The sequence below is a fragment of the Burkholderia sp. Ac-20349 genome (genome assembly GCF_017104865.1).
Classification (GTDB): Bacteria; Pseudomonadota; Gammaproteobacteria; order Burkholderiales; family Burkholderiaceae; genus Burkholderia; species Burkholderia aenigmatica.
The window spans coordinates 1-42,796 of sequence record NZ_JAAGPM010000064.1 but is presented as its reverse complement, the minus strand read 5'-3'; the positions used below and the strand labels follow the sequence as shown (position 1 = coordinate 42,796).

Here is a 42,796-nt window from a genome sequence, read left to right as displayed (position 1 = left end):
GCGTCAGCCGTTCGACTTCCTGTTCGGCGAGCGCCTCGGTGATCCGCCCCGCATCGGCCAGCGTCGCCATCCGCGTGACCGATGCCGACAGCTCGCGGAAGTTGCCGGCCCACGCCGCGCGCGGCGAGGCGGCGAACGCGAGATAGCGCCGCTTCGCCTCGACGTTGAACCGTACCTGCTCGCCCTGCTCGCCGCCGAAACGGTCGAGTTCGAATTCGAGGGTCTGTTCGATGTCCTTACGGCCCGCGGCCAGCCCGGGCAGTTGGTATGTCCACAGGTTGCCCCGCTCTACGACGTGCCGGCGCAAGAACAACACCAAGGAGAACCTTCATGATCGGTTACACGTTCGGCTTCAGCAGCGTCCTGATCGTCTTCGTCGTCGTGCTCGTCGCGTCGTCGATACGTATCTTCCGCGAGTACGAGCGCGGTGTCGTGTTCATGCTCGGCCGCTTCTGGAAAGTGAAGGGGCCGGGGCTCGTGCTGATCATCCCGATCGTCCAGCAGGTCGTGCGGATCGACCTGCGCACCGTCGTGTTCGACGTGCCCGCGCAGGACGTGATCACGCGCGACAACGTGTCGGTGAAGGTCAATGCGGTCGTGTATTTCCGGGTGGTCGATCCCGAGAAGGCCGTGATCCAGGTCGCGCGCTTCTTCGAGGCGACGAGCCAGCTCGCGCAGACGACGCTGCGCGCGGTGCTCGGCAAACACGAGCTCGACGCGTTGCTCGCCGAGCGCGAGCAGCTGAACGCCGACATCCAGAAGACGCTCGACGCGCAGACTGATGCGTGGGGGATCAAGGTGTCGACGGTCGAAATCAAGCACGTCGACCTGAACGAGACGATGATCCGCGCGATCGCGCGGCAGGCCGAGGCCGAGCGCGAGCGGCGCGCGAAGGTGATCCATGCGGAAGGCGAACTGCAGGCGTCGGAGAAGCTGCTGCAGGCCGCGCAACGGCTCGCGCTGCAGCCGCAGGCGATGCAGCTGCGCTACCTGCAGACGCTGACGACGATCGCGGCGGACAAGAACTCGACGATCGTGTTTCCGCTGCCGATCGATCTGCTGGGGGCGTTGCTGGAGCGGTTGGGGGGGAAGCGGGAGGGGTAAGGCAGACACTCGGATCCGCACCGGATTCGCCGGACGAGGAACCACAGGAATCGAACCCGACCGGCGCCCGCCATCTGCCGAATGGTATGGAAGGTGGCCGCCCGCGATCCATTGGCGTATACAACGAGATCCGCATGCATGGCAGTACGGATCAACAATGGGCAAGACTCGGACAAGGAAGACGGTATCGGCGACGCCAACCAGGGCTTATGGCAAGGTGGCCCTCAGCGCCGAGGAAACACTGCATCGCTTGTGGCAACGCGGCCTGCGCATCGACGATCGCCCCGCGAATTTGCGCATGCTCCGGTCGATCGGCCATTTCCGGTTGCTGGTCTACATGCGCCGCTTTCAGAACCCCGCTACCAAACGGTTCTGGCCTCGAACCCGGTTCTCCGACATCGTTGAACTCTACGCATTCGATCGACGTCTGCGCTCGGTCACGATGGATGCGGTCGAGCGCGTCGAGGTTGCATTGCGCGCCGCACTCAGCAATCCCCTCGCAATCGACTACGGCAGCCACTGGTATGTCGAGAGGGACCGTTTCGTCGACCTGCGCCACTACGCGCGCGTCCTGGATCAGATCGCCCGGGAATGCGAAACCCGGAAAGGCTCGGCGCTGGCTCACTACTATCGAACCTATGCCAGTCCCGACCTGCCGCCAATCTGGCTGGTCTGCGAGCGGCTGAGCCTGGGCGCGTTGTCACGGATCTTCAGCGCGCTCTCGATGCGCGACCGCAAGGTCGCCGGGCGCCATGCATGGCCGGACATCCCTGATATGGTGCTCACCAGCTGGCTGCAATCGCTCACCGACCTACGCAATGCATGTGCGCATCATGCTCGGCTCTGGGGAACGAAGCTGACGGTATCGCCTCCCGCCAAGCCGGCCGGGCGAAGCCTCGTCCGCTATGCCCCGGAAATGACCCGGCCGGAGACGTTCTACGCCCGTGCGACGATGATGAAGGCCCTGCTCGACCCGCTCGGCCATGGCGGCGAATGGCGCGACACCTTGCGAGCGACGTTGACGGGGTGTGAGCACGTGGATCCGGCGACACATCTCGGCTTCACGCCCGATTGGCACTCGACGCCGGCGTGGCAGTGAGTTCAGGGCGGACACGACGGAACGCGCGACAAGATGCCCGTCACGCGCCGTCTTCGACGGCGATGCATTTTGACATCCCGTCGATACTTCGCTAGCATCGTCGATGAAAACGCTGGGGACGCCTCTCGACGATGCGCAACACTTCAGACGGCAAAAGGACGCGCAAGCGTCCTTTTTTTATTGCCGAATTTCTATCGGCCTTGCGCGCACTTCTAGTGCCGGATCAGCTCCTTTGCCGGATTCGTCGTCGCCCCGGTACCTGGCGACCATCCCGCGCGCGCCCTCGCGGACGGCCTCCTATCTAGAGCCCCTCCTCCATTTCCCCCTTCCATTAGGACAAATCCTCACTCCCCGGCACCCGGAACCGTCTATGATCATTACATCGCTCAATGACACATTAAATGCTGACTGAATAACCCGCGACGGTGACGCCGGCGGGCGCGTTCCGGATCAGCGCCCCAAACGGAGACGCGCCATGGCCGACCACCACCCGCTGCCGGAAGTCCACCTCGACGAGCTGCCGCAATTCCGCGCGGTCCAGCAGCTTGCCTACCGCTGCGTCGAAACCGTCGGCGCGATGCTCTACCCCGGCATCACCGAAAAGGAAGCCGCGCGCCTGCTGACCGAGTGGCTGCAGGACAACGGCGTGCACGACTGGCTGCACAAGCCGTTCGCGTGGTTCGGCGACCGCACCGCATTCGAAGGCTTCTCGGGCCTCAAGCACATGGGCGGCTTCAATCTCGCGTTCTTCCCGAGCAACCGGCAGCTCGAAACCGACATGCCGGTGATCCTCGACGTCGCGCCGGTGCTCGACGGCATCGTCGCCGACGTCGGCTACGCGCACTGCCTCGGCCACAACCCGATCCTCGAACAGCTGCAGGACGACCTGATGGACCATCGCGACATGATCGTGCGGCTCGTGAAGGAGCGCCGGTCGATGGCCGAAGTCGCGCAGGAGGTCGACGCGCTGTGCCGCCGCCAGGGCGTCGAGCCGCGCCACAAGGCTTATCCGTTCAAGGTGCTCGCGCACCGCGTCGCGAAGATCCACAAGCTGTCGAAGCCGCGCTTCGTCGCGCGCTTCGGGCTGAACGCGACGCGCAACCTGCTGCTCGACCAGGGCCGCGCGGCGAAACAGCAAGGCTGGTCGCCGCTGTGGTCGATCGACCGCCGCTCCGAGCATGCACCGGTGCCGGGCCTGTGGGCGGTCGAGCCGCATCTCGGTTTCTCTGGCGTCGGTGCGAAATTCGAAGAGCTGCTGGTCATCACCGAAGACGACGCGTACTGGCTCGACGACGACCTGCCGCACGTGCGTCGCTGGCAGCGCCGCCAGGCCGAGCGTACGCAGGCCGTCGCGACCGTGCCGGCCGCCGCCTGACGCGCACCCGCCCTTCCTCCCGACTCCCTGAACGACGGACTCACGATGCAGCCTCTTTCCGACGAAGCGCCGCTGGCCCTGTTCGAATCGGTTCATAGCGAAACGGCGGTCGCCTCCGGCGACCTGACGCTCGCGGTCAAGACCTGGGGCGACCCGGCTCGCTCGCCGGTCGTGCTCGTGCACGGCTATCCCGACGACAGCAGCGTCTGGCAGCACGTCGCGCCGCTGCTCGCGCGCAAGCACTTCGTGATCGCCTACGACGTGCGCGGCGCGGGCCTGTCCGGCGTGCCGAAGCGCACGGCCGACTACCACCTCGCGAAGCTGACCGACGACTTCGTCGCGGTGATCGACGCGCTCTGCCCCGGCCGCGCCGTGCACCTGATCGCGCACGACTGGGGTTCGATCCAGGGCTGGGAATTCGTCACCGATCCGCGCCTCGCCGGCCGCATCGCGTCGTACACGTCGTGCTCGGGGCCGTGCCTCGACCACGTCGGCTTCTGGCTGCGCGAACGCGTGCTGCGCCCGACGCCCGCGTCGCTCGCCAAGCTCGGCGGCCAGCTCGTGCGGTCGTGGTACGTGTACCTGTTCCACCTGCCGTTCATCCCCGAGCTCGGCTGGCGGCTGTGGCTCGGCCGCGCATGGCCGCGCCTGCTGCGCCGGCTCGAGAAGACGCCCGCCGCGCCGCGCCCGACCCAGGCCGACGACGGCGCGCGCGGCGTACGCCTTTACCGCGCGAACTTCATCCGCTGCCTGTTCGCGCCGCGCGAACGCTACGCGCATGCGCCGGTGCAGACGATCGTGCCGCTCGGCGACAAATACGTGAGCCCCGCGCTGTCCGAGAACCTGTCGCGCTGGGTGCCGCAGTACTACCGTCGCGAAGTCGCGGCCGGCCACTGGCTGCCGCTCGCCGATCCGGCGCGCTTCGCGGATCTCGCCGGGCAACTGATCGACGCGGTCGAAGCGGGCAACGAACCGCCCGCGCTCGCGAACGCGCGCCGCCGCGCAACGAGCGGCCGCTTCAGCGGCAAGGTCGCGGTGGTGACCGGCGCGGGCAGCGGCATCGGCCGCTGCGCGGCGCTCGCGTTCGCCCGCGAAGGCGCGACGATCGTCGCGTGCGACATCGATCTCGCGAGCGCCGAACGCACCGCGCTGCTGATCGGGTTAACCGGTGCCCAAGCCCATGCAAAACGCGTCGACGTCGGGTCCGCCGATGAGATGGAAGCGCTCGCGACGTGGGTCGGCAGCGAACTCGGCGGCGCGGACGTCGTGATCAACAACGCAGGCATCGGCATGGCCGGCGGCATCCTCGACACCAGCACGCGGCACTGGGAGCGCATCCTGCACGTGAACCTGTGGGGCGTGATCCACGGCTCGCGGCTGTTCGCGCAGCAGATGGCCGCGCGCGGCACCGGCGGGCACATCGTCAACACTGCGTCGGCCGCCGCGTTCGGGCCGTCGCGCGACCTGCCCGCGTATGCGACGACGAAGGCCGCCGTGCTGATGCTCAGCGAATGCATGCGCGCGGAACTCGCGGAACAAGGCATCGGCGTGACGGCCGTGTGCCCCGGCTTCGCGGAAACCGGAATCATGGCGTCGACGCAATACGCGGGCGCCAATGCACAGGACGAAGCGCGGCTGCGCAAGCGCGCGACGAAGCTGTACCAGATGCGCGGCCTGAAACCCGAAACTGTCGCGCAGGCGATGGTCGACGGCGTGCTGCGCAATCGCCCCGTCGTCGCGGTCGGCGGCGAGGCGCACGCGATGCGCTTCGTCGGCCGCTTCATGCCGTGGCTCGGCCGGATGATCGCCCGCGTCAGCATGGCATCGCATTGACGGCGCATGACGCCGCACAGGGAGACAAAGATGACCGATACCGCCGACTATCACAAGATCAAGGCCCGGCACGTGAAGTTCGACTTCAGCGACACGCCGATTACCTGGGTGCCGAACGACCCGGCCAGCACGCACATCATCAACACGCTGAACCTGCTGTTCCCGGAAGGCGAGCTGTGGTTCTGCCGCGTGTACAACAAGGCATTGCCGCTGATCACCGATGCGCGCCTGCGCGACGAGGCCGAAGGCTTCCTGCGCCAGGAAGCCGTGCATTCGCGCTCGCACGGCGGCGTGCTCAAGCACTACTACGACCGGCACGGGATCGACACGAAGCCGTTCACGCAGAAGCTCAATCGCCTGTTCACGCGTGTGCTCGGCGAACAGCCGCTCGGGCTGAAGATCGGCCACACGCGCTTCTGGCTGCGGCAGCAGCTCGCGGTGATCGCGTCGCTCGAGCATTTCTTCGGCTATCTCGGCAACTGGGTGCTCAACGCGCACGGGCTCGACGAAGGGAAAGCCGACCCGACGATGGTCGACCTGCTGCGCTGGCACGGCGCGGAGGAAGTCGAGCACCGCACGGTCGCGTTCGACATCTACCGGCACATGGGCGGCACCTATCCGGAGCGCTGCGTGCACATGGCGTTCGTGATCCTGCTGCTGCTCTACTACATCACGACGGGCGCGAAGTTCATGTACCGGCGCGACCCGGACGCCGGCCGCTACCCGGGTTTCGTGCTCGCGTGGTGGCATGGCTCGCGGCGCGGGCACCTGCCGTCGTTCTGGAAGGTGATCGGTGCCGCGCTGCGCTATTTCAAGCCGAGCTATACGCCGCACCACGAGGGCTCGACCGAACAGGCGCTCGCCTACCTCGCCCGTTCGCCGGCCGCGCAGGCGGCCGCGCACGGCGGCAACTGGGGCACGGCGAAGGGCGCCTGAGCGGGTTTCCTGCCGACTCGGCGGGCGGCGCCCGCCGAAATGCGTACAATCGCGGCTTCAATTTCCCGGAGGTGCCGCGATGGCCATGAAGAAAACCGATCTCGAAAAGAACAAGGCGCTCAAGCTGACGCACGCGATGAAGCAGTCAGGCTCCGCGCGTTTCGGCAAGGGTGCCGACGACGCAGCCAAGCTCGACCGCCGCGCGCAGCGCAAGCTCGACCAGGAACAGGGCCTCGTGCCGTTCGCGTGCAAGCTCAACGCCGAGCTCGTCGAACAGCTGAAGGCACGTGCAGCCACGCACCCGGAAGGGATGACGGGCCTGCTGTCCGAGCTGCTCGTGAACGGGCTCGCGCAACGCGACGCGTGACCGCCACGTATCTCGAAAATTCCGTTGACATTGCTGCGCCGGCGCGACACACTCGTTCGCATGCCTACGCTCAAGCCCGCCGCCATCGCGCATAAAAACCGAGTGAACGCCCATACGGGGCGATCACCGGGGGCGCTTGTGCGTTAGCATCGAGATTCAGCACTGCATGTCACAAGGCCTCGCCGGAAACGGATGAGGCCTTTTTGTTTTGGTGCGCGTCATCCCGCCCGGCTCAACGGATGGAGATAACGATGGACCAAGCAAGCCGGCTGGTTGTCTGCCCCGATCGGTGCCGCACCGATGCGATCGCATTGCCGCGGGTCGTGATGCAATTCACGGTCGCGCCGCGCAAAACGCTGACGTGGCGCGCGCAACACGACGCCGAGATCCGCGTGCACGACGCGACGCTGTGGGTCACGCGGCTGGGCAGCGTCGACGATTACTGGATACGCACCGGCGACGTGCTGCGTGTGCGGCGCGGCGATCGCATCTGGATGAGCACCGACGACGACCGGCCGGCCGAAGCATCGATCACGACCGCATACGCGATGAGACGCGGCGCGTGGCTCGCGCATGGGCTCGCACGAATACGCAGCTTGCTACGCGAGCGATGTCGAAGTCGATCCTGACGACAGCGCTGCTGCGCACTGCATCCGGGTGCGCGGCGGCGTCACGAAATTCCGCGCGCGTATGTCGATGCATCGCGCTCGCCTATCCCGAAAATTGTCGTTGACAACACCGCGCCACGCAGACAAACTCGTTCGCATGCCTACGTACACGCTAATCGCCGTCGCGATTCATTGCTCGATGAACCTTCGATCGAAGGGTTCACGGGAGGCGCTTGTGCGTTAGCAATCGAGCAGTACCGCATGTCACACAAGGCCTCACCGGAAACGGATGAGGCCTTTTTGTTCTGGTGCGCGTCATCCGTCCGGCTCACTGAATGGAGAAGACGATGGACCAGGCAAGCCCGCTGTTTGACCGTCCCGATCGGCGCCGCGCCGGCACGATCGCGTTACCGACTGTCGTGATCCGTTTCGCGATCGCGCCGCGCGCGACGCTGACGTGGCGTGCGCCGCAGGACGCGGAGCTCCGCGTGTATGGCGCGGCGCTGTGGGTCACGCGCCCGCCGAACGTCGACGATTGCTGGGTACAGCCCGGCGACGTGCTGCGCATCGCACGCGGCGAACGCATCTGGCTCGGCACCGATGCCGACCGGTCGGCGGAAGCGACGATCACGACCGCGTTCGTGCAGCGCGGTGAGCGCTTCAGGCGCACGTTCGCGCTGGTGCAACGTTTGCTCTTCGGGGCAGGGAGAAGGAGCGGATGAGCGACGCGCCGTCAGGCGCGTGAGACGCGGAGCGGCCGCGACCGGAAACGGACGCACCTGCGGCGTAACGCGCCGCAGGTGCGCATCGAATGACGCGGCACGCCGGTGCGTGCCGCGCGCGATCGCGCGCCGTGCGCAGCAACGGGATGCAACAGGTGCATCAGGTGCTGGCGGCGAGACGCGGGCCCGTGCTTCGGGGAGTGGACTCGAGGTCGGGGCGTTGCGCTGCCTGCGAGGTCACCCACGGATCGATGCCCTGCTTCTGCACCTCCTCGAGGAATGACACACGTGTGCGCCAGTAATCCGCTTGTAATTTCGCGTCGATGACGCGCTGTTCGGCAGCGAACAGTTCCATGCGCGCCGTCACGAGCATCGACGCAGCGGTTTTTTCCGGCGTGGGGGCGTGTCGCATCGCCCAACGGCTGATCCAGTTCAACATGCTGACCTCCGTGATTTACGGACGAACCCGCATCGGGCAATCGCAATCGGCCGTGCCTGCCCGAACGCGCAACGGCCTTGACCGCACTTCACCGCCCGGCCTGCACGGACTGCGACTCCCCCGCGTCGGCAATTACCGGCCGGCGTGTGCATGCGCGGTGTATCTATCCTAGAAAGACTTGCCGGTTTACGCGATGGGGTCTTGCAATCTTTTACACAGAAACCACAGTCGCCCCCGCTTCGCGAAATGACAGTTGCGGGCGGGACGGCTTCGGCGCACGATAGCCCGATATCTGCCACCGCCTGGACTGACGAATGGCCGCTGCACGCCGCTGCCGGGCATCCGCACCGGCCGCGCACGTGCGTTTGCGCGCACGCGCCGCCCGCCACGCATTCGTGCAGCATGCGGGCACTCCGTTTCAGTCGGATGTCATCCCGCACCTGCCACGCGCAATCCGCCGCGCGTGCCGTGTTGCATGCCGTTGCGCACGCACCGGCCGGCCTCCTTCACGCGCCCCGCTCCCGTTTCCGCCATTTCTTCCGGTTCGCTCCGTCCGAACCGGTAAAATGCGCGCCTTCGCCGCGCGGCCGGGCTGCCAGACCGTTCGCGCGCAGGCAGCCGATCGATCGCGCGGTCGTGCCCTCCAACTATATCGTCCGAGCTATCCGCGCTATTACAATCCGCCGATAGCCGGGCAATAGTGGCTGGTTACAGTAAGCCGGCCGCGCGCTGCCTTTACAACAATTCGGCACAACAAGCAACACGACAACCCGACCGGAGAAACGCCTTCATGGAATCCATCAAGCGGTATTTCGGCTTCGCTGAAGCCGGCACCGACTTCCGCACCGAAATACTCGCGGGCGTCACCACATTCCTGACGATGGCCTACATCATCTTCGTCAACCCCGCGATCCTCGGCGACGCCGGCATGCCGAAGGAATCCGTGTTCGTCGCGACCTGCCTCGTCGCGGCACTGGCGTCGCTCATCATGGGGCTGTACGCGAACTACCCGATCGCGTGCGCACCCGGCATGGGCCTGAACGCGTATTTCGCGTACACGGTCGTCAAGGGAATGGGCTTCCCGTGGCAGGCTGCGCTCGGCGCGGTGTTCATCTCCGGCTGCCTGTTCCTGCTCGTCACGCTGTTCCGTGTGCGCGAGGCGATCGTCAACGGCATTCCGAAATCGCTGCGGATCTCCATCACCGCGGGTATCGGCCTGTTCCTCGGCATCATCTCGCTGAAGACGTCGGGCGTGATCGTCGGCAACCCGGCCACGCTCGTCACGCTGGGCGACCTGCACAAGCACGACACGATCCTCGCGATCATCGGCTTCTTCACGATCGTCACGCTCGACCACCTGCGCGTGCGCGGCGCGATCCTGATCGGCATCATCGGCGTCACGATCCTGTCGTTCTTCTTCGGCGACAACCAGTTCCACGGTGTGTTCTCCGCGCCGCCGTCGATCGACGCAACGCTGTTCAAGCTCGACATCCGCGCCGCACTGTCGACCGGCATCATCAACGTGATCCTCGTGTTCTTCCTCGTCGAGCTGTTCGACGCGACCGGCACGCTGATGGGCGTCGCGAACCGTGCGGGCCTGCTCGTCGAAGGCAAGATGAACCGCCTGAACAAGGCGCTGCTCGCCGACAGCACGGCGATCGTCGCGGGCTCGGTGCTCGGCACGTCGTCGACCACCGCGTATATCGAAAGCGCGTCGGGCGTGCAGGCCGGCGGCCGCACGGGCGTGACGGCGATCACCGTCGCGGTGCTGTTCCTCGCCTGCCTGTTCATCGCGCCGCTCGCCGGCGTCGTGCCGGCGTACGCCACGGCACCGGCACTGCTGTACGTGTCGTGCCTGATGCTGCGCGAGATGGTCGACGTACCGTGGGACGACGCAACGGAAGCCGTGCCGGCCGCGCTGACCGCGCTGCTGATGCCGTTCACGTACTCGATCGCGAACGGTGTTGCGTTCGGCTTCATCGCATACGCCGGCCTCAAGCTGCTGACGGGCCAGGCCCGCACGGTCAAGCCGATCGTGTGGATCATCGCCGCCGTGTTCCTGTTCCGCTTCTTCTATCTCGGCAGCGAGTGACGACGGCGCTTCGGCGCGATGCAGGATGCACGATGAAAAAACGCCACCTTCGGGTGGCGTTTTTCGTTGTGCATGCCATGACTGCCGTACCGCCTTGTCCGCGCTGATTACGGTGTCGCGACGCCCTTGAGTTCGTCGTCGTACAGCCGCTGCGCCAGCGTCGGATCGACCATCTTGACGCGGCGATACAACTGCATCGCGTCATCGACCCGCCCGGTGCGGCGATAAGCGACCGCCAGGTTCGCCATGACTTGCGCGTCATCGGGATACGCGCGGTTCATTTCCTCGAAGATCCCGACCGCCGCATCGGGCCGCTTGCCGCGAATCGCCGCGATGCCCATCGCCTCCCGCGCCAACCGGTTCGACGGATCGATCTTCAATGCACGCGCAGCCGCGGCCGACGCTTCGTCGGGCTGGCCGATCACGTTCAGTTCGCCCGCGAGCACCACCCACCCTGCCGCCAGCGAGTCGTCCAGCGCAACCGCGCGCCGGAACGATGCAACGGCCTGCGCATGCTGGCCCAGCTGCGCCAGCGTCACGCCGTGCATCCGCCATGCCCTCACGTCGCCGTCGTTCAGTTTGATGGCCCGGTCGAGCGCGCTCAACGCATCGACATAGTTCGACTGTGTCATGTACAGCGCACCGAGCCGCAACCAGTATTCGGCATTGTCCGGCGCCGCTTCAACCGCACTGTGCATCGCACTGGACGCATTGCCGGACTGGCCTTGCAGCGCATACGCCTGGGTGAGCGCGCCCTGAATGCGCGCGGTCGCGGCGGGATCGCCCGCCTTCTGCACCTTCAGCGCGTGCTGGTAACTGGCGATCGCGTCCGCGAGGTGGCCGAGGTCGTATTGCGCGCGGCCGAGCGCGTACCAAAGCCGCGCATCGTCGGGAAACGCCTTCAACCCGTCGTTCAGCACGCCGATGGTGGCCTGGGCGTCCGGCTGCGTCGAGGCCAGCAGCGTCCACGCATCGGCCTGGCGCGACCCGGACAGCGCATGTACGCCCCGTTCGAACAACGGTCGCGCATCGGCCTTGTCGCCACGCCGCAAATACGCGATGCCGAGATTCATCGGCAGCATCGCGTCCGACGGATCGGCACGCATGCCGGCATTGAACGCGTCGAGCGCGCGATCCATCTGCCCCAGCTCGGCATACGTGTTGCCGAGCGAGGCCCAGCCGAATGCGTATGACGGATCGTTTTCGACCGACCGGCGATAGGCGGCCAGGCTGAGCGCGCCGCGATCGGGCAGCCGGCTCGTGCGATAGGCATTGCCGAGGTTGTTCCATGCCCACGCGCTGTGCGGACGCGCGACCGTCCATGCAAGGTCATGGCGAATCAACCCGTCGACGTCGTTCGCGACCGCGTACGCGCGCGCCTGGCTCATCCATGCGGTCGCTTCGAGCGGCAGGTCGACGGCCGGCATCCGCGCCGCCACGGTCGCAATCCACTCGACCGGCAGCACCATATAGAGCGACGCGGCATTGTCCGCGCGGGTGCCCACCATGCCGATCAGATTGCCCTGCTCGTCGTAGACGCCGGCCCCTGGTTCGGGCAGGTGCGGCGCCGCCGGATTCGGCGACGCGAGCACACCGGAATGTATGCCGTCGTCCGCCGCCCAGGCATGGCAGCACGCGCGCAGCGCAACGGGATCGCGACGGCCGAATCGCGCGCCCGCCAGATAGGCGGTCGTGGCCGATTCCGGACTTCGCGCCGTCAACGGCACGGCAGCGACGTCGAGATCCGTCGCTTCGACGATGCAGATGTCCCGATCCTGGTTGCCCGCGACGAGACGCGCGGGATGACGGCGGCCATCGGCCGATGCGATGTCGAATGCCGGCCGGCCTGCGAGCCGATGACACGGCGTCGCAACGCGGCCCGGCGCCACGACGATGCCGCCCGTCGTGATGTCGCCCGCGACGACGTCGACCTCACCTGGCGCGAGCTGACCGATCGCGTCGTCATCCGATCGAACCGCCCCATCGGCCATCGTCATGCCGGCTGCGAGCAACCATGCGCCTGCCAGCAGGTGGCGCGCCTTCCCCCATCCCGAACGAGTATCCACGTGCGGTGCCCTCTTTTTATTGTGTTGGTATTCGAATGATTTTCTCTGCGATCCTGACGAATCGAGATGCCGGTTCGCGTCGGCACACTAGCAGCCGCCCCGGTGCAGCAGCAATCCGGTGCGGCCCGCATACGAAAATGCCGCCCGGCCCCGCCGAACGGCATTGCGTGAAAGGCAACGTCTTCGTGTGCGCCGCGTTTAGCGACGCGCGACGCAAGACGAGCGTCGTGTCATCCGCGCCAGTTGGCCTCGTAGAAGCGTACGTAGCCGCTGCGCAGCGTCACGCATTGCGCGCGCGTCTCCGACAGCAGGCGCCGTGCAGCCGCCTCGATACGGTCGCGGTGCTGGTCGAATGCGCCGACCATGTCCTCGAAACGCGGCGACGCCGCGCCGAAGTGATCTTCCAGCGCCTCGGCGGTGATCTGACACTGGACGCGCTCGCCATTGACCAACGCCGTGAACGCAAGCATCAGGTCGCGCCCCGAATACTCGGGTTTCTCGTTCGTGAAATGGATCTGCATGGGAGCCGCCTCGACCGGTAGAAAACGAATGACCGCGTCCGTCGTCCGCTACCGGCCGGACGAAATGTACGCGGGCTCGCCGACGGAGGCACGGCCCGCGGGGATAGGCGCGGACAATGCATGCCGGTTGTTTTCCACTTTAGACGGTTTCGCGCAGGAGACAAATTTTCCGGCATGCGTCGTTCCGACGCGCATTTCCTCAGATCAGCGCGGCATCCGGCACCGTTTCGGAAACCGGCGTCAGTGAGGATCGGTCGGCCAGACGTTGAGCGCAATGGCAGCGGTCGTGGCGCCCAGCGCAATCGCAGCCGCCCCGTATCGCACCGCATCGGTCAGATCGAACAGCAGCCCGTGGATCGCCACGGCGATGCCGCCCAGCATGATGAAGGTGGCGATGGCCGCCAGCACGACTCTCAGTTCCGTCCGAACCATGATGCCTCTCCCGAACGGATGCATGTCGCGTCGCATGCATGTTGCAATGCGGAACACGGCGCGTGCGTGCTCCATTTCCATCATTGCAGGCGGCCGTTTAAAAGCAAGGGGATTTTGTTCGCGGTCGCGCATCGTACGCGGCGCTTGTATGATGATGCGTACCCGGATGGTTGCCGTTCGCACACCGATGGTGCGCCGCACGCGGAGGCGGGAATCTGTGGAGGATTTCGGCGAGGGTGCGTGCGCCGAATCGGCCAATTTTGAAGAGCATGGGGCCTGGGTGAGCGTTGAAGTGCCAACTGGGGTCGACCGCGAAGTATGGGGCATCAGTAAGGGCTAAAGCGCTAACTGCGGCCGACCGCGAAGCATGGGACCTGAGTAAGCGCTAAAGCGCTAACTGGGACCGACCGCGAAGCATGGGGTCCCAGTAAGCGCTAAAGCGCTAACTGGGACCGACAGGAGACAAGTCATGCCGCAACCCTTCGTGCTGCCCGCCACCGCGGGTCGCACCGACCTGCTCGCGCAGGCGCATGCGCGTTCGACCGCGGTCGGCCTGCGCGCGCACGAACGCCCCGATTTCTCGCCGCTGTCGCGCATCGCGCTGCGCGAACTGCTCGACACGAATCACGCGCTGTTCTCGCACGCACGCCCGGTGATGGAAAACCTCCACGCGCAAATCGCCGACACGCAAAGCCTCGTGCTGCTGACCGACGCCGACGGCGTGATCCTGCACAGCATCGGCGACGCGGACTTCATCGAGAAAGCCAACCGCGTCGCGCTGTGTACCGGCGTCTCGTGGGCGGAAGGCGCGCGCGGCACCAACGCGATCGGCACCGCACTCGCATCGGGTCAGGCCGTCGCTGTGCACGGCGACGAACACTTCCTGCACGCCAACCATATCCTCACCTGCTCGTGCGCGCCGATCTTCGATCCGTTCGGCCGCACGCTCGGCACACTCGACGTCAGCGGCGATCCGCGCGGCTCGAGCCCGCATACGCTCGCGCTCGTGCGGATGTCCGCGCAACTGATCGAGAACCACCTGTTCGCGAACCAGTGCGCGGAAGCCTTGCGGCTGCGCTTTCATGCGCACGAGGAATGCGTCGATTCGCTGTTCGCCGGGCTCGTCGCATTCGGGCCCGACGGCGGGCTGCTCGCCGCGAACCGCAGCGCACAATTCCAGCTCGGCGCGTCGTTCGACGCACTGCAACATCAGGCCAGCGACGCGCTGTTCGGCATGCGCTTCGGCCAGCTCGCGCAGCAGGCGGCACGCGCCCCCGGCGCGCTGTTCCGCCTCACGCTGTCGACCGGCGTACGCGTGCTGGCGCGCTGCGAATACGCGGACGCGCACAAGACCACCGTCGCCGTCACGCCGCCCGCACCTGCCGCACGCGTGCGCACGCCGGACCCCGACGCGATCACGTTCGCGACGCTCGACACCGGCGACGCGCGCATGGCCGCCGTGCTCGAACGCGTCGCGAAGATCCGCGGGCGCGACCTGCCGCTGCTGATCCTCGGCCAGACCGGCACGGGCAAGGAATGGCTCGCCCGCGCACTGCACCAGGCATCGCCGCGCGCGGACGGCCCGTTCGTCGCAGTCAACTGCGCGGCGCTGCCGGATTCGCTGATCGAGGCCGAGCTGTTCGGCTACGAGGACGGCGCGTTCACGGGCGCGCGCAAGCGCGGCAGCCCCGGCAAGATCGTGCAGGCCGACGGCGGCACGCTGTTTCTCGACGAAATCGGCGACATGCCGCTCGCACAGCAGGTCAGGCTGATGCGCGTACTGCAGGAACGCGCGGTGATGCCGCTCGGCGGCGCGCGTGCCGTGCCGGTCGACGTGCGGGTGGTCTGCGCGACCCATCGCGACCTGCGCGCGATGATCGCGGAGGGTACGTTCCGCGAAGACCTGTTCTACCGGATCAACGGGCTCGCGGTCACGCTGCCGGCGCTTGCCGCCCGCACCGACCTGCCCGCGCTCGTCGAGCGAATTCTCGCGCGGCTCGCGCGCAGCGAACCGATGCCGCGCCGCATCGCGGCCGACGTGCTCGACGCGTTCACGCGCCACCGCTGGCCCGGCAACCTGCGCCAGATGACCAACGTGCTGCGCACGGCCGGCATGCTGGCCGAAGACGAAGCGGAAATCACGCTCGCCCATTTGCCCGACGATTTCTGGCTCGACTGCGAGGACGCATCGGCGGCGCCGGCCGCACCTGCCACCGCAACGCCGCCCGCATCGGCCCGCGCGCGCGAAGGAGCGACGCTGCAAAGCCATCAGGCCGCGGTGATCGATGCCGCGCTTGCGCGGCATGGCGGCAACGTGTCGGCGGCCGCGCGCGAGCTCGGTCTCGCCCGCAATACCGTGTACCGGCACCTGCGCCGCCATTGACGCCAGCGGCCGGCCGGCGCCGGCCGCGAGCCCGTTCGGGTATGCTTGGCGCGTTGCCGCCGAACCGCCGCCCGCCGCTGCCTCCGCCATGACCGATCCGGAACACCCTCCCCTCGTGCGCATCGAGCCGCTCGGCGCGACGTTCGATGCGCCCGATTCGCTGACGCTGCTCGAAGCCGCCGCGTTCGCGCGCGTGTCGCTGCCGCGTTCGTGCCGCAACGGCACGTGCCGAAGCTGCCTTTGCCGGATCGTCAGCGGCAGCGTACGCTACACCATCGAATGGCCGGGGCTGAGCCGCGAGGAAAAAGCCGACGGCTATACGCTGCCGTGCGTGGCCGTCGCGACGTCGGACCTCGTACTCGACGTGCCCGACGCGGTCATGCTCGACTAGACGCGGCGCGCGCTCGCGCGTGCCGTCCTGCCAAGGTTGATCCTGTGTGGAGAACGTCATGACCCAGCAAACCGATCGCATCGAAAAGCAGGCGCTGCTCAACGCATCGCCCGACCGCGTGTGGGAAGCCGTCAGCAATTCCGGCGAATTCGGCCAGTGGTTCGGCGTCACGTTCGACGGGCCGTTCGCGGCCGGCCAGCCGCTGTTCGGCCGCATCACGCCGACACGCGTCGACGATGATGTCGCCAAGGCACAAGAGCCCTATGCCGGCACGGTGTTCGAAATCGTCGTCGATCGCGTCGAGCCGAAGCACCTGTTCTCGTTTCGCTGGCATCCGTTCGCGATCGATCCGAATTTCGATTACACGTCCGAGCCAATGACGCTCGTCACGTTCGCGCTCGCCGCACAGGGCGGCGGCACGCTGCTCACCGTCACCGAAACGGGCTTCGATCAGTTGATCGAAACGCGCCGCGCGAAGGCGCGCGAAATGAACGATCACGGCTGGGCCGCACAGATGACGCTGATCACGAAATACCTGGCGAAGCATGCATAGCGCGCCGCCACGCCGCACGTCCGTGCCGACATGCGCATCGACGTGCGTGGCATAATCCGCTCCATCGTCGTCCAAACGTCGCCGCGCATCGCATGCTGAGTCGTCGCCTCCGGAAGATCGGCAGTCTGATCGGGATGCTCGCCATCCTGATGACGGCGCTCGCGCCGACGATCTCGCAGGCACTGACGACGCAACAGCGCGTCGATACGCTGCTGGCCGGCTACTGCACGGCCGCGCCGGCCACCGGCGAGCGCTCCGCCGATGCGTCGCAGAAAAGCCTGCAGGCCCACCTCCAGGCATGCGGCTATTGCAGCCTCCTTGCTCATACACCCGCACTGCCCGCGCCCGAACTGACGTTCGCGGCCAACGTGCACGTCATTCAGCACCGCGAAGCGACCCGCTTCGAAAGCCTGCGCCGCGCGCTGCCGCTCACGGCCGCGCAACCGCGCGCCCCTCCGGTCCCGTCCTGATTCGTCGTCAACGCCCGTGATGCCGTCGCGCATCACGTGGCTCGCGCACGCCGCCGGCGTGCGTGACGTGTCACGTTTCGAAGGACGATCATGTCTCACCGTGTTGCGCGCGGCGCCGTGCCGTGCGTGCGGCTGGCCGCTTCCGGTCCGGCGTGTCGCGCCGACATTCGCCCGCGGGCGAACGTCGAGCCGCGCATGTTCGCGCCGGCATCGGCCGCCATCGGTGCTGCCGAGATGGTGCGTGTGCATCCGTCCGTCGAATCCGTGTTGCTCAATCCGATTCGCCACTCGCACACTCGACCATGAAAACCACCCCTTTCGTTCGCGGCGCACTCGCCGCACTCGGCTTCGTCGCCATCCAGGCCGCCCAGGCCCACGCGCTCCCGAAAACCCAGGAACCGGCCGCCAACGCCACACTGTCGACCGCGCCGCACGCGGTCACGATCGGGTTCAGCGAAGCGCTCGAGCCCGCTTTCAGCTCGATCGCCGTCACCGACAGCCACGGGCAGTCGGTCGTCGACGGGAAATCGTCCGTCGATGCCGGCAACCGGAAGCGCATGCAGGTCGCGCTGACCAGCCTGACGGCCGGCACGTATACGGTCGCGTGGATCGCGGTGGCCAGTGACGGCCATCGCACGCAAGGCCACTACGCGTTCACGCTGAAATGAGGCTCGCGATACGCATCGGCGTGCCGCGCCGGTCGCGTCGCTGCCCCTACCCGCTGCATCCGCTGCATCCATCCATAAGGAGAACCAACCATGAAACGCTCGATTCCGACCGCCCTGCTGTTCGCACTGCTGGCACTGCAAGCCCCCGCCACGTTCGCCGCGCCGGCCGTGCAGGCAGAAAACTGCTGGATCCGCGCGATGCCGGCGACCGTGCCGTCGTCCGGCTACTTCACGCTGAAGAACGACGGCGACGCCCCCGTCACGCTGACGGGCCTCGACACGCCTGCGTACGGGATGGCGATGTTGCATGAGACGCAGACGAACGGCAGCACCGCGAAGATGGTTCACGTCGACACCGTCGAAGTCCCCGCGCACGGCACGGTGTCCTTCAAGCCGAAGAGCTATCACGTGATGCTGGAGCAACCGCGCCAGGCCGTCGCGCCCGGCGCGAAGGTGCCGTTCCGGCTGCATTTCGCGGACGGCTCGACGGTGTCCGTGACCTGCGACGCGAAGGCGCCGACCTACGCCGGCCAGTAACACCCATCGCCCCCGATCGAAGGAGACGCACATGAAACACCGCCTGCCGCTGGCCGACCTGATCGTCCGCTACCGGACGCCGCTGAACGTCGCCGTGATGATCGTCTGCGGGATGTGGGCCGGGTGGATCGCGTGGATGACGCGGCCCGCCGCGATCGATACGCCACCGTCGATCCCTGCGTACTGCATGCGCGACGCAAGCTGACACGCTGCGACGGCACGGTTCCGGCGGAAGCCCGCGTCAATTATTGGCGTGGCATCATCGTTTCATCCCGACCGCCGGAACCGCCTCTCGGAGCGCCGCATGTCCCTTCAGACCTGGATGCTGTTCGCCGCAGCCTATCTCGCCACGACGCTGTCGCCGGGGCCGAACGTGCTGCTCGTCATCCGCAACACGGTGCGCTACGGCACGCATGGCACGGCCGCGACGATCGCGGGCAACCTCGTCGCGCAAGGCGTGGTCGTGCTGCTCGTCGCGCTCGGCGTCGGCGCGGTGCTGGCCGCGATGCCGCCGCTGTTCGTCGCGATGAAGGTGGTCGGCGCCGCGTACCTGATGTTCCTGGGGATCCGGCAACTGCGCGGCGACCGCAAGGCCGCCGCTTCGACCGGCGCGGCGGCGATCGCCGTGCCCGACCGCAGGAAACTGTTCCGTGAAGCGCTGTTCGTCTCGGGCAGCAATCCGAAGACGATGATCTTCCTGTCGGCGTTCATGCCGCAGTTCATCGTGCACGACCGCCCGCTCGCGCTGCAGTTCGTCGTGATGTACGCGACGATCGCGTGCACCGTCGTGGTCGTTCACAGCGTCTATTCGGCCGGCGTGCGCCGGTTCCATCGCGGCTTCGGCATGAGCCGCGCGGTGCGTGCGCTCAAGCGCGCCAGCGGGCTGCTGTTCGTCGGGCTCGGGATCAAGCTGCTGACTGCGCGGCAGGCGTAAGGCGGCGCGCTCCCGTCAGCGTGCGTGCGCGGCCAGCTCGGCCGCGATCTCGCCGAACGACGGTCGCGCCTCGACGTCTTCGTCCAGGCAGGCTACCGCGAGCGCATCGAGCGCCTTCCTGCCGGCCCACGTGCCCGGCTCGCATCGCGCGAGCAACTCGCCGAGCAGATGGCCGAACGCCCGCACCTCGAGCCGTTCGAACCCGGTGCCGCGCGTGCGATCGTTCGCATCATAGAGCGACGCTGCGCCGAAATCCCCGAGCAGCGCGCCGCCTTCGCCGTCGTGCAGGATGTTGTGCGCGTACAGGTCGCCATGCATGATGCCGCGTGCGTGCAGATGGCCCGCCACCGACGCGATGCCGTGCGCGATCCGCATCGCTGCCGCCGGCTCGAAACTCGCGTCGGCCGCATACACGTCGCGCGTGCAGGACGCGAAGCTCGGCGGCCCGGCGAGGTTCGTGAGCGCGGGATCGACCCGTTCCATCACGAGGCCGTGCGTGCCGTCGGGATGCCCGCTCACCTTGCCGATCACCGGGATCATGTTCGGGTGGCGGCCGGCGTGCAGGCACGCGGCCATTTCGCAATCGGGCAGGCCGTCGCTCGTCACCGTGCCCTTGAACAGCTTGACCGCGACCGTCCGTGGCGGATGCCCGTCCGCGCGCCACTGCGCACGGTAAATGACGCCCGACGCGCCCTCGCCCAGCTTCTGCTCGCATGCCAGCGACGCCCAGTCGACGTCCGCGACCTCGGACCCGGCCGACGCCGCGGCTTCCGGTGCGGCGCCGAACGGGTTGCCTGCGGTGGCGAGCCACGCGAGGCGCGGCAGGCGCAGCAGCCAGTCGGGCAACTCGTCCAGCCGGTTCGCCGACAGCCGCACCAGTTCGAGCGCGCGGCATGCGGCCATTTCCACCGGCAACGCACGCAACCGGTTGCCCGCGAGCATCAGCTTCTGCAGACGCGAGCAATCGCCGATGTCGGCGGGCAGTTCGTCGATTGCGTTGTCGGTGAGGATCAGCCAGCGCAGCGCGCGCGGCAGCGATCCGCGCGGCACGGTTTGAATCCGGTTCGCCTTGAAACCGATCATGTCGAGCTGCTCGCACGCGCCCAGCACGCCGGGGAACGCGGTGAAGCGGTTACCGGACGCGAACAGGATGCGCAGGCGGTGCAGCCGCGGCAGGTCGTCCGGCAGCGCGGACAGCGCATTGCCGGTCAAATCGAGCACTTCGAGCGTATCGGCAAGATCGAAGATCGCGCGCGGGAATTCCGTCAACCCGCACGCGAGCTTGAGTTGCCGTGCGCCGGCGAGTTGCCCGGCCTGCAGTTGTTCGAGGGTGTCTGTCACGCGAAGAAACGGGTTGCGGTTGCGACGATCGTCGGGTCGATCGCCCGAATTCTACCGGGATCGCCTGCACGCATCCGACGATGCGTGTCACACCCCCTTCACAAACGCGTAACGTCGCGCTAGAATTGCGCCCCTTGCAGTGCCGACGTGGTGAAATTGGTAGACACGCTATCTTGAGGGGGTAGTGGCGAAAGCTGTGCGAGTTCGAGTCTCGCCGTCGGCACCAAATGATGCGCTCCAGCCCGTCAAGTACGGGCCGGCAACGCGCCATCCCTTCCGCAGTGTTCTGCTGCACGCTCCCGTTCGCTGGATTCGCAATAGGTTTCGCCGGACTTGCTCCAGCGCGAAACAGACGCAGTCGCGACCTCGCTTCCAGCCGTATCCGTTCTCGACTACCTCGGTTGCACGAAACACCGCGTGGCAGGCGAGAAAGTCGTGCGCCGCGAGCACCTGCCTTCGCTAACGTCTCTCCCGCCCCCAACGCGATCGCATCGGTCTTCACGCGCACGCCGCCCCGCTCGCACGTCGCGCCTACTGCATGTATTGCTCGTTACCCATCAGCCCGATCTTCGTCGCCCCCACGCGCTGCGCGGACGCCAGCACGGCGGCGACGTCGCGATACGGTGCCTGCCGGTCCGGCCGGAGCCGGATCTCGGCCTGCACCGGTTCGGCCGCGACCTGCGCGAGCTTCGCTTCGAGCGCCGCGCGATCGGGCAGGCGCGCGCCGTTCCACGACGCCGCACCGTCGGCGGCCACGTCGATCTGCACGATCTCCGGCTTCGCGGCCGGCGGCGCGTCGCCCACCGGCAGATTCATCTTGACCGCATGCATCTGGATCGGAATGGTGATGATCAACATGATCAGCAGGACCAGCATCACGTCGATCAGCGGCGTCGTGTTGATGTCCACCATCACGTCCGGCTCGGTGCCCGACGAAACGTTCATGCCCATGACTGTCTCCTAGCTGCCGCGCGCGGGCGGCTCCGTGATGAACGACACCTTCTCGATGCCCGCCCGTTCGCACGCCACGATCACGCGCCCGACGAATTCATAACGCGTGCTTTCGTCGCCGCGCACATGCACGTCCGGCTGCGGCGATTGCCCCGCCACGCCCTTCAGCCGCGTGAGCAACGTCGGCGCATCGACCGGCACCGCATTCCAGAAGAACGCGCCGCGCCGATCGACCGCGATTTCGATACTCGCGGGCTTGCTCTGCAACGGCTGCACGGTCTCCTTCGGCAGGTCCACCGGAATCGTGTGCGTCACCACCGGAATCGTGATCAGAAAAATGATGAGCAATACCAACATCACGTCGACGAGCGGCGTCGTGTTGATCTGTGCGATGACCTCGTCGTCATCGTCCTGACGGACACTGATGCCCATGGCCGACCCCGCTCAGTCGACCAGCGCCGGCACGCGCGCACCGTCGCGCTCGGGCCGTTTGCCGCTGGCCAGCACCACGACGTGAAGCTGCGCGCCGAATGCGCGTACCCGCTCCATCACTGCCTTGTTACGACGCACCAGGAAGTTGTAGCCGAGCACCGCGGGTACGGCCACCGCCAGACCGATCGCCGTCATGATGAGCGCCTCCCCCACCGGCCCCGCGACCTTGTCGATCGACGCCTGGCCCGCGACGCCGATCGCGGTCAGCGCATGGTAGATGCCCCACACCGTGCCGAACAGGCCCACGAACGGCGCGGTCGACCCCACCGTGCCGAGAAACGCGAGACCATCCTGCAGGCGGTTCGACACATTGGTCACTGCCCGCTCGACCGACGTGTCGATCCACGTATTGCGATCGACAGCTTCGAGCAGCACCTCGTCGTGATGCTCGCCGGCCTCGATCGCCGTCTCGGCAATGAAGCGGAACGGCGACGCCGGGTCGAGCTGCTGCACGCCCTCCGCGAGTGACGGCGCGGCCCAGAGCTGCGCGTCCGCCCGTTTCGCGCGTCGGTTCGCGCGATACTGCTCGAAGAACTTGGTCACCATGATGTACCAGCTCCCCATCGACATCACGACCAGCAGGATCAGCACGAAACGCGCGACGAAGTCGCCGCCGCGCCACAACGCATCGAGTCCGTAGGGATTGGTGACGGCGTTCGCCGCGGCAGGCGCCGCCTGCGGCGCGGCACCGGCGACGGCCGGCGCTGCCGGCGCGACGGCGACCGCGCTCGCGACCGGTGCGGCCACCGTGCTCGTCTCGGCTCGCGCGTCCTGCGGCGCGACGAGGACCCCTGCCGTACCGCCGGCAATCATCATGCTGGCCGCGAAAGCGGCGATAAGTTGCTTCGTCATGTCTGCTCCATTGATCGATCTGATTAGGCATCCGGCATCCTGGCTGCCGGTTTTCTGGCGGCGCACCGCTCAGTTCAGGTTGAACGAGAACGGCACCTGCACGCGCACCGCCTGCCCCTGCGAAATACAACTGAATCGCCTCACCGCCGCGAGCGCGGCCCGATCGAGGATCGGGTCGGCGGACTGCGCGACGCGCTCGCCCGACACGCGGCCATCGGCATCGACGACGAACTCCACCAGCACGTTGCCGACGATGTTGTTTTCCAGCGCTTCACGCGGATAGCGCAGCGACGCGCGCACCTGATCCGAATTCGGGCATACGACGCCCACTTCGTGGCTCGGCGCAGCCGGTGCGACAGGCGCCGCCGGTGCCGGCGCGGAGACCACGGGTGCGGTCGTGTGCGCGAGCGTCGCCTGCGACGGCGCCTGAACCGGCACCTCCGGCGGCGGCACGAACATCCGCGCCGGCGGCGCAACCTTCGACGGCAGCGCCTTCACGATCGGCTTCGGCGGTGGCGGAGGGGGCGGCGGCGGTTTGACCGGCTCGATGATTCGCACGTCGACCGGATGCTGGACGATCTCCGTCACGCGATTGGCGAGACCGTTCAGCAGCGCGTAGATCAGCACCGCATGCAGCAGCAGGACGGCCGCGATACCGCCGTAGCGGCGCACGGGATGGCGGCTGGTCTGCCGGAACGGGCGCGGTTGGCCGGCAAGCCTGCGGGCCGGGGCGGAATGCGCAAACATGGAAGCTCCTCGAATCGTCCGCGCGTCAGAACGGCGCGCTCAGTTGCACACCGATCGTGCGTGGCTGGATCACCGACGCCCAGACGTTGCCGCCCAGCGGCACATAGCTCGTATTGGCGGACAGCAGCCCTTCGCGGTTGAACAGGTTCCTGACGAAGAACGACAGGCTCGCGTACCGCAGGTCCACGCCCAACTGGAGATCCGTCACCGCGTAGGCGGGCAGGATGAAATCGGGCGAGCCCGTGGCGCCCGCGAAGCTCGCATGTCGCTCGCCCACGAAGCGCTCGGCGGCACTGGCCGTGGCCGACCATGGGCCGAGCGGGAAACGCCAGCTCGCCCCCAGCGACGCCGCGAACTTCGCGGTGTTCGGCAGCCGGTCGCCCGTGCGCGCACCGACGCTCGGCGCCCCTTCCGTCAGGTACGCGTCGATCGCGGCGAGCGACGCATTGAACGACAGCGCCGACGTCGGCCGCACCACGCCCGTTGCCTCGAGGCCCTTGATTCGCGCATTGCCCGCGTTGACGAGCTGCGCGACGCCGTCCACTGCACCGTATTGCTGGATGTCGTGCCATTCGATGTCGTAAGCCGACAGCGCGACCGAGACGCGGTTGTCGAACAGATCCGCCTTGTAGCCGATCTCGTAGTTCCACAGCGTGTCGGGCTTGTAGGTGGGATTGCCGGCGATCAGTTGCCCCGTCACCGCGCTGACCGCCATGCTGTTGGGGCCGCCCGGGCGATAGCCGCTCGCGACGCGCGCGTAGACGTTGCTGGTCGGCGTGAGCTTGTAGCTGGCCGTGAACATGTACGTCTTGCTCGTATCCGACGACGTGCCCGGCGCGGACAGCGGCGTCGGCACGAGCAGGCCGAACGTCTCCTGCCGGTAGTCCTGGCTGTTGTGGGCGATCCGCATGCCGGCCGTCAGCGCGACGCGCGACGTGGGGTTGTAGGTGACGTCGCCGTAGGCCGCCAACTCCTGGTAACTGCCCGAATAGCCGAGCCGCTCCAGGTCGCCGAGCGGGCGGCCGCCGGCCGTCGCGCGATACACCTGCAACGTGTTGCTGTGCTCATGGTCGTAGTAGAGGCCGGCGACCCACTCCAGCGTGCGGTTGCCGGGCGACGTCAGCCGCAGCTCCTGCGTCACCTTGTTGGTGCCGACGGTGGAACTGGGCGTGACGGTGCTGACGTCGAGTCCGCCCGCCGCGAGAATCGGCGCATAGAACGGCGTGAAATCGAGCGTCGTCGACGTGCGCAGCGACTGGTACGCGGAAATCGCATTGAGGCGCGCCCAGCCGAAATCGTATTCGGCATTCGCTGTGTAGAACTGATTGCTCTGGTGATACGGTTCCTGCGAATCCTGCAACTTGGTCAGCGCGCCGTACGCGGGCCGGCCGTTCATCCCGTAGTCGACGTAGTTCTGGCCGTTGCTGTTGATGTTCTGAAGCGTGGCCGTGAAGCGGAACGTGAGCTTGCGGGTCGGCGTGACGAGCAGCGACGCACGCACGCCGGTAGTGTCGCTCCGGTTGATGCGCGTGCCGGCGGCCGCGCCCGTCGCATCGACGTAACCGCCGTCGTGGTTGTTGAAGGCGGCGATGCGCATGGCGGCGACGTCGGATTTCAGCGGCACGTTCAGCACGACGTTGGTCGTGTTGTTGAGGCCGCCGTGCCAGGTCGACGAAAACATCGTCCCGACGCTGCCGAAAAAGCTCTCGGTATCCGGCTGGTTGGTCACGTATTTCAGCAGGCCGCCCATCGCGCCCGCGCCATACAACGTCCCCTGCGGCCCGAACAGGATCTCGATGTGATTCAGGTCGAGCAGGCCCATGTCCAGGGCCAGCGCGGCCCCGCCGCCCGACACGGTGTTCGAGCCGAGCGGCGTATCGTCGACATACACGCCCACGGTCGGCCCGACGTCCTTGCCGGCCGTCACGCCGCGCATCGAGATCGTGCCCTGGCCCGGGCCGCCGCCGCTGTTGAAACCGACGCCCGGCTGCGTCGACAGGTAGTCGCTCAGCTTCGTGGCACCCGACTTCTGCAGCGCATCGCTCGACAGCGTATCGACCTTCATCGGCACCTCGCGCGCCGGCTCGCGACGCCGGTTGGCCGTCACCTCGACGGAATTGAGCGTGATCGCCGCACCGCCGGCGCGACCTTTGGCGCCGGCATTGCCGTCGCGATCCGTACCGGGCGCCGCGCGCTCCGTGGCGGCGGCGGGCGGCGGCGTACCGGCACCGGGCTGTGCGGGCCCGGTCTGTGCGCATGCATCCGATGCGGCGAGAAACATCCGCATCACGGTCACGGCAACCAGCGTCCGCCTGAAGATCGTCGACTCCGCTGCGACCCCGCCCTTCTTGCTTGCCATCTGCGACTCCTCTTGTCTGTCTGAATGTGAGCGGACCTGTCGGTCTTCCGATGCGGTCCCGCATGCGGACCGCCCGCCCGAATGACTCCAAGGTAAGCAGCCAAATCGGCCGCTGCTTTTGCGAAACGCCGAAAAACATTGGCTACCGTCCTCGGCTGCCGACGCGCCGAAAAACGCGCGCAACGAAGCCGCGGGCGCGGGCGACGCGGCGATCGAACGGGATGCGGGAGCAGAAAACGACACGCGCCTTCCGTGCGCGAGTTCGCACGGAAGGCGCGGCAGCGGCGGGAGAAAGGCGTACGGCGGCGTTAAAGCGCCTGCGCGCCGACTTCGCAGTGCGGTTCGAAGCGCGTGCGGAAGGTACGCAACACGAGACCCAGCAGGATCACGCTGAAGACGGCGGCCGGTACGCCGAGCCAGACGATCCCCTTGAGCAGTGCGTACGGCGCGCCGTCGAGCGCATCGGATATCGCGCCGACGGAAGGCACGGACATCGCCTGAAATGCGTAGGTGACGAGCGACGACGTGCCGACGACCCGCCCGCGCAAATGCGGCGGCGCGATGTCCTGCAACAAGGTTGGCGTCAGCGCCGCGCCGGCGATATAGGCGGCGATGATGCCGATCATGCAGGCGAGCAGCATCGCCGCGCTCGTCGCGAACGACAGCGTCAGCAGCAACAACGCGGCCAGCAGCGCCATCGCGCAGCCGATCGCGACCGGCAGCAGCCGGCCCCAGCGCGCGCGCAGGCATCGCACGGCCACCACGCTCGCCAGCAAGCCGAGCGCCGAACCGCCGCCCACCGCGATGCCGCTGTACAACCCCGAGCGGGCGACGTCGACGTGAAAGTCGCGGATCAGCGACACCGGCGCCCAGCCCAGGATTGCCCCTACGTAGAAGGCCGCCATCGCATAGCCGACGATCAGGCACGCCAGCATCGCGCCCGAGCGCCGCCAGTAATGCGCAAGCGTCTCCTGCGCACGTTCGTGCAGGTCGGCCGTGCCGCCGCGCGGCGGATGCCCGACCAGCGCGAACAAGCCCGCGACGACCGGCCCCGGGATCGCGACGAGCAGGAACGCGAGCCGCCAGGGTTCGATCGACAGCGCGTGCGCGAGCGGCGCGGCCACGCTGAAGATCGCGCCGGCACCCGCGATCCCGAGCCCCGCGCCGAACAGCGCGACCGCGAAGAAGATCGTGTTCGCCGCCGTGCGCAGCGCCGGCGGAAACAGGTCCGGCAGCATGCTGTAGACGACCGGCCCGAGCCCCGCCTCGCCCACCGCGAGCGTCAGCGTGCAGAGGAACAGCATCCAGCCTTGCGTAACGAGGCCGCAGAGCGCCGTGCCCGCGCTCCACACGAGCACGCAGGCCACGAGCAGCCAGCGCCGGTCGACCCGGTCGGTCAGCCAGCCGAGCAGCGGCGACGCCAACGCGCCGAACAGGATGGGGCCGAAGCCGACGATCGCGCCCAGGCTGGTGTCGCTGAGCTGGAGGTCGCGCTTGAGCGGCTCGACGGCGAGCGTCAGCATCTGACGGTCGGTGATGCCGAGTATCGCGGCCAGCGCGAGCACGGCCAGCGCGAACCACGCGCGTGACAACGACGGCGATCCCCCGGTGATTTCAGTACGCACGTTGCGCCTCCTGCGCTGACGATCATGCCTGCCCGGCCGACACCGGGCTCATTCGTGGCCGGCCGCGAAAGCCCGCCTGCAGACGATAGCCGCTCGACGGCGGCGAAACTTTCGCCGACGGCCGGCATAGTTCAGCCGGCGTCCGCGCGACTGCCCGATGGAACAGGCCGGATCAGATCGCGATTTCGTCGAACGGCCACATCGGGCGCGTCAGGCGTGCGTAATCGTCAACCCGGAAATCGAGACTCAGCGAACCCGGCGTGTCGCAGTAGTAGATGGCGCGCGCCAGCGGGCCGAACAGCGCCTGGAAATGCTGCGTCGACTTCACCACGACGGCCCGGCAACGCCGGAGGTCGACGCCGAGATCGAAAAAGCAGCTCGGGCTGTAGGTCTGTTGCCGGACGGAGTTGACCACCACGAGTACGCCGTCGACGTCCAGCACCGCGGACAGGCCCAGGCCGGGCCCCGGAAACTTGAACGTCTCGTCGTGCTGCGCCAGCCCCTCTTCGACCGCCACGACCCGCGCGACCACGTCGAGCGGGCGGCCCGCGCGCGGGCCGCTCTTGCCGCCGAGGCGCAGCTCGATCGTCGCGCCCACGCCGGCATCGCGCGCGAACACCGCCGCGACGGGATCCCACATCATGCCGATCGCCACCTCGCGCAGCCCGCGCTCGAGGACGGCCTCGAGGATGAAGGTGGAGTCGGAGCCGGCGCCGCCGCCCGGGTTGTCGGCCGTGTCGGCAATCACGAACGGCCCGCCCGATGCGTCGGGCGGTGTCGCTTCGATCTCGTCGAGAATGCGTGCGATCGGCAGGCGCAGCGCATGCGTCTCGTCGCGCACGGCCACGAAGCCGCGCGCCAGTTCGCGCGCATGCGTGCGGGCCGCACCGGGATCGCCGTCGCTCACCACCAGCACCCCGGCACCGGTATCGGGAAAGTCGGACCACGGGAATCCGTGGATCAGCGACACCGACAGGATCCCGTCGCGCCCCTCCCGATCCATCGCGTCCTGGTTGAGTTGCGCCATGCGCGGTTCGGTCGTGAAGAACATGCCGAGCATCGGCACGCGTTCGAAGTGCGTCGTCGGCCGGATCTCGCCGCGCGCGGTGCGTTCGGCAAGATCGATCAGGTCGACCGCCCGTTCGTCGAAGTCGATGTGCGGATAGTGCTTGCACGCCAGCAGGATGTCGCCATGATCGAGCATCGCACGCGTGACGTTGGCATGCAGGTCCAGCTCGACACCGATCACGACGTCGGGGCCGACGAGCGCGCGCGTCTTCGCCAGCAGATCGCCCTCGCAATCGTCGTACCCCTGCGCCATCTGCGCGCCGTGCAACAGGTACAGCACGATGTCGACCGGCTGCGCGGCGCGCAGCCCGTCCAGGATCTCGTCGCGCAGCGTTTCGTAGTCCTGCTTCGAGCACGGCGCGCCCGGTTCGGCGAACGCGAAGATCGATGCGCTCACCTCGTGGCCGCGTGCGCGCGCCTCGCGCACGAACGTGCCGTAGCCGACGAGTTCGTCCGCCTGACCGTCGGGCACACCGCCGGCCGGACGGTACAGCGTGCGTTCCTCGAACGAGTGCAGGCTGGTAGGAATCGGGGAAAAGCTATTGGTCTCGTGCGCAAGCGCTGCAACGAAGATACGCATGGTCACTCCTGCTCGGGTTTGAAATATCGGTCGACGACACGCGCCCGGACGGGCGCGCGGATTTCGCGGTCGCGCCGACGCCTGCCGGCCAACCGTCGATACAATTTGCATGACGAAACAATTTCGTTTCACTGGATCAGGTGGCATGCACGCGTCGCAGTGGAACGGTGTCCGCCCGAGGGCGCGTCAGCCCTCTCGGCGCAGATAGCGCAGGCGCGTATGCACGCCGTGAGGCCGGTCGCCATCGCCGCGGAAGGACACGAGCGACAGCCGCCCATTGATGCCGCACAGCTGCGCATCGGAGGTGCCTGGCGGCGCGAACAGGTCTTCGGCCAGCGGCGCCAGTTCGAGCACGTAGGTCGAGCCGCCGTCGAATGCATAGCGGGTTTCGCCGTCGCCCGTTTCCACGCCGCCGCTCGGCCACAACATGGCCCGCCGGCTATCGGCGTCCATCTCGGTCCAGTACGCTTCGACCGACAGCCGCTCGTTGCCCGCCACCGATGCGAGGCGCATCGGATAGTGCCGATAGCCACCGGCATAACGTGACAGCGGCCGGCTCGACGCCCCGCGCTCGAACGGCATGACGGCCTCGTGCCCGAGGTGCGCGAGCGTCGCGAGCAGCACCTGGTCGTGCAACGCGTTGGCGCCCGGGCCCGTGCCGGCGGTAAATACCACGAGATCCAGTTCGGGGCAGACCGCGAAGCTCGACGTGGTGCCATACGTCGTACCGCCATGCCAGTACACGGTCACGCCGCTCACCGGCACCTTCCACCAGCCAACGCAGATCGGCGGCACGCACGGGCGCCCCGCATCGAAGGTCACGGCCTGCATGGCCGCGACCGTCTCAGGCGCGAGGATCCGCGTGCCGTCGATCGAGCCGCCGGCCAGATGCATGCGCCCGTACGCGAGCATGTCGCGCACCGTCGAAATCGGGGTCGACCCGGCGCCCGCCAGCGACGGCGGCAACAGATACGCACGCGTGGCCTGCAGCTCGCCGCTCGCCGCGTTCGCGAACACGCCCACCGCATGACGATGCAGGATCGCCTGCTCGGCCGACGTGCACGACTCGTTCATTCCGCACGGACGAAACAGCGTTTCTTCGAGCACCTGGTTGTACGGCTTGCCGGACAGCACTTCGATCAGCCGCGCGGCAACCACGAAGCCGGCGTTCGAATAGTGGATCGTCTCGCCCGGTTCGAACAGCGTCCCGAATCCGGCCAGCCGCTCGACGAAATCGCGGGTCGCGCCCGTGCCGGCTTCGGTCATCGGGCTGAAGCTGTCGGCATCGATGCCGTTCGTGTGATTGAGCAAATGGCGCACGCTCAGGCGTTGCGCGTGGGCCGGATCGGCCAGCGTAAACGACGGCAGATGCGCGACGACCGGATCGTCGAGGCCGATACGCCCCGCCTCGACGTAACGCATCAGCAGGTGCGCCGTCATCACTTTGGTTACCGAACCGATCTGCAAGCGCGTATCGACGGTCATCTCCGCGCCCGTGTTCAGGTTCGCGATGCCGCGCGCCAGTTCGATCTGCTCGCCGCGGTGCCAGACGCCGGCGACATAGCCAGCCGTGGCCGGGCCGGTCACGGCGTTCGCAAGCAGGTCGTCTAGCTGGTGCCTCAGGATTTGCATAGCCGGATTCCATGGTAAGAGGATGGGCGTCGCCGGGCGCCGCGACAGCAAGCGCGGCCGGCACGCATGTCGCCAATGTAACGGCGTTCCACCCTGCATCCTTTTGCCAGCGGCCGGAATGCTTTTGCGTGCGACTGTCGCTCGCGTGCCCGACACGCGCCGCCGCCACCGGTCGCCCGCGCCGCATGCACGCGGTACCGAGATGCGCGACAGCGCGGAGGCACGCGACAATTCCCCGGCGGACGGCGAAAGCGCGCCATCCATGCGTCGGGTATGGTGTGAAGTCCATCGGACGGCTCGCCATGACGCGTCGCCGTTTCTTCATGTACTGGCGGAATCGGGGAATTCCAATGTTCAAATGGCTTCCGGCCTTCCTGAGCCGCGACTGGGCGGGCCTGCCCATCGCGTTCGCGATCGGCGTCGCGGGCGCCGGGCTCGCCTGCACCGGCCTGCCCGTGCCGGGCGGCATCCTGCTCGCCACCGGCATCGCGCTCGCGGCCGGCGCGCTCCATCACCTCGCGTACCTGGCCCGCATGCGCCGGGCCTGCCCGCCGCCGGGCCAGCTCGTGGACGTCGGCGGCCATCGCATCCACGTCCTCGCGGAAGGCCGCGCGAACGACCTGCCGCCGGTCGTCTGGATGTCGGGTGCGCACATGGGCGGCCTCGTCCTGCATCACCTGCATCTGGCATTGCGCGACACGACGCGCTCGATCCTGATCGACCGGCCCGGCAGCGGCTGGAGCGACGCCGGCCCGTATCCGCGCTCGACCGCGCGCGAAGCGGAGGAAGTGGCCGAAGCGTTGCACCGCGCTGGCGAACGCGGGCCGTTCGTGTTCGTCGGGCATTCGTTCGGCGGCCTGCTCGTCGCCAACCTCGTGCGCCGCCATCCGCATCTCGCCTGCGGCCTCGTGCTGCTCGACGCAACCCATCCCGACTTCTTCAACTACGCGCCGCCGTGCCTGCGCCCCACCGCCATGACGGTGGCCGGCAACCTGAGCGGCCTGCTGCATCTGTTCGGCATCCATATCGATCTCGTCGACGTGCTGGGCCGCCGCCAGCCCGCCGTCAAGCGGTTGCTCGAGCTCGTCGAGAGCCGGCTCGCCGAGGCGCTGGCGCTGGGCGCCACGCGCATCGAGATGCATGCGCGTGCCGGGTTCAGCGCCGCGTCCAGCCTCGCCGAACTGGGTGTCGCGCGCAGCCCGCTCGCCGGCTTCGACACGCTGGTTCACGACGGCGAACTCGGCGACCTGCCGGTATTCGTCGTCACCCCGCGCGACGCGTCGGAGATGCGGCCCGAGCAGGCCACCGAGCAACGCAAGCTGTATCGCCGCATGGGCGTGGACGAAGCCGGCTTCGAGCGCTATCTCGCGCTGATGACCGCGTCGCGCGGCCGCTATGTGTCGACGTCGTCGCGAAGCGAGCTGATCCACGCGCCGGCGGGCGACGGACACAATTTCCCGTACGAATCGCCGGACTTCGTGGTGCAGGTGGTCGGCCGCATGCTGCGCATGCGCGCGTACGTCGTCTGACGCACGCGTACCGCCGCTCAATCGATGGTCGACACGCGGTCGGCCATCACCGCCCCGCCGCGCGCGCGCAACTCGCGCGGCGACATGCCGAAGCGTTTCTGGATGGCGACGGAGAAGCTGCTCGGATGGTTGTAGCCTACCGCATACGCGACGTCGGTGACCGGCACGCCCGGCTCGCGCAGGAGTCGCAGAGCCTGCTGCATGCGCAGCTCGTGCGCGTATTCGTGCACGCTCTTGCCGAGCAGCGTGCGAAATCCCGCGCACAGGCTGCTGCGGCTCAATCCGACCTGACGCGACAGCACATCGAGCGAAGGCGGTGCCACAAAATGCTCCTGCAATACCATCTGTGCTTTCGACACCGCACGCCGCGTCATGCGGCTCACTTCACCGTGGCCGGCTTCGTCGTCGGCGTGGCGCGAGGCATCGGAGACCGAATCGATTGCGCGCGCCAGGATCTCGAGGCTGCGCCCGTGCAGATAGATCGACCGGCTGCGACCGTCCAGCGAGCAGTCGCCGATGTCCCGCATGCACTCGAACAGCGCCGCTGAAATCGGCCCTGCATGCACGAACGATTCCGTCAGCGTGCCTTCGACGAAATGTCGCAGCGGCACCGGTAGCGCCTCTTCCGCGCCGGCATAGAGCGCGCTAAGCGCATTGCGGTGCAGGCAAATGCTCGTCACCTGATGATGTCCGCGCTCGGTCACGTCGCCCGCCGGCATGCCATCGGGCTCGGCGACCAGCACCATCGACGGGCCGTCGAGGCTGATCTCGCGCCCGCCCACCGCATACGACGCCGCCCCGCTACGACCGATGCGGATGCGCAACGTGTTCTGTCCGCGCGTGCGCCGCCGGACCACGCCCGCGAAGCTGACGTCGACGGAGGTCATCCAGAAAGCCGGCGATTGCGCGTGAAATTCGGTCTGGCCGTCCGCATACGCGTTCGCGTATTCGACGCGATAGTGATGCCCGTTGCCGATCTGTCGGATCACCGTGGACGGGAAGTCCGGCACCGACGGATTCGCGGGCGGCACGGCCAGATCGCGACTCAGCGAGTCGTAATCGAGGTACGGGGAATAGAGGTTCTGCAACATCGGCGCGGGACTCCGGTGGCTGCCCGCATCCGGCCCGGAAGCGGGGCGCGATTCTCACGATCGCGGCAACGCTCCCTTATATCAAGCCGGAAATACCACGCAAAGAACATGTTTACCCCGGCATCCGGTCGCTGCCGGCCCGTCGGCGGACGCGGCCAGCCGAGTCGATGCGCGACGCCGCAGCCCGTCATTCAGCGCCCACGCGCCGCTATGCAAGCACGTCGCCGGCCCCCCCGCGCTGCGCCGCCTCCCGCCGCCGCAACCGCATCGCGATCAACGCGGCACACACCGCCAGTGCCGCACCGGCCAGGAACCCGCCCGTATAACCGACCTTCGCGGTGAGCGACAGGATCGTCGACGACGCGATCAGCTCGCCGAGATCGCGCGTGCTCTGCACGGCCGTCACGTCGGTGCCGGCCTGGTCGCTGCCGCCCGCGAAGCGCATGCCGGCCGTCATGATCGTCACCGACGTGATCCCGGTCGCCAGCGAACCGAGTACCGTGCACAGCCATGCCCACGACGACGACACCGGCAGCCACCCGCTCGCCTGCGCGAACCACAGCAGAGCAGCCGCGCCCGCACAGCTCACGCCGGCCGTAAACGCACGCCACAACCCGAGCCGCCTGACGAGCCACGCGCCGCCGCCGCAACCGAGCACGACCGTCACGATGCCACCGGCCATCCCGAGTTTCCCGATCGCGTCGAGCGTCCAGCCCGCGTCGTTGAGGAACAGTTTCGACAGGCCGAAACCCGATACGGCCGTCATCGCCGACAGCAGCGCGAGCGACAGCAGCGACCACGAACGCGGCCGCTTCGCGAAGCGCACGAGGCTCGCGTTGTGTTCGGCCTGCACACGTGCGCGATCCGCATCGCGCGGCAGCACCCACAGCACGCACGCGAGGCTCGCGAGCGGCACGGCGGCCAGCGCGAGAAACGCGGCACGCTGGCCGAACAGGCCGATCAGCGTCAACGTGCCAGCGCCGCCGCCGAAGAAGCCGATCATCACGCCCGCGATCTGGATCGCGTTGATCTTCGCGAGCGTGTCGCCGCTGAAGTGCTCGGCGGCCATCCCGTCGTTCGCGATGTCCTGCGTCGCGCTCGCGAGCGACGCAACGGCCAGCAGGCCGACCGCCCACCCGGCCGTCGCGACCGTCATGCCGATCTGCGCGAGGCTGCCGAGGCACAGCACGACGAGCGTCTGCATCGGCAGCATCCAGCTGCGCCGCCGGCCGATGCGCGGCGACCAGCGGTTGTCGACGACGGGCGCCCACAGGAATTTCACGACCCACGGCAGGCCGACGAGCGGCAGGAACGCCAGTGCGTGAAGCGGCGCGCCGTCGTGGCGCAGCAGGGTCGGCATCGCGTCCATCGCGATGCCGATCGGGATTCCCTGTGACAGGTAAAGCAGCGTGATCGTGATGACCAGGCGGCGATGTTCGAGCAGATCGCGCATCGAAGTCTCCAGTTGCATGACATTAAAAAGGTTCGGCGCCGGCCGGCACGCGCGCGGGCCGCATCGCGTCGCGGCGCGGACGGCGCGCGGCCCGCAGCAGCAATGCGCCGAATGCGACGAGTGCCACGTCGATCGGCCAGTACACGGGTGCGCCCGCGCCGAGCAGCGCGATCGCGCAGTGCGTCACACCGGCCAGCCCGTACGCGGCGCCGGCCGCACGCATCAGCCTGCGCAGCCAGGCCGCGCGATCGGCCACGCAGGCAGCAAGCGCGACTGCGCCGCCCCACACGGCCCAGAACAACATTGCGAGCACATGGTCGACGTGCCCGCCATCGGGCAACGCACGCCCGGCGAGCAGCAGCACGCCACCCGCGAGCACGAGCCCGCCGCATATGCCGACGGCGACCGCGGCCAGCACGTTCGCGAAGCGATCCTGCTGCGCACGCCGCCGCTCGATCCACAGATGCAGCCCCGTCGCGCAGAGCGCGCACGCGGCGAGCCCCATCAGGAAATGCACGACGCGCAGCACGCCGCCCATCGCCCCCACCCAGCCGTATTGCGCGAAGTGCAGCGGCTGCACCGCGATGAATGTGCGCAGCCAGAAACCTCGGCCGCGCGACGTGGCATCCGCGAGCCATTGCCCGTCCGCCGCGCGGTACAGGTGACGCTCGAACACCGCCGTACTCGGCAAGCCGGCAGTCGTGCCGGCGATCTCGACGCGCGCGTTCGCATCGCCCCAGCGATGCAGCACGACGGCTTCGCGCCGGAAATCCGGCACGCGCGCCGCATCGCGCCGCAGCAGCGCATCGAGATCGGGCGCGCGTTGCCACGCACCGCCGGCTGCGGCAGGCGGCGGCCCGCCGAGCAGTTCGGCGAACGCGCGCTGCGGCTGCCCCGGATACGCGACACCCGCGAGCGACACCGTGCCGAGCGCGCCGAGCCCCGACAACGCGCCGGTGAACGCGAACAGCACGAGCCACGGCGAGCCCCACAGGCCGATCCACGCGTGCAGGTCGAACAACGCGGCGCGCAACCCTTTGCCACGCCGGATACGCGCCGCATCGGGCCAGCGCCGGTGATGCACGATCACCCCCGCGACGATGAGCACGAGCAGCACGATCCCCCACAGGCTCACGAAGATCCGCCCGGGAAAACCGGCGAACAGCGTCTTGTGCAACGTGACGAGCAACGCCGCGCGCCCGCCGTCGGCCAGCCGCTCGCCGGTCACCGGGTCGAGCACCAGCGTGCACGCTTGGCGCGCGTCGCAGAAACGGATCGCCGGATCGTCCGGTTGCGGCAGCACGATGCGCGCATCGCGCAACGGCACGCCGAGCGCCGCGGCACGCGCGACGAGTTCGTTCAGCGGCAGCGCCGGCCGCGCGACGGCGACCGGCGGCGGCCGCCACCAGCCCTGCATCGAGTCGGTCGCGAGACTCCAGGTGCCGCTGAACAGCACGACGAACAGCACCACGCCGAACAGCGCACCGGCACCGCGATGCAGCGCGCGCCAGCGCAAACGCAATGAAGCGTCCATGTCAGCGCCCTCCCCAGAACATCGCGCACGGCACGAGCACCGCGAGCCAGGCACCCGCGCGCCACGCGGCCTGGCGCCGCCCGGGTGCGACGAGCACCCACAGCAGCGCGGCGACGCTCGCGGCAAGCGACAGCAACACGGCCGCATAGAGCCGGTTCAGGCCCTCGGCCGGGTAATGACGGGCCAGCGTGACCGCGAGCGCGACCGCGCCCGGCAGCACGCCGCCGATCGCGAGCGCCGCCCGCGTCCCCCAGCCGCCCGCCATCAGAACTGCCCGCGCACGGTCAGCATCACGTTGCGCGGTTCTCCGTAACGGTTGTTCCAGCCGGGCTGGCTCAGGCTCAGGTAGTACTTGCGGTCGAACAGGTTGTTGACGTTGAGCGCCGCGCTCCAGTGCTTGTCGTAGCGGTAGCCGAGCCGCACGCTCGCGAGCGCGTAGCCGCCCTGGCTCAGCGTGACGCCGTTCGCCTGCGCCGAGTAGTTGCTCTGCACCTGCACGCCGCCGCCGACGCTCCAGCGCCGCTCCTGCCACGGCAGGTCGTAGTTGGTCCACAGCCGGAACAGGTGGCGCGGATTCAGCAGCGGCGCGAACGACGAGCCCGCGTTCGCGAGATTGTCGGCATAGCTCATCGTGTCGTACGTGTAGCTCGCCCACACGCTCCACCACGGCGTGATGCGGCCATTCGCCTCGAACTCGAAGCCCTGGCTGCGCACGCTGCCGCCATTGACGTAGTAGCAGTTCGGCCCCGCGCACGGATGCGCGAGATCGACCTGCGGGTTGTTGTCGAGATCGATGCGGAACGCCGCGAGCGACACGTTCAGCTTGCCGCCCGCCAGCTCGCCCTTCACACCCGTCTCGTAGGTGCGCCCCTTCACCGGCGTCAGGATGCCGCCGCCCCACATCGACTTGGTTTGCGGCTGGAACACTTCCGCATAGCTCGCGTACCACGACCAGTCGCGCGCGAAGTCCCAGATCAGCCCGCCGTAAGGCGTGAACTGGTGGCCGGTGTTGTAGTGCGCGCCGAGGCTGTCCTGGTTCCACCAGCTCATGCGGCCGCCGAGCACGAGCGTGACGGGTTCCGCGAGCTTGATGCGGCCGAGCCCGTACACGCCCTTCTGCGAAACGTCGTTCTGCTGCGACTGCTGGTACGGGCCGACGCCCGGCTCGGGCACGCTGTCCGGGTTCCAGCGGTACACGTTCACCGGCGTGCCGGACACGTCGCCGAGCAGCTGCGCCGACATCTGCCCGCTGCTGCTGTTCGCGTAGGTCACGCCGAACATCAGGTCGTGCGTGAGCCCGAACGCATGCACCGGGCCCTGCACGTTCGCATCGAGGCTGCGGCTGTAGGTGCTGAACCGGTACGCGCCGCCCGTCAGCGCGCCGCCGGCGCCGGTCGCCGGATCGATCGCGCCGAACGAGCCCGCGTACTTCAGGTCGGAGCGCACGCTCTGGTATTCGCCGCTCACCTTCGCCTTCCAGCCGCCGCCGAGCTTCTGCTCGACCGAACCGAACGCGCGCGTCGTGTCCCAGTCGAAGCTGCCCCACGCGGTGTCGAGGAACGTCGAGCGCGACAGGCCGAGGCTCGATCCGTCACGCGCCATCGGCACGCCGGACATGTCGGGCACCGATCGGGTCGTCTGGTACTGCGCGCCGAACGTGAGCAGCGTGTCGCGCGTCACGTCGACTTCCGTGACGCTGTAGATCGACCGCGTATCCTGCTTCGCGTGGTCGTAGAAGAAGTGGCGATCCTCGTAGGCGGCGACGAGCCGGCTGCGCACGGTGCCCGCCGCATTGAGCGGCCCGCCGATGTCGGCTTCCGCGCGATAGCGGTCCCAGCTGCCGACGCTCACGCTCGCATTCGCGGAGAACTGGTACTGCGGCCGCTTGCGCACGAGGTTGACCGTCGCGGCCGGGTTGCCCGAGCCGTGCAGCAGACCGTTCGCGCCGCGCAGGATTTCCACGCGCTCGTACACCGACATGTCCTGCGGCGCGCTCGCCATGTCGCCGATCACGATCGGCACGCCGTCGAATTCGAACGAATCGACCTTGAAGCCGCGCACGAAATACGCGGTGGTGAGCAGCACGTAGGGCTGCACCGTCACGCCCGCCGATTGCTGCATCACTTCGTCGAGCGAGTACAGGTTCTGCTGGTCGATCCGTTCACGCGTCGTCACGCTGACCGACTGCGGAATCTCCCGCAACGCCAGCGGCATCTTGCCGACCGTCGCGACCGACGGATCGTCGGCCACGCCGCGCGACGCGGTCACCGAAATCGCCTTCAGCTCACCCGTGGCAGGCTTCACGGCGGTCGCCTCTTCCTTCCGGACTTCCGCGCCGGCCGCCGACGCCGGCACCGTATCGGCGAACGCCGCCGCCGGATGCGCGGCGATCAGCAAGCCCAGATACAGCGACGGACGCCAGCGCCCTCGCCCGAAACGGGCGACGCACGCGCCCTTCGTCCTTGATCTCCCAGGTTCCAGCACCTCGTACCGCATTCACGCCCCCGCATTTGATAATCATTCTCATTATCAAATAGAACCGGCCGGCGATTTTTCGATCGAGGGGCTTTTCCTATCGATTCCGGGCACGCCGGATCGCATTGTTCACGTCAGTGCGCGGATTCGGCCGGCCGGGCTTCCGCGTCCGTATCCGCATCGGCAGGCGGTACCGAGTCGGGCGGCCGCCCGGCGCGGGCGAATGTCGCGTACCACGCATCGGTTTCGACCAGCTGCGCATGCGTGCCGGTCGCCCGCACCCGGCCCCCGTCGAGCACGACGATCGTGTCGGCGGCGGCCGCGAGCGCCGGCTGGTGCGTGACGACGACGCGCGTGCGCTGCCCGCGCAGCGCGACGAGACTGTCGCGCACGCGCCGCGCACTCAGCTCGTCGAGGCTCGCGGTCGGCTCGTCGAACATCAGCACTGGCGCACCCGCCAGCAGCGCGCGCGCCAGGCACGCACGCTGGCGCTGCCCGCCCGACAGCAGCTGGCCGCCCGGCCCGACGTCGGATTCGAGCCCGTCCGGCAATCGCTCGGCGTCGCGCAGCAGGCCGACCGCGTCCAGCGCGGCACGCAGTTCGTCATCGGACGCGTCCGGCCGGCCCATCCGCACGTTCCACGCGAGGCTGCCGCGAAACAGCCCGTTGTCCTGGAACACGAGGTTGCGCGTCGCGGCGAGCGTCGCCTCGCTCAGGTGCCGCACGTCGGTACGGCCGAGCAGCACGCGCCCGGCGCCCGGATCGTCGAGCCGCGCGAGCAGGCCCAGCAGCGTGCTCTTGCCGGCCCCCGTAGGGCCAACGATCGCGACGAAGCCGCCCGCCGGGCAATGGAGGTCGACGCCGTCGAGCAACGTCGCGCCGGTGGCCGAGCGGTAGCCGACGCGCACCGCGTCGACACTCGCATCGTGTACCGGCGTGCCGCGCTCGGGGCTGTCGAAACGCGGCGCATGCAGCACCGCGAGCACGGTGTCGAGCGCGCGCCAGCCGCCGCGCAGCGCCTGGTCGAGCTGCGTGAGCTGCGCGAGCGGCTCGATGAAGCGCACGAGCAGCACGAGCACTGCCACGGCCGTCGCGGCATCGAGCCGGCCGGTCGAGACGGCCCACGTGCCGCCGACCAGCATCGCGACGAACACGCCCTGCACCGCACCCGCGAAGCCGAGCTCGATCGGCAGCGAGCGCCGCATCAGCGCGCGCGTGCGACGATGCTGCTCGTCGAACGCGTGCTGCAAAGCCGCGCGCGCGTCGCCGTCCTGGCCCGCGAAGCGCAACAGCCCCTGATGGGCGGCGAAGGTCTGAAGCTGCACGGCCATGTCTCGCTCGCCTGATGCGCGCGATTGCTCGAACGCGAGCGTGCGGGTGCCACCGCGTTCGAGCAGCACGAATAGCAGCACGGCCGCCGCCGCGAGGCACAGCGCGATGCGCCAGTCGATCCATGCGAGCCCCGCAACGACCGCGAGCGGTGTCACGACTGCGCCGATCAACGGCCCGAGCAGGTGCGCCGGAATCCCCATCGCCTGCATGACCGGCCCGCGCAACAGCCCGGCCGGATGCGTGTCGCGCACGGCCTGCCACGACGCGATGCGCGGCAGGTGCCGCACGAGGCGTTCGACGAGACCGGCCGCGAGCGCGCCGCCCGCGCGATAGCCGCCGCGTTGCGCGACGTACAGCACGAGTGCGTGGCACAGCGTCAGCGCGCCGAGCGCGATCGTCCAGTGCAGCACGGTCGAATGCCCGCCGGCAAACCATGCGCGGATCAACGGCACGAGCAGCAACCCGCACGCGCCGTCGAGCAACGCGGCCGCCACCGCCCAGCCGGCTCCGCGCCACAGCGCGCGACGCGCTTCGGATGGCAAGCACTGCAAACGTTTGAGCGACTTCATCATCAGGCGGCCTCCCCGCCTGCGGCGCCGCGTTCGCTCCATAGCCGCGCATACAGCCCGCGCGCGGCCAGCAGCGCCGCATGCGTGCCGCGCTCGACGATGCGGCCGCGATCCATCACGAGAATCTGGTCCGCAGGCCGGATCGCGTCGAGATCGTGGCTGACGATCACGCGTGTGCGCGCGTCGCCGCGCAACGCATTGCGCAACGCGCGCCCGGTTTGCGGATCGAGCGCCGAGGCCGGTTCGTCGAGCAACAGCAACGGTGCGGGCGACAGCAGCGCGCGCGCAATCGCCAGCCGCTGCAGTTCGCCGCCGGACAGCCGCACGTCCCGTCCGCACACGCAGTCGTAGCCGCCCGGCAACGCGTCGATGCATTCGTCGAGACAGGCCGCGCGCGCGGCTGCGCGAATCGCGTTGCGATCGGCGCCCGGCCGGTAAAGCGCGATGTTCGCCGCGATCGACGCGTCGAGCGCGGCGGCCTGCTGGAACACCATCGCCACCTGCTCGCGCCGCGTATCCGACGCGAGCCGCCGCAGATCGGCGCCGCCGAGCCGCACCGTGCCGCGCTCCGGATCCATGAAGCGCGCGAGCAGCATCAGCAGCGTGCTCTTGCCCGCGCCCGACGGCCCGACGATCGCGGTGGTCGTGCCGGCCGCGATCGTCGCGTCGATATCGCGCAGGATCGGCGCGCCGTCGATGTCGACACGCACGCCGCTCAGTTCGACCGATGCGTCGCGCGGCACCTGTACAGCGCCATCGACTGGCTCGGGCAGGCCCGGCTGGGCGAGCAACGCATCGAGGCGTGCGGCGGCCGCGCGCGCTTCTCGCAGTGCGTCGGCACCGTGGCCGAGCGCACGCACCGGCGCCGCGACCGCCCAGATCAGCAGCGCGAACACGCACAGTTCGCCGACCGGCAAGCGGCCGGCCGTCAGCCACGTCGCACCGAATACGCCCCATGCAAGCAGGAACGGCGTGCCGAGCAACACCTGCGTGCAGGCGCCCGGCCCGCCGACGCGGCCGACCCACGCTGAAAACGCCTGCTCGAAGCGCCCGGTCGATGCCAGCGCGGCCGCCTCGATGCCGGCGCCCGGATACTGCCGCACGAGCGCCGGGTTCTGCGCGAGCTGCGCGTAATCGCCCATCAGTTGTTCGAGCGCCGCGTTGCGCGCCGCGATGGCCGGTGCGAATCGCGCCGAACGCATCCAGCGGAACAGCGCGGCCCCCGCGACGAGCGGCACGAGCGCCCAGGCGAGCAGCACGGGATTCAGGTAAAGCAGGCATGCGAGCGCTGCACACGGCACGACGATCAGTTGCGTGACGTCGGCCGGCGCATGCGCGACGAGCTGGTGCAGCGCGCGCACGTCCTGGTCGACGTGACGCGCGACGCGATCGCTGCCCGCGCGCGCGAACCAGCCGAGCGGCAAGCGTTGCAGATGATCGGCGAGGCGCCTGCGCAAGCGATCGGCGAGATCGGCGTCGACGCGATGCGTCAGGTGCAGCGCGATCGTCTAGCCGCGTCAGCCACGCTCAGCACCGGCGCAAAGCACACATCAGTGCCCTCCAGCAGCGCGCGCCAGTGCGCGGACGGCTGCTGCGCGAACACCTCGGCGAAGCGCACCTTCAGCGCAGGCCAGCG

Annotated in this window: 37 protein-coding genes, 1 tRNA gene and 3 pseudogenes; 19 read left to right on the top strand and 22 right to left on the bottom strand. The window is 68.3% G+C overall.

Annotated features, from left to right (window positions below):
• A pseudogene (locus tag G3N61_RS21190) lies at positions 1-280 on the bottom strand (sigma 54-dependent transcriptional regulator); the annotation flags it as partial.
• Positions 281-330: 50 nt separating this feature from the next.
• Here G3N61_RS21190 and G3N61_RS21185 point away from each other — a divergent pair.
• From G3N61_RS21185 to G3N61_RS21150, 8 genes are all read left to right on the top strand, one after another.
• Complete coding sequence (locus G3N61_RS21185) at positions 331-1,104, top strand: slipin family protein (protein WP_043180191.1); 774 nt, start codon at positions 331-333, stop codon at positions 1,102-1,104.
• A gap of 157 nt (positions 1,105-1,261) precedes the next feature.
• Positions 1,262-2,203, top strand: coding sequence for an Abi family protein (locus G3N61_RS21180; RefSeq protein WP_205823508.1), 942 nt, complete (start codon positions 1,262-1,264; stop codon positions 2,201-2,203).
• A 475-nt stretch (positions 2,204-2,678) separates the two neighbouring features.
• The gene (locus tag G3N61_RS21175) at positions 2,679-3,578 is read left to right on the top strand and encodes a M24 family metallopeptidase (RefSeq protein WP_175021317.1); all 900 of its coding nucleotides are present in this window, start codon (positions 2,679-2,681) and stop codon (positions 3,576-3,578) included.
• Between the two features lie 45 nt (positions 3,579-3,623).
• On the top strand, positions 3,624-5,411 hold the full coding sequence (locus tag G3N61_RS21170) for an SDR family oxidoreductase (protein WP_205823507.1): 1,788 nt from the start codon (positions 3,624-3,626) through the stop codon (positions 5,409-5,411).
• A gap of 30 nt (positions 5,412-5,441) precedes the next feature.
• The gene (locus tag G3N61_RS21165) at positions 5,442-6,347 is read left to right on the top strand and encodes a metal-dependent hydrolase (RefSeq protein WP_043180201.1); all 906 of its coding nucleotides are present in this window, start codon (positions 5,442-5,444) and stop codon (positions 6,345-6,347) included.
• 79 nt (positions 6,348-6,426) lie between these two features.
• Positions 6,427-6,714, top strand: a complete 288-nt coding sequence (locus G3N61_RS21160) for a hypothetical protein (protein WP_043180204.1) — start codon at positions 6,427-6,429, stop codon at positions 6,712-6,714.
• 251 nt (positions 6,715-6,965) lie between these two features.
• Positions 6,966-7,343, top strand: coding sequence for a DUF2917 domain-containing protein (locus tag G3N61_RS21155; protein WP_205823506.1), 378 nt, complete (start codon positions 6,966-6,968; stop codon positions 7,341-7,343).
• A 326-nt stretch (positions 7,344-7,669) separates the two neighbouring features.
• Positions 7,670-8,044, top strand: coding sequence for a DUF2917 domain-containing protein (locus tag G3N61_RS21150; RefSeq protein ID WP_043180209.1), 375 nt, complete (start codon positions 7,670-7,672; stop codon positions 8,042-8,044).
• Positions 8,045-8,204: 160 nt separating this feature from the next.
• Here the strand turns inward: G3N61_RS21150 and G3N61_RS21145 are convergent, their stop codons facing one another.
• The gene (locus G3N61_RS21145; RefSeq protein ID WP_011354312.1) at positions 8,205-8,483 is read right to left on the bottom strand and encodes a hypothetical protein; all 279 of its coding nucleotides are present in this window, start codon (positions 8,481-8,483) and stop codon (positions 8,205-8,207) included.
• Positions 8,484-9,273: 790 nt separating this feature from the next.
• Here G3N61_RS21145 and G3N61_RS21140 point away from each other — a divergent pair.
• A complete protein-coding gene (locus tag G3N61_RS21140; protein ID WP_043180211.1) occupies positions 9,274-10,575 on the top strand; it encodes an NCS2 family permease in 1,302 nt (433 codons plus the stop codon).
• A 107-nt stretch (positions 10,576-10,682) separates the two neighbouring features.
• Here G3N61_RS21140 and G3N61_RS21135 read toward each other — a convergent pair whose 3' ends face one another.
• The 3 genes from G3N61_RS21135 to G3N61_RS21125 all read right to left on the bottom strand — a co-directional run bounded on the left by G3N61_RS21135 (position 10,683) and on the right by G3N61_RS21125 (position 13,678).
• Positions 10,683-12,641: a serine protease gene (locus tag G3N61_RS21135; protein WP_205823505.1), complete on the bottom strand. Its 1,959-nt coding sequence runs from the start codon at positions 12,639-12,641 to the stop codon at positions 10,683-10,685.
• 230 nt (positions 12,642-12,871) lie between these two features.
• The gene (locus tag G3N61_RS21130) at positions 12,872-13,162 is read right to left on the bottom strand and encodes a DUF1488 domain-containing protein (RefSeq protein ID WP_039366385.1); all 291 of its coding nucleotides are present in this window, start codon (positions 13,160-13,162) and stop codon (positions 12,872-12,874) included.
• Between the two features lie 240 nt (positions 13,163-13,402).
• Entirely contained in the window at positions 13,403-13,678 is a 276-nt protein-coding gene (locus G3N61_RS21125; RefSeq protein WP_342352389.1) for a DUF2964 family protein, read from the bottom strand.
• 385 nt (positions 13,679-14,063) lie between these two features.
• Between G3N61_RS21125 and G3N61_RS21120 the strand changes: the two genes are divergently transcribed.
• The 8 genes from G3N61_RS21120 (at position 14,064) to G3N61_RS21085 (ending at position 19,530) form a co-directional block, all read left to right on the top strand.
• Entirely contained in the window at positions 14,064-15,977 is a 1,914-nt protein-coding gene (locus tag G3N61_RS21120; RefSeq protein WP_089452112.1) for a sigma-54-dependent Fis family transcriptional regulator, read from the top strand.
• An 88-nt stretch (positions 15,978-16,065) separates the two neighbouring features.
• Complete coding sequence (locus tag G3N61_RS21115; protein ID WP_031398745.1) at positions 16,066-16,368, top strand: 2Fe-2S iron-sulfur cluster-binding protein; 303 nt, start codon at positions 16,066-16,068, stop codon at positions 16,366-16,368.
• A 58-nt stretch (positions 16,369-16,426) separates the two neighbouring features.
• Positions 16,427-16,921 carry an SRPBCC family protein gene (locus G3N61_RS21110; RefSeq protein WP_205823504.1) on the top strand — a complete coding sequence of 165 codons (495 nt, stop codon included), beginning with the start codon at positions 16,427-16,429 and terminating at the stop codon, positions 16,919-16,921.
• Positions 16,922-17,013: 92 nt separating this feature from the next.
• Positions 17,014-17,391 (top strand): DUF2946 domain-containing protein, encoded by a 378-nt coding sequence (locus G3N61_RS21105; RefSeq protein ID WP_089452111.1) that lies wholly within the window; start codon positions 17,014-17,016, stop codon positions 17,389-17,391.
• Between the two features lie 302 nt (positions 17,392-17,693).
• Positions 17,694-18,059, top strand: coding sequence for a copper homeostasis periplasmic binding protein CopC (gene copC, locus G3N61_RS21100; protein ID WP_043180233.1), 366 nt, complete (start codon positions 17,694-17,696; stop codon positions 18,057-18,059).
• Between the two features lie 90 nt (positions 18,060-18,149).
• Positions 18,150-18,596 (top strand): copper chaperone PCu(A)C, encoded by a 447-nt coding sequence (locus G3N61_RS21095; protein ID WP_089452109.1) that lies wholly within the window; start codon positions 18,150-18,152, stop codon positions 18,594-18,596.
• 31 nt (positions 18,597-18,627) lie between these two features.
• Positions 18,628-18,801 (top strand): hypothetical protein, encoded by a 174-nt coding sequence (locus G3N61_RS21090; RefSeq protein ID WP_175021305.1) that lies wholly within the window; start codon positions 18,628-18,630, stop codon positions 18,799-18,801.
• Between the two features lie 99 nt (positions 18,802-18,900).
• Positions 18,901-19,530 carry a LysE family translocator gene (locus tag G3N61_RS21085; RefSeq protein WP_089452108.1) on the top strand — a complete coding sequence of 210 codons (630 nt, stop codon included), beginning with the start codon at positions 18,901-18,903 and terminating at the stop codon, positions 19,528-19,530.
• 15 nt (positions 19,531-19,545) lie between these two features.
• Here the strand turns inward: G3N61_RS21085 and G3N61_RS21080 are convergent, their stop codons facing one another.
• Complete coding sequence (locus G3N61_RS21080; protein WP_089452447.1) at positions 19,546-20,871, bottom strand: leucine-rich repeat-containing protein kinase family protein; 1,326 nt, start codon at positions 20,869-20,871, stop codon at positions 19,546-19,548.
• Between the two features lie 141 nt (positions 20,872-21,012).
• Here G3N61_RS21080 and G3N61_RS21075 point away from each other — a divergent pair.
• Positions 21,013-21,097: transfer RNA gene (locus tag G3N61_RS21075), tRNA-Leu, on the top strand.
• Positions 21,098-21,402: 305 nt separating this feature from the next.
• On the opposite strand, the gene G3N61_RS21070 is transcribed toward G3N61_RS21075, so the two are convergent.
• The 8 genes from G3N61_RS21070 to G3N61_RS21035 all read right to left on the bottom strand — a co-directional run bounded on the left by G3N61_RS21070 (position 21,403) and on the right by G3N61_RS21035 (position 31,177).
• Positions 21,403-21,822: a biopolymer transporter ExbD gene (locus G3N61_RS21070; RefSeq protein ID WP_043180240.1), complete on the bottom strand. Its 420-nt coding sequence runs from the start codon at positions 21,820-21,822 to the stop codon at positions 21,403-21,405.
• 9 nt (positions 21,823-21,831) lie between these two features.
• Positions 21,832-22,254, bottom strand: a complete 423-nt coding sequence (locus G3N61_RS21065; RefSeq protein ID WP_043180242.1) for a biopolymer transporter ExbD — start codon at positions 22,252-22,254, stop codon at positions 21,832-21,834.
• 12 nt (positions 22,255-22,266) lie between these two features.
• Positions 22,267-23,166, bottom strand: coding sequence for a MotA/TolQ/ExbB proton channel family protein (locus tag G3N61_RS21060; RefSeq protein WP_205823503.1), 900 nt, complete (start codon positions 23,164-23,166; stop codon positions 22,267-22,269).
• Between the two features lie 69 nt (positions 23,167-23,235).
• On the bottom strand, positions 23,236-23,913 hold the full coding sequence (locus tag G3N61_RS21055) for an energy transducer TonB (protein ID WP_205823502.1): 678 nt from the start codon (positions 23,911-23,913) through the stop codon (positions 23,236-23,238).
• Between the two features lie 25 nt (positions 23,914-23,938).
• Positions 23,939-26,272 (bottom strand): TonB-dependent receptor, encoded by a 2,334-nt coding sequence (locus G3N61_RS21050; protein WP_205823501.1) that lies wholly within the window; start codon positions 26,270-26,272, stop codon positions 23,939-23,941.
• 308 nt (positions 26,273-26,580) lie between these two features.
• The gene (locus G3N61_RS21045; RefSeq protein WP_205823500.1) at positions 26,581-27,897 is read right to left on the bottom strand and encodes an MFS transporter; all 1,317 of its coding nucleotides are present in this window, start codon (positions 27,895-27,897) and stop codon (positions 26,581-26,583) included.
• Positions 27,898-28,069: 172 nt separating this feature from the next.
• The gene (locus tag G3N61_RS21040; RefSeq protein ID WP_043180248.1) at positions 28,070-29,545 is read right to left on the bottom strand and encodes a M81 family metallopeptidase; all 1,476 of its coding nucleotides are present in this window, start codon (positions 29,543-29,545) and stop codon (positions 28,070-28,072) included.
• A 186-nt stretch (positions 29,546-29,731) separates the two neighbouring features.
• On the bottom strand, positions 29,732-31,177 hold the full coding sequence (locus tag G3N61_RS21035) for a serine hydrolase domain-containing protein (protein WP_205823499.1): 1,446 nt from the start codon (positions 31,175-31,177) through the stop codon (positions 29,732-29,734).
• 350 nt (positions 31,178-31,527) lie between these two features.
• On the opposite strand from G3N61_RS21035, the gene G3N61_RS21030 reads away from it, so the two are divergent.
• Positions 31,528-32,706 (top strand): alpha/beta hydrolase, encoded by a 1,179-nt coding sequence (locus G3N61_RS21030; protein ID WP_205823498.1) that lies wholly within the window; start codon positions 31,528-31,530, stop codon positions 32,704-32,706.
• Between the two features lie 17 nt (positions 32,707-32,723).
• Here G3N61_RS21030 and G3N61_RS21025 read toward each other — a convergent pair whose 3' ends face one another.
• The 8 genes and pseudogenes from G3N61_RS21025 to G3N61_RS39620 form a co-directional block, all read right to left on the bottom strand.
• On the bottom strand, positions 32,724-33,797 hold the full coding sequence (locus G3N61_RS21025) for an AraC family transcriptional regulator (protein WP_205823497.1): 1,074 nt from the start codon (positions 33,795-33,797) through the stop codon (positions 32,724-32,726).
• 208 nt (positions 33,798-34,005) lie between these two features.
• Positions 34,006-35,250, bottom strand: a complete 1,245-nt coding sequence (locus G3N61_RS21020; RefSeq protein WP_205823496.1) for a RhtX/FptX family siderophore transporter — start codon at positions 35,248-35,250, stop codon at positions 34,006-34,008.
• A gap of 22 nt (positions 35,251-35,272) precedes the next feature.
• Positions 35,273-36,784, bottom strand: a complete 1,512-nt coding sequence (locus tag G3N61_RS21015) for a PepSY-associated TM helix domain-containing protein (protein WP_205823495.1) — start codon at positions 36,782-36,784, stop codon at positions 35,273-35,275.
• A gap of 1 nt (position 36,785) precedes the next feature.
• Positions 36,786-37,049, bottom strand: a complete 264-nt coding sequence (locus G3N61_RS21010) for a hypothetical protein (RefSeq protein WP_089452097.1) — start codon at positions 37,047-37,049, stop codon at positions 36,786-36,788.
• The gene (locus G3N61_RS21005) at positions 37,049-39,280 is read right to left on the bottom strand and encodes a TonB-dependent siderophore receptor (RefSeq protein WP_089452096.1); all 2,232 of its coding nucleotides are present in this window, start codon (positions 39,278-39,280) and stop codon (positions 37,049-37,051) included. The genes G3N61_RS21010 and G3N61_RS21005 overlap by 1 nt, the downstream gene beginning before the upstream one ends.
• A 113-nt stretch (positions 39,281-39,393) precedes the next feature.
• Positions 39,394-41,163, bottom strand: coding sequence for an ABC transporter ATP-binding protein (locus tag G3N61_RS21000; RefSeq protein WP_205823494.1), 1,770 nt, complete (start codon positions 41,161-41,163; stop codon positions 39,394-39,396).
• Positions 41,163-42,668: pseudogene (locus G3N61_RS20995) on the bottom strand (ABC transporter ATP-binding protein); the annotation flags it as partial. The pseudogene G3N61_RS20995 and the gene G3N61_RS21000, both read right to left, overlap by 1 nt.
• A gap of 2 nt (positions 42,669-42,670) precedes the next feature.
• Positions 42,671-42,796 (bottom strand): annotated as a pseudogene (locus G3N61_RS39620) (CoA transferase); the annotation flags it as partial.

Coding starts and splice junctions, on each gene's coding strand:
- G3N61_RS21185 (WP_043180191.1), top strand. CDS start 331: ATGATCGGTTACACGTTCGGCTTCAGCAGCGTCCTGATCGTCTTCGTC.
- G3N61_RS21180 (WP_205823508.1), top strand. CDS start 1,262: ATGGGCAAGACTCGGACAAGGAAGACGGTATCGGCGACGCCAACCAGG.
- G3N61_RS21175 (WP_175021317.1), top strand. CDS start 2,679: ATGGCCGACCACCACCCGCTGCCGGAAGTCCACCTCGACGAGCTGCCG.
- G3N61_RS21170 (WP_205823507.1), top strand. CDS start 3,624: ATGCAGCCTCTTTCCGACGAAGCGCCGCTGGCCCTGTTCGAATCGGTT.
- G3N61_RS21165 (WP_043180201.1), top strand. CDS start 5,442: ATGACCGATACCGCCGACTATCACAAGATCAAGGCCCGGCACGTGAAG.
- G3N61_RS21160 (WP_043180204.1), top strand. CDS start 6,427: ATGGCCATGAAGAAAACCGATCTCGAAAAGAACAAGGCGCTCAAGCTG.
- G3N61_RS21155 (WP_205823506.1), top strand. CDS start 6,966: ATGGACCAAGCAAGCCGGCTGGTTGTCTGCCCCGATCGGTGCCGCACC.
- G3N61_RS21150 (WP_043180209.1), top strand. CDS start 7,670: ATGGACCAGGCAAGCCCGCTGTTTGACCGTCCCGATCGGCGCCGCGCC.
- G3N61_RS21145 (WP_011354312.1), bottom strand. CDS start 8,483: ATGTTGAACTGGATCAGCCGTTGGGCGATGCGACACGCCCCCACGCCG.
- G3N61_RS21140 (WP_043180211.1), top strand. CDS start 9,274: ATGGAATCCATCAAGCGGTATTTCGGCTTCGCTGAAGCCGGCACCGAC.
- G3N61_RS21130 (WP_039366385.1), bottom strand. CDS start 13,162: ATGCAGATCCATTTCACGAACGAGAAACCCGAGTATTCGGGGCGCGAC.
- G3N61_RS21125 (WP_342352389.1), bottom strand. CDS start 13,678: ATGATGGAAATGGAGCACGCACGCGCCGTGTTCCGCATTGCAACATGC.
- G3N61_RS21120 (WP_089452112.1), top strand. CDS start 14,064: ATGCCGCAACCCTTCGTGCTGCCCGCCACCGCGGGTCGCACCGACCTG.
- G3N61_RS21115 (WP_031398745.1), top strand. CDS start 16,066: ATGACCGATCCGGAACACCCTCCCCTCGTGCGCATCGAGCCGCTCGGC.
- G3N61_RS21110 (WP_205823504.1), top strand. CDS start 16,427: ATGACCCAGCAAACCGATCGCATCGAAAAGCAGGCGCTGCTCAACGCA.
- G3N61_RS21105 (WP_089452111.1), top strand. CDS start 17,014: ATGCTGAGTCGTCGCCTCCGGAAGATCGGCAGTCTGATCGGGATGCTC.
- copC (WP_043180233.1), top strand. CDS start 17,694: ATGAAAACCACCCCTTTCGTTCGCGGCGCACTCGCCGCACTCGGCTTC.
- G3N61_RS21095 (WP_089452109.1), top strand. CDS start 18,150: ATGAAACGCTCGATTCCGACCGCCCTGCTGTTCGCACTGCTGGCACTG.
- G3N61_RS21090 (WP_175021305.1), top strand. CDS start 18,628: ATGAAACACCGCCTGCCGCTGGCCGACCTGATCGTCCGCTACCGGACG.
- G3N61_RS21085 (WP_089452108.1), top strand. CDS start 18,901: ATGTCCCTTCAGACCTGGATGCTGTTCGCCGCAGCCTATCTCGCCACG.
- G3N61_RS21070 (WP_043180240.1), bottom strand. CDS start 21,822: ATGGGCATGAACGTTTCGTCGGGCACCGAGCCGGACGTGATGGTGGAC.
- G3N61_RS21065 (WP_043180242.1), bottom strand. CDS start 22,254: ATGGGCATCAGTGTCCGTCAGGACGATGACGACGAGGTCATCGCACAG.
- G3N61_RS21060 (WP_205823503.1), bottom strand. CDS start 23,166: ATGACGAAGCAACTTATCGCCGCTTTCGCGGCCAGCATGATGATTGCC.
- G3N61_RS21055 (WP_205823502.1), bottom strand. CDS start 23,913: ATGTTTGCGCATTCCGCCCCGGCCCGCAGGCTTGCCGGCCAACCGCGC.
- G3N61_RS21050 (WP_205823501.1), bottom strand. CDS start 26,272: ATGGCAAGCAAGAAGGGCGGGGTCGCAGCGGAGTCGACGATCTTCAGG.
- G3N61_RS21040 (WP_043180248.1), bottom strand. CDS start 29,545: ATGCGTATCTTCGTTGCAGCGCTTGCGCACGAGACCAATAGCTTTTCC.
- G3N61_RS21035 (WP_205823499.1), bottom strand. CDS start 31,177: ATGCAAATCCTGAGGCACCAGCTAGACGACCTGCTTGCGAACGCCGTG.
- G3N61_RS21030 (WP_205823498.1), top strand. CDS start 31,528: ATGTTCAAATGGCTTCCGGCCTTCCTGAGCCGCGACTGGGCGGGCCTG.
- G3N61_RS21025 (WP_205823497.1), bottom strand. CDS start 33,797: ATGTTGCAGAACCTCTATTCCCCGTACCTCGATTACGACTCGCTGAGT.
- G3N61_RS21020 (WP_205823496.1), bottom strand. CDS start 35,250: ATGCGCGATCTGCTCGAACATCGCCGCCTGGTCATCACGATCACGCTG.
- G3N61_RS21015 (WP_205823495.1), bottom strand. CDS start 36,784: ATGGACGCTTCATTGCGTTTGCGCTGGCGCGCGCTGCATCGCGGTGCC.
- G3N61_RS21010 (WP_089452097.1), bottom strand. CDS start 37,049: ATGGCGGGCGGCTGGGGGACGCGGGCGGCGCTCGCGATCGGCGGCGTG.
- G3N61_RS21005 (WP_089452096.1), bottom strand. CDS start 39,280: ATGCGGTACGAGGTGCTGGAACCTGGGAGATCAAGGACGAAGGGCGCG.
- G3N61_RS21000 (WP_205823494.1), bottom strand. CDS start 41,163: ATGATGAAGTCGCTCAAACGTTTGCAGTGCTTGCCATCCGAAGCGCGT.